The following is a 55900-nucleotide window of genomic DNA, read 5'->3' as shown; positions in this document are numbered from 1 at the left end:
ACCGCGCCTTGGGCATCATGGAAGAATACACCCGCGGCGACGATCGTCTGCACATGGCCTACAGCTTCGATATGCTGGGCCCGAAATTCACGCCCGCGCATTTCCGCGGCAAGATCGAGGGCTTCTACAAGGGCGCGCCCGACGGCTGGCCGAGCTGGTCCTTCTCGAACCACGACGTGCAGCGCCATGTCACCCGCTGGGCGAAATACGGCACCGAGGACAGCATCGCACGGCTGGCCATCGCGATGCTCGCGTCCTTCCAAGGCACGATCGGGATCTATCAGGGCGAGGAACTCGGCCAGACCGAGACCGAGATGGAATATCACGAGCTGACCGACCCGCCCGGTCTGCGTTTCTGGCCCGAGAACAAGGGGCGCGACGGTTGCCGCACGCCGATGGTCTGGGACGAGAGCGCGCATGCGGGCTTCTCCAAGGTCAAGCCGTGGCTACCGGTGAAGCCGCCGCAAGCGGCGCGCGCCGTTGCACTGGAAGAGGCCGATGAGGGCTCGGTTCTCGCCTATTACCGCCGCGTTCTGGCCTTCCGGAAGGAAAACCCGGTGCTGCGCGAGGGGACGTCCACCTTCCTCGATCTGCCCGATCCGGTACTCGGCTTCATCCGCGACGATGGCGCGGTGAAATTCGCCTGCTACTTCAATCTCGGCGCAGATCCGGTGACGCTCGAGGCTGATGGCGAGCTCGTCGGGCCCTGCCTTGCCGCGACGCTGGAAGACGGCACGCTGTCGCTCGGCCCGAATGGCGCGGCCTGGGTGAAGCTCTAACGACCGAAAGACGCGCCAAAACGCGGCGGACAGGGCCAGAACAGGACCTGCCGCCGCCTCACGGACCCATGACGGCGTCGGGAGCGTTTGCTCTCGGCGCCGCGTGTGTTTCTGCGTTCTCTCTCTGGCCAGTCGCGCGGTCTCGGCAGATAAGGTGCGTTCGGGACGATTTCTCACGGAATTTTAACAAGGCCATAAATTCCTTCTGCGATTGTCCCGCAAGAGATAGGAAAAACGTGGAAATACAAGATGGCTCTCGCTGATCCGGCGCAACCTGCCCCACCCCAGTCGCGTGTGAAGATTCTCTGGCCGATTGCGCTCGGACTTGTGCTGTTCCTGATGGGGCTGTGGGCGCTGCATCATCTTCTCGCGAGCATCGACGTCCATCAGGTGATTGCGCAGATCAAGGCGACGCCGTGGCCCACGCTCGGCGCGGCCGTAGGCGCGACCGCCTTGGGCTATCTGGCGCTGGTGGGCTATGATTTCTGGGCGCTGCATTACCTTGGCAAACAGCTGCCGCTGCGCACCGTCGCGCTTGGCGGGTTTCTGGGCTATGCCTTCGGCAACACGGTCGGGATCAGCGTGATCTCGGGCGGCGCCGTGCGCTACCGCATCTATTCCGCCGCCGGTCTGAACGCCTTCGAGGTCGCGGCGCTGTCGTCCTATATCGCGCTGGCGATGGGGCTCGGGCTGACGATGGTGGGCGCGCTGGCGCTCTGCGTGCATCCGGCAGCGCTCGCAGGCGTCATCTCCGCGCCGGAGGCCCTGATCCGTATGGGCGCGCTGGCGGCGACGGCTCTGCTTCTGGGCGGGGCCTTCTGGCTCTCTTATACCGGGCGCGCCCTGCGCATCCGCGACCGCGAGATCGCGATGCCCGCGCCGCGCATCCTGATCGGCCAGCTCGGTGTGGCGCTCTTCGACTCGACCATGGCGGCGGGCGCGCTTTGGGTGCTGATGCCCGCAGGCACCCCGCCATTTGCAAGTTTCGTCGCGATCTACGCCGCGGCGAGCATGGTCGGCATCCTCAGCCACGTCCCCGGCGGCGTCGGCGTGTTCGAGACGGTGGTGATCGCCGCCCTGCCCGCGGGCGTTCCCCTGGGCGAGGCGGCAGCCGGCCTTTTGGCCTTCCGCATGATCTATTTCCTGCTGCCCTTCGTGATCGCCTTCGTCGTGGTCTCGCTGAACGAGGCGCGGCTCGCAGGCGGCTGGGCTACCCGCGTCTTCGGCGAAATATCAGAGCCGATGCGCCCGGTGATCAGCGGCATCGAGGGGCTCGCCCCCCGGATCGCCGGGGTCGCGGTGCTGGGCCTCGGCTTCTGGATGGTGATCGTCGCGCTGATGCCGGTGCTGGGCCGTCAGGGCGGAGAGCCGGGGCTGATCACGGCAATGCTGGCCGAGGGCGGCACGCAGCTTTGTGCGCTGACCGGTGTCCTGCTGATCGTGCTCTCGCATGGCTTGGTGCGCCGGGTGCGGCTCGCCTATTGGCTGGCGCTTGGCGGTCTGATGCTGGGTGTGATCTCGGTGCTGGCGGCCAATCTCGACATCGACAACGCGGTCGTGCTGTCGCTCGCCGCGGTGGTGTTGCTGCCGTTCCGCCGCGCCTTCCATCGCCGCGCGGCGCTCACCGAAGGCGGCTACGGGCCGCTCTGGTTCGCGGTGATCACGGGTATGGTCGCCTCGGCAGCGGTGTTCTTCTTCCTCGCCTATGCGGCGCATCCCTATTCGAATGCGCTCTGGCTCGATTTCACCGCCCAATCTCCGACGCCGCGGGCGCTGCGGGCGGGGCTCCTGATCAGCGCGCTGCTCCTTGGCTTCCTTCTGTGGCTGACGCTGCGCCCGATGCGCCGCTTCGCGCTCTCCCCCGATCCCGAGCAGGACGCCTCGGTTGCCGAAATCCTTGCCGCCCAAGACGTGCCGCAGGGCTGGTTCGCGCTGACGGGCGACAAATGCGTGATGTTCTCGCCCGACCGCTCGGCCTTTCTGATGTATGCGCAGCGCGGCGGGATGCGGGTCGTGCTCGGCGATCCCGTCGGACCGCCCGAGGCGGCGCGGCAACTGGCGTGGGAGTTTCACGAACGCGCGGTGAGCGAGGGGCTCACCCCCGTCTTCTACGAGGTCTCGACGACAAACCTGCCGCTCTGGATCGAGATGGGCTATGCGCTGCACAAGATCGGCGAAGAGGCCGTGGTCGATCTTCAGAAATTCTCCCTCTCGGGGCCGAAGTTCAAAACGATGCGGGCCGAGCAGAACCGCGCCCTGCGCGACGGTTTCACGCTCGAGATCGCCGCGCCGCCGCACGCGCTCGAGCTGATCGCGACGCTGCAGGAGGTCTCCGACGCCTGGCTGGCAGGCCAAAAAGGCCGCGAGAAAGGGTTCTCCATCGGCCGTTTCGATCCGCGTTACCTCAACCATTGCGAGATCGCGCTGATCCGGCGCGGCGGTGAGATACTCGGTTTCGCGAACCTTCTGGGCGGGCCGGGCGCACGGCATTTCGCGATCGACCTGATGCGGTATCGCCCGGAGGCGGCCGACGGCGTCATGCAATTCCTGTTCGTCGGCCTGATCGAGGCGCTGCGCGATCGCGGCGCGACGGAGCTCAGCCTCGGCCTCGCACCGCTCGCGGGGCTGCCGGATCGCGCCTCTGCGCGGCTGACCAGCCGCCTTGGCAATCTGATCTATCGTCATGGCGGAAGTTTCTATAACTTCGAGGGGTTACGCCGTTTCAAACAGAAATTCCGGCCCGAATGGCGGCCCCATTATGTCGCGCTTCCGCCCGGCACCTCCCCCTATCTCGCGCTTACCGAAATCACGTTGTTGATCTCCGGCGGCGCGCGCAATTTGCTGTCAAAGGACTGAAATGCCCGATGCCCTGCCCGACCTGCTCCCCTCACTCGCTGCGCTGGGATCGGCGGGCTATTGGGTCTTTGCGGTGGCGGCGGCGCTCGAGGCGTTTCTGGTCACGGGGCTCTTCCTGCCGGGCACGTTGATCGTCGTCCTCGGCGGCGTGTTGGTGCAGCAAGGCATCCTCGATCTTTCCGATCTGATCTGGCTTGCGGTCATCGGTTCGATCCTCGGCGGCGAGGCGAGCTGGTGGCTCGGCCATCATGCGCGGCGCGGTCGGCTGGGGCGCTGGAATGTCGAAGGGTCGGAGAGCTGCCTGCGGGCCGCGCGCCTGATCGACCGGCGCGGCGGCGTGGCGCTTGTCCTCGGGCGCTTCGAGGGGCGCTTGGCGGGGTATGTGCCCTTCGCGGCAGCGCTTGGCAAACTGAGCCCTACGCGCTTTCGGCTCTGGAACATCGTAAGCGGCTTTCCCTATGCGATCGTCTTTGTCGGACTGGGCTATGTTTTGGGTGTCGCCCTGACCAAGGTCAGCCCGCTGATGACGCGTAACACGCTGTTCCTGTTGGGGCTTCTGCTGGCGACGGCGGTCGTGATCTGGACCCTGCGGCGGCTCGACCGGGCGGTGCTGCATCTGCTGGAAATGGCGGGCGGTTTGATGGACGAGGTTGCCCGCCACCCCCGCGTGGATAACTGGGGCGCGCGCCATCCGAAGGCGGCGGCGTGGATCGCGCGCAGGCTCGATCGGAGCAAGTTTTCCGGCCTGCCGCTGAGCCTTCTGGCACTCGGCTTCCTCTACCTCGCCTCGGTGCTGGTCGGGCTGTCACTCGACTTCCTGCAAAGCGACCCGATCGTGCAGATCGACGCGCGGCTGGCGGCGCTGATGCGGCTGTTCTGGACGCCGGGTCTCATTCAGGTTTTCACCTGGATCACCGCGCTCGGCGATACGCAGCTCGTGGCCGCACTGCTGGTTCTGGCGCTTGTCTGGCTGGCGTGGCTGCGCCGGTTCGATCTGGCGGCGGGGCTCGCGGTCTCGCTCGGGCTCGACCTGATCTCGGTGATTATCCTAAAAGCGGGCTTCGGACGACCGCGGTCGATCCTGGGCTATTTCCACGAGACCTCGGGCAGCTTTCCCTCGGGCCACGCGACGCTTTCGGTCGCGTTTTTCGGGATGCTTGTCTTTATCTTCTGGCGGCTGACGCGGCTCGGGGCTCTGAGTGCGAGCTTTCTGGCGCTGCTCTTTGCCGGGCTGATCGGGTTGAGCCGCCTCTATCTGGTCGAGCATTATCTGAGCGACGTGCTCGGCGGCTGGCTTCTCGGGGCGATGTGCATGCTGGTGGGTATCGCGGTGGCCGAGTGGCTCTATCCGCGGTGGGCCGGGGCGCCGCGCGCCCGGCCCCGCTGGCAGATGGGGGTAATCGGCGTCGTGACGCTGGCGCTGTTGGGCTTTACCGCGATGCGGGTGCGCGATTATTCCAAGGCGCTGAATCCGCCGCCCGTGGCGCAGCCGCTGATCGTGATTTCGCAAGGGGCCGAGCCGCAGGCGCTGCGCGATGCGCCGCTGATGGTGCAGACGCTCGATGCGGATCGGCAATTTCCGCTGTCGATCGCGCTGTGGGCGACGAATTCAGACCAGATCGCCACGGCGCTGGGTTCGATCGGCTGGCAACGCGCCGATGCGGCGACGCTGAAGACGCTGGCGGGCGCGGCCTTCGGAGCTGCGCGCGATACGATGCGCCCCGGCGCAGCACTTGCGCCTCTATTTTGGAGAAACGAGCCGAGCGAACTTGGCTTCACGCGTCCCAGCGATGGCGGCGCCACCCTCCAGTTACCGCGGCTGCGGATGTGGCAGACGCGCTATACCGATGCGTCGGGCGCGCGGCTCTGGATCGGCGCGCTTACCCGCGATGACGGGCTGGAGCCAAGCGATGGGTCGGGGGCGCAAGGTCTCGTCTCCGATCTCGTGGGGGCGCTGACGAAGGGCGGCGTGGCCGAGCCTGTGGGCCAGATCTCGGGCAGGTCCGCGTCGGATATTCCGGTTCTAAAGCTGCGGTAACGGCGCGTCTCAGCCCGCGCGCAGATCTTCGAGGTAGATCCGCACCGCTTCCTGTACATGGCGGAAACGGTCGCCGCCCAGATGCTTTCCGCCGAACCAGCGGGTGACGACGATGATGTGGTCGTAGAGCTCTTCACGCTCGAGCATCCGCAGGATCACCATGCCCGCGCCTGCCTCGCCATCTTCGTTTTTCACCGGGGCCTCCGCCGTCAGAAGCGCCCAGGTGTTATGCGTGGCCTTGGCGTATTTCTTCTTCCGGCAAAGTTCCTTGACGAAGGCCTTGGCCTCCTCTTCCGAGGCGCAAGGTCCGCCCGAGACCGCGTATTTCGAGCCGCGTTCGCTGATGATGTTCTCGAGGATGCGCATGGCGCAGGTTTAGGGGCCAAGCGCCGAAGCGGCAAGAGCGGGCGGCAAAGGCGTCGGCAAGGGCGGGCAGCGGGCCTCCGTGGTCCGCCGCCCAGCCCGTTCAGCCCAGTTTGCGCAGGCGCGCGATCAGCGAAGAGGTGTCCCAGCGGCTGCCGCCCATCGCCTGGACGTCCTTGTAGAACTGATCGACCAGCGCCGTGACGGGCAGCGAGGCCCCGATCTCGTCGCCGGTTTTCAGGCAAATCCCCAGATCCTTGCGCATCCAGTCCACCGCGAAGCCGAATTCGAATTCGTCCTTCGCCATGGTCTCGTAGCGGTTCGCCATCTGCCACGAGCCAGCGGCGCCCTGCGAGATCACCTCGACCACGGCGGCGATGTCGAGATCGGCCTTCTCGGCGAAGTTCAGGCTCTCGGCGAGGCCCTGCACGAGACCCGCAATCGCGATCTGGTTGCACATCTTGGTCACCTGCCCCGCGCCGCTTTCGCCGAGGCGGCGGCAGATCTTGGCATAGGCGTCGATCACCGGCTCGGCCTTGTCATAGGCCGCCGCATCACCGCCGCACATGACCGACAGCTGACCGTTCTCGGCCCCCGCTTGCCCGCCCGAGATCGGGGCGTCGATGAAGGCCACGCCGTGGCCCGCCGCTTCGCCCGCCAGTTCGCGGGTCACAGCGGCCGAAACCGTGGTGTGATCGACGAAGACCGCGCCGGTTTTCATGCCCTTAAATGCGCCATCCTTGCCGAGGCAGACCTCGCGCAGATCGTCGTCATTTCCGACACAGGACATCACGAAATCCGCGCCTTTCGCGGCTTCGCGCGGCGTCGCTTCGGCCGACCCGCCATGCTCTGAGACCCATTTCTCGGCCTTGGCGGCCGTGCGGTTATAGACCGTGACCTCATGGCCCGCCGATGCGAGATGCCCCGCCATCGGATAGCCCATCACCCCAAGCCCCAGAAATGCAACTTTCGCCATCGACCTCTCCCTTGCGTGAATACGAAACCGCGCCCCGTGAAACGCGAGCGCGTTGATTGTAGCGTCGGGCTCAACTACTAACGCGCCAACCGGGCGCGTCAACTCATGCGCCGGGAGGCGGGATTTCGGGTGAGGCGCGCAGAGGGCTCGATGTATAAGGCATTTCGATGGGGCGTTCGGCTGATCATGGCCGCGATCGTGGGTGTGGTGCTCGTCGGGGGGCTGATCTATTTCTTCGCCTCGCGCTCGCTTCCCGATTACGACGCGACCTATAAGGTCACCGGGCTGACCGCCCCGGTCGAGATCGTGCGCTCGACCGAGGACGTGCCGCATATCTTCGGCAAGGACGACCCGGACGCGTTCTTCGCGCTGGGTCTGGCCCATGCGCAGGACCGGCTGTGGCAGATGACGCTGATGCGCCGCACGGTGCAGGGGCGGCTGTCGGAAGTGTTCGGGCAGGAGACGCTGAAAACCGACGAGCTGATGCGCCGGATGGGCCTGTATCAGGCGGCGGTCGACTCGGTGTCCTCGCAGGACGATTACACCAAGGCCGCGCTCGAGGCCTATGCGCGTGGCGTCAACCAGTGGATCGAAATCGTCAACGAGGGCGCGATGGGGCGCGGCGCGCCGGAATTCTTCCTCTTCGACAGCAAGATCTCCTATTGGACGCCCGCGGATTCGCTCGCGATCATGAAGCTGATGGCGGTGCAGCTGTCGAACCAGCTGCAAGACGAGGTGCTGCGCGCCCGTGTGTCGCTCGTCGGCAAGGACCTCGTGCGCGACATCATGCCCGACGATCCGCAACAGGCGACCGCGGCCCTGCCCGATTACGCGAGCCTGTTCCCGACCATGCAAAAGGGCATTCAGACGGCGCAGAACGGGGCGCCGGGGGCGTTCTCTCCCTTCCCCGCTCGCGGCTCTGCCGGGGCGTCGAACGCATGGGCTGCGGGGCCTGACCGCTCGGCTGCGGGTGGCGCGCTTCTGGCCAATGACCCACATCTGGGTCTGACGGCGCCCTCGGTCTGGTATCTGGCGCGGCTGCAACTGCAATCGGGCGGCGTGATCGGCGGCACGATCCCGGGGATGCCGCTGGTGCTGTCGGGCCGCAACAAGGATCTGGGCTGGGGGCTGACCACGGCCTATGTCGACGATCAGGACCTGCATATCGAAGAGATCGATCCCGACGATCCGACGAAATACCGCACGCCCGACGGCTGGAAGCGTTTCAAGACGAAGCGCGTGATCGTCAACGTCAAGGATGCCAAGCCGGTCACGCTGACCCTGCGCTGGACCGATAACGGCCCGGTTCTGCCCGGGAGCCATTTCGATCTGGCGACCGTCACGCCGCCGCATTCGGTGATGTCGCTCAGCTGGACCGCCTTCGATCCGAAGGACACGACGATGACCGGCGCGATGGACCTGATGCGGGCGCATTCGATCCCGCAGGCGCTCGACGCCGCGAAAAAGATCGTGGCGCCCGCGCAGAACATCACGCTGGCCGACAAGGACGGGGTGGCGCTGGTCACCGCCGGGAAAATCCCGCTGCGCGACCGGGCGAATGACACGCAGGGCCGGATGCCGAACGCGGGCTGGAAGCCCGAGAACCGCTGGAAAGGCTTCCTGCCCTTCAAGGACAACCCGCAATTCGTCGAGCCGAAAAGCGGCATCGTCGTGAACACGAACAACAAGACGGTGGACCGGCCCTTCCCCTATAACGTCTCGTTCCACTGGGGCGACACGCAGCGCATTCAGCGCCTGTCGAAGCTGATGGGCGAGCGTGAGGTGCATTCGCGCGACAGCTTCATCTCGGCGCAGCTCGACACCGTGTCGCCTGCCGCGCGTGGTCTGCTGCCGCTGGTGGGTGCGAACCTGTGGTATACCGGCGATCCTGCGCCCGCCGGCACGCCCGAGCGGATGCGTCAGCGGGCGCTGGAGATGCTGGCGAGCTGGGACGGCGAGATGTCCGAACACCTCCCCGAGCCGCTGATCTACGCCGCCTGGATGCGCGAATTGCAAAACCGGCTGATCCGCGACGAGCTGGGGCCGCTGGCGAAGAAATTCGACCATCTGGAGCCTCTCTTCATCGAGCGCGTCTTCCGCAACACCCAAGGCGCGAGCCATTGGTGCGACATCATCCAGTCCGCTCCGAAAGAGACCTGCAGCGATATCGCGCGGCAGTCGCTCGACGCGGCGCTGTTGGATCTGTCGAAGAAATACGGGCCGAATATCGAAAGCTGGCGCTGGGGCGATGCGCATATCGCCGAGCAGGACAATCAGGTGCTGGGCAAGGTGCCGGGGCTGAAATGGTTCGTGAATATCCGGCAGTCGACCTCGGGCGGCGATTTCACCCTGATGCGCGGGCGCACCAAGGGCGGCGACGGCCCCGACCGCTTCGCCAATGTCCATGCGGCGGGCTATCGCGAAGTGCTCGATTTCGCCGATCCGGACAGTTCGGTCTTCATCATCTCGACCGGGCAATCGGGCCATCCGCTGAGCCGCCACTATGACGACCTGTCGGAGCTGTGGCGCTCGGGCGAGTATATCCCGATGTCGCTCGATCCGGCGCTGGCGCGTGCGGCGGCGACGGGGATCACTCATCTGGTGCCGAAAAGCGGGTCGAAGCCGGGCAGCTAAGCGCGCTCAGCCCGCACCCCGATTGATCCGGCGGAGCGTTGCCGCTCCGCCAGAGGTTTTTTTGCGATTACAGCGCGGTCCAGCCGCCATCGACCGAGATCGTGGTCCCGGTGATCTGTGCCGCGGCGTCCGAGCACAGGAACACGGCGGTGCCGCCGATCTGCTCGACCGTCGCGAAATCCTTCGAGGGCTGCCGCGCGAGGATAACCTTCTCGATCACCTCTTCCTCGGTCATGTTGTATTCCTTCGCCGTGTCGGGGATCTGCGCCTCGACCAGCGGGGTCTTCACATAGCCCGGGCAGATCGCGTTGACGGTGATGTCTTCCTTCGCGGTCTCGAGCGCGGTGACCTTGGTCAGGCCCACGACGCCGTGCTTGGCCGAGACATAGGCCGATTTATAGGGCGAGGCGGTCAGGCCATGCGCGGAGGCGATGTTGACCACCCGGCCCCAGCCCGCCTTGCGCATCATCGGCAGCGCCACGGCGGTGGTGTGGAAAGCCGAGGTCAGCATGATCGCGATGATCGCATCCCATTTCTCGACCGGGAATTCCTCGATCGGCGAGACGTGCTGGATGCCCGCATTGTTCACGAGGATATCGCATTTGCCCGCCTGCTCGATCAGCGCGCGCGCCTCGGCGCCTTTCGACAGATCGGCCTTGATGTAGCGTGCGGTGACGCCGAATTCCTTCGCGATATCGGCGGCGAGCTGATGGTCCTCGTCACGATCGGTGAAGGAGTTGATGACGACATCGGCACCGGCCCGCGCCAGCTCGCGCGCGACCCCGAGACCGATCCCGGAATTCGACCCGGTAATGACGGCGGTTTTTCCCTGAAGCGACATGTTCTCTCCTTCGGTGGCGATAAGTTACGGATTCGCCGGGATCATGCCGTGCCGCGCCTGCGAACGCCATGCTGCAAGCGCAATACCGCGTGATATCGCGGTGAGGACCTTGTTTTCATGGGGAATGACGTAAAAAAAGACGCCCGCGCTAGGGCGGGCGTCAAGTCATGAGGCAGGTTTCATACAGGCAAGAAACCTATCGAGCAGTGCATCCCTTATAAGCAATCCTGCGCCGCTCTCCAAGGGAAAAGTTTGCGCAGTTTCAAACGTCTCGCTAGCTTGGCGCCAATAAATGCAGGCAAGGTAGGGATTGTTAACATGACGAGATCGGTGTTTTTCCATTTACTCGGCGGGGCGCTTTTCGGGCTCGCCCCTGTATTTACAGGGATCGCTGCCGCGGAGCCACAACCTGCGATTGCAATGTATGGAGAGCCTGCACTTCCGGCCGGCTTTACCCACCTGCCCTATGCCAATCCCGACGCGCCCAAGGGCGGCGAGATCAGATTTGGCGTGGCCGGCATGTTCGATTCGCTCAACCCGTGGATTTTGAACGGGCGTCCGGCGGAAGGAATCAGCCGCTATGTCGCCGAATCGCTGATGGGCCGCTCGATGGACGAGCCTTTCACGCTGTATGGCCTTCTCGCCGAATCGGTCGAGACCGATCCTGACCGCACTTGGGTGGAATTCACCCTGCGCCCAGAGGCCAAGTTCTCCGACGGCAATCCGGTGACGGTCGCGGATGTCATCTGGTCCTACAAGACGCTCGGGACCGAAGGTCATCCGCGCTACCAGAACGCCTGGTCGAAGGTCGAGAAGATCGAGAAGACCGGCGAGCGCAAGGTCCGCATCACCTTCAAGCCCGAGGTAAAAGACCGCGAAATGGCGCTGATCATGGGGATGCGCCCGGTTCTGGAGAAAGCGCAATGGGAGGGGCACAACTTCGCCTCCACCACCAATATGGCCCCGATCGGGTCCGGGCCTTACGTCGTGGGCCGCGTCGATCCCGGCAAATTCATCGAGCTCAAGCGCAACCCCGATTACTGGGGCAAGGATCTGGGCTTCAACAAGGGTCGGAACAATTTCGACACGATCCGCTACGACTATTTCGGCGATGGCGGGGTCGTGTTCGAGGCCTTCAAGGGCGGCGAGACTGACAGCTATACCGAATGGAACGCCGCCGACTGGGGCCGCAATTACGACTTCCCCGCCGTGCAATCGGGCGACGTGGTGAAATCCGAGATCCCGAACGGGCGTCCTTCGGGCATCAAGGGGCTGGTGATGAACACCCGCAACCCGGTTTTTGCCGACTGGCGGGTGCGTCAGGCGATGATCGACGCGTTCAATTTCGAGTTCATCAACAAGACCATCAATGGCGGCGCGGAGCCGCGGATTTCCTCCTATTTCTCGAATTCCGAGCTGGGGATGAAGCACGGCCCCGCCGAGGGTAAGGTCAAAGCGCTGCTGGAGCCTTTCGCCGATCAGCTCCCGCCCGGCACGATCGACGGCTATACGCTGCCGAGCTCGGATGGTGGCGTGCGCAACCGCAAGAACATGCGCGCCGCGGCGAAGCTGCTGGACGACGCGGGCTGGCAGGTCGATAGCGATGGCGTGCTCAAGAAGGACGGCAAGCCCTTCACTTTCGAGATCGTGTTGCAGCAGGGCGCGGCCGAGACGCAAAGCATCGTCGATATCTACACCGAAGCCCTCAAGAAGCTGGGCATCTTCCCGAAAGTGACCGTGATCGATGACGCGCAATATACGCAGCGCACCAACGCCTATGATTTCGACATGGCGTGGTACTGGCGCGCGCTGTCGCTGTCGCCCGGCAACGAGCAGAACCTCTATTGGGGCTCGAAAGGCGTGAAACAGCCCGGCTCGCGCAACTGGATGGGCATGAATTCCCCCGCCGCCGAGGCGATGGTCCGCGCGATGCTGGACGCAAAAAGCCACGAGGATTTCGTCGCCGCGACCCATGCGCTCGACCGAGTGTTGACTGCAGGTCGCTATGTCATTCCGATCTGGTATGCCCCGGTTGACCGCATCGCCCATATCAAGCAGCTTCACTACCCTGAGAAGACCCCGCTATACGGGGCATGGCCGGGTTTCCAACCCGATGTCTGGTGGTATCAAGAGGCAGGACAATGAAAAAACTCATCCTTCTGGCAGCAGTCGCTGCGGCATTGGCAGGCTGCAACACGGTGGCCGGTGTGGGCGACGACATCTCTGGCGGTGCGCGCTCGGTGCAGGGCTGGTTCAGGTAACCTCCCGGAACTGATCACGATATGGAACCGCGCGAGGTATCTTTGCCTTGTGCCTTGCAAAGCCCCCCGGGCGTCCCTTTCTCAGAAATAGGGCCGCCCGTGAGACGAGCCGCGAAGAAAAGGATCAAAAGCGATGAAATGGCACCATATCGAGGAAAACTGGGCGGCATTTTACGAGGCGATCGTGGACAAGTGGCCCGAAGCCGACGAGGCCGAACTTGACGAGATCGACGGCGATCAGAAGGCCTTCATCCGCTATGTAGCCGATTTGACCGAACAGGAACCCGCCGACGCGCGCGACGAAATCCGCGACTGGATGCAGGGCGAATTGCCCTCTGACGTGGTCATGGACCCGACCCATGACGGTCATTCGATTGCGCTGTCGGCGAAGTATGTCGGCGAGGGCGAAGACGAATATGACGACGACGCCCGCTTCGGCGACGACGACGAAGAGTGAGCGTCGCGCACCGTTGATCGGTCGCATGGGGCTCTGCCCCCGCGCGCGGAAGCGCGCATGACCTAGGTTGCAGGGGGCTCTGCCCCCGCGGCTCCGCGCCCTTCGCTTGCGCTCCGGGCGTTCGGCGGGGCGTCCTTCCACTGGAAGGCCGCTCGTCCCGCCTCACCCCCCGGGATATTTTCGCCAAGGCGAAGCCAGAGTGATGGAGGCGTGTTCGGGCTTGCTCGGGCGCGCGCTGCGTCCTAGCTAGGCTGCATGGATTCCGTTTACCGCACAGACCCGATCCCCGACCCGCCAAGCGCCTTCAACATGGCCGCGCATGTTTTGGCGGCTAGCGCGGCGACCCCCGACAAGCTGGCGATGCAGATCGTGAAGCCCTCGGGCGCGCAGCGCTGGTCCTATGGGCGGTTGATCGCGGCGGTGCGCGGTGCGGGGACGCTTTTGCGCGACGCGGGGCTGACGCCCGGCGACCGCGTGATGCTGCGGCTGGGCAACGTGCCGGAATTTCCCATCGCGTTCCTTGGCGCCATCGCCGCCGGTCTGGTGCCGGTGCCGACCTCGGCGCAGCTGACGGAGGCCGAGATCACCAAGCTCGCGGCCGATCTCGATCCGGCGGCTGTCGTGGCGGGCGACGGGATCGCCCTGCCCGATCATCCGGCGCGCGTGATCCCTGCCGACATTCTGCGCAAGGCCGAGGAGGCCGCGCCCTGCGACTACGCGATGGGCGATCCGAACCGCCTCGCCTACATGATCTTCACCTCCGGCACCGGCGGTTCCGCGCGGGCGGTGATGCATGCGCATCGTGCGATCTGGGCGCGGCAGATGATGTATCGCGGCTGGTATGGCATGGGGTCTGACGACCGGCTGATGCATGCGGGCGCCTTCAACTGGACCTATACGCTCGGGACCGGGCTGATGGATCCGTGGACGCTGGGGGCCACTGCGCTGATCCCGGCGGACGGGGTGGAGCCGCGCAGCCTGCCCCTGCTGCTCAAGCGCTTCGACGCGACGATCTTCGCTGCTGCCCCCGGGGTCTATCGGCAAATCCTGAAGCATCACGAGACGCTGTCGCTGCCGAAGCTGCGCCACGGGCTGAGCGCGGGCGAGGCGCTGCCAGACCCCACGCGCGCGGCCTGGAATGCGGCGACGGGCACCAAGGTCTATGAGGCGCTCGGCATGTCGGAATGCTCGACCTTCATCTCGGGCAGTCCCGATCATCCCGCGCCGCCCGGAACTTGCGGCTATCCGCAGGCGGGCCGCCATGTCGCGGTGCTGGGCGAGGATGGGCAACCGGTGCCGCGCGGCGAGCCGGGTCAGCTTGCGATCCATGAGAGCGATCCGGGGCTCTATCTGGGCTATTGGAACGCGCCCGAAGAGACGGCGGCGCGCCGGGTCGGCCCGTGGTTCGTGACCGGCGACACGGTCGCGATGGGCGAAGACGGTGCGATCACCTATCTCGGGCGCGGCTATGATATGATGAATGCGGGCGGCTTCCGGGTCTCGCCGATCGAGGTCGAAGAGGTCATGCACGACTGCCCCGGCGCGGGCGATGTGGCCGCGGTCGAGATCGCGGTGAAAGCCGATGCGAGCGTCATCGCGCTGGCCTATACCGGCGAGGCCGGAGAAGACACGCTGCGCACCCATGCCGAGGCGCGGCTTGCACGCTACAAGCAGCCCCGCCTTTACGCCCATATTGCCGCCCTGCCCCGCAACCGTAACGGCAAGGTGCTGCGCTCGGAGATCCGCGCCATGCTGCAACAGGAGGTCACCTCATGATCACGCTCGATATTTTCGCCGATCCCGTTTGCCCGTGGTGCTTCATCGGCAAGGCGCGGCTGGACCGGGCCTTTGCGCAACGCCCCGGCCACCCGTTCCAGCGCGCCTGGCAACCGTTCGAGCTGAACCCGACGATGCCGCCCGAGGGGATGGCGCGCGCCGATTACCTGCAGGCGAAATTCGGTCAGGACGGGGCCGCGAAAATACATGTGCAGCTCCTCGAGATCGCGGAGGCCGAGGGCTACGATTTCCACCCCGAACGCGTCACCCATCAGCCCAATACCCGCAACGCGCATCGCCTGCTCCATTGGGCGGGGCTCGAAGAGCGTCAGGAGGACGTGATGGAGGGGCTGCTGGCCGCGCATTGGCGCGACGGGCGCAATATCGGCGACGCGACTGTGCTGTGCGAGGTTGCCGAGGCCGCGCAGATGGACCCGCGGCTGGTGGAGCGCCTTCTGGCTTCGGATGCCGATATCGACACGATCGTCGCGAAGGAAGCGCATGCGCGCGAGCGTGGGATCAACGCGGTGCCCTCGGTCGTTGTCGCCAATGCGCATCTGGTGAGCGGCGCGCAACCGACCGAGCTGTGGCTGCAGGTGATCGACGAGCTGTCTGGCGCACCCTCCGACGCGACACAGCACTGACCGCTTTGTCCGGCTTCGCAGCCGCCGTCACTATCGCGTGAGCGCACAGGGGGCTGCGCGCCCGGCCCTCTGGCCAAATCGGCGCAGCTCCCTATGCTCGCGCTTCGAATAAATCCGACTTTCGGAAAGTCCCCCAGAATGTCCCAGATCTCTGACGCGCCCCGGGCGCGCACGCCTCTTTCGCTGCCCGAACTGACGGTCATGCTCGCCTCGCTGATCGCGACGATCGCCTTTTCGATCGACGGGATGCTGCCGGCGCTGCCGCAGATCGCGGCCGAGCTGAGCCCGGATGCGGTCAACCGCGCGCAGCTCGTGCTGACCTCCTTCGTTCTGGGCATGGGCGTGGGCACGCTGTTTGCCGGGCCGATCTCGGATGCGCTGGGACGGCGCAAGACCATCGCGGGCGGCATCGCGATCTACATGGTCGGGGCGTTCATCGCCGCCCATGCGCAGAGCCTCGAGGCGCTGCTGGCCGCGCGGGTGCTGCAAGGGATCGGCGCCTCGGGCCCGCGGATCACCGTGATGGCGCTGGTGCGCGACCTGTTTGCCGGGCGCGAAATGGCGAAGATCACCTCCTTCATCATGATGATCTTCATCCTCGTGCCCGCAGTCGCCCCGTCGATCGGCCAACTGGTGATCGCGTTTGCGGGCTGGCGCGGCGTGTTCTGGGCCTTCATGGTTTTCGGCTGCGTCGGCGTGAGCTGGCTGCTGATCCGGCAACCCGAAACGCTCGCGCCGGAAGATCGCCGGCCGCTGAGCGTCTCAAAACTGCGCGCTGCGGCGACGGAGGTGATCACGCATGCCGATGTGCGCCTCTATATCGTGACGATGACGCTGGGCTTCGGGCAGATGTTCGGCCTGCTGTCGACCGCGCAGCAGCTTTACGCAGCCCATGGCGTGACCGACACTTTCCCGATGTGGTTCGCGATCGGCGCGCTGATGGCGGGCACGGCCACGATCTTCAACGCGCGCTACGTGATGCGGCTGGGGATGCGCAAGATCGTCAAAGGGACTTATCTGGTCCAGATCGTCGTTTCGGCCGTGATGCTGGTTCTGGTGCTTTCGGGGCTGACGGATGGCGCAAGCGGCTTCCCGTTCATCTTCCTCTATTCGGTCTCGGTCTTCGCGATGGCGGGCCTGACCTTCGGGAACCTGAACGCGCTGGCGCTGGAGCATATGGGCCATATCGCGGGCATGGCGGCCTCGATCGTGGCCGCGATCTCGACGGTCGGCGCGGTGGTGATCGCAGCCCCCGTGGGTCTGTCCTTCAACGGCACGGCGCTGCCGATGGTGATCGCGACGCTGACCTGTTCGAGCCTCGCCTGGTGGCTGATCCGCAAGACGCAGGAGACCGACTGACGGGGCTTTACGCGCGAGGGCAAAGGGCGCATACCCGCGCATCTTTCCCCGATCCCGAGTCGCTCCCGATGTCCTCGCCCTATGCCCGCCCCGGGTTCTACGATGAGGCGCTCGCCAAGGGCCGCCACCGCGACATCGTGGGCGGTCGCTGGGACGAGACAGGCCGCGCGCAGATGGCGGCGCTTCTGGATCACGGATTGCGGCCCGATCACGTGCTTCTCGATATCGGCGCGGGCGCGTTGCGGCTTGGCTGCAAGGCGGTGCCCTATCTGGAGCCCGGTCATTACTGGGGCACGGATGCCTCGCGTGCGCTGATGCTGGCGGGCTATGCGGCGGAGCTTGACGCCCGCGAGCGGCTCGACCCAGAGCAGCTGGTGGAGGACGCGGATTTCACCTTCGCCGGTGTCACCGACACGATCACCCATGCCATCGCCTTCGGCGTCTTTCCGCATCTGGAGAGCGACGCTGTTGCGCGTTGTCTCAATGGGTTGCGACGCTTTCCTCAACTGGAATGCGTGCTGCTGACGGTGTTCCTCGCCCCGGAGGATGCAATCAGCCACCGCCAGAAGGACGGCGTCGTCACCCATGCCGCCCGCGCGCCCTATCACCTCTCGGAGACCGCGCTCTACGCGATGGCGGATGCGTCAGGCTGGAGCCTCAGTCGCGACGACCGGATGCTGCCGCGCGGACAGGTGATGTTCCGCGCGGAGCCCCTCAGGCCTTCGCCTTCTTCGCCTCGATAACCTTCTCGGCGAGATCGCGGGCAATCGCGAAGGCGCCCTTGATCTTGTCCTTGTCGTTCTTCCAGTCGCGGCGAATGACCAGCTTGTTGTCCTTCACCTTGGCCAGATCGCGCTGCGCGGTGAGGAATTCCACGAGGCCCTGCGGGTTCGGGAATTTGTCATTGTGGAACTGGACCGTGGCCCCTTTCGGACCCGCATCGAGCTTGGCGATCATCGCGCGTTTGCACATCGCCTTGATCCGCACGACCAGCAGCAGCGTGTTGACCTCTTTCGGCAGCTCCCCGAAGCGGTCGATCAGCTCGGCGGCAAAGCCTTCCAGCTCGACCTTGGTGGTCAGGCTCGACAGGCGACGGTAAAGGCCGAGGCGGACGTCGAGATCGGGGATGTAGCTGTCGGGGATCATCACCGGCACGCCGAGATTGATCTGCGGCGACCAGTCGCCATCCGCCGTCTCGGTCAGCTCGCCCGATTTCAGCTTCGAGATCGTCTCTTCCAGCATTGACTGGTAAAGCTCGTAGCCGACCTCACGGATATGGCCCGACTGCTCCTCGCCCAGAAGGTTGCCCGCGCCGCGCAGGTCCAGATCCTGACTGGCGAGGTTGAACCCGGCCCCGAGACTGTCGAGCGAGCCCAGCAGCCTCAACCGTTTCTGCGCCTGCGGCGTCAGCGGCATCCGTGGCTTCGTCGTCAGGTAGCAATAGGCCCGCGTCTTGGCGCGGCCCACCCGGCCCCGGATCTGGTAAAGCTGGCTCAGGCCGAACATATCGGCGCGGTGGATCACCATCGTATTCGCGGTCGGAATATCGAGGCCGCTTTCGACGATCGTGGTCGCCAGCAACACGTCGTATTTGCCGTCGTAGAACGCGTTCATCCGGTCATCGAGTTCGCCCGCCGCCATCTGGCCGTGCGCCACGAGATATTTCACCTCCGGCACGTGGGTTTGCAGAAATTCCTCGATTTCGGGAAGATCGGAAATTCGCGGCACGACATAGAAGCTCTGCCCGCCGCGGTAATGCTCGCGCAGCAGCGCCTCGCGCACGGTGACGGTGTCGAATTCGCTGACATAAGTGCGGATCGCGAGACGGTCGACGGGCGGCGTTCCGATGATCGACAGATCGCGCACCCCGGTCAGCGAGAGTTGCAGCGTGCGCGGGATCGGCGTCGCGGTCAGCGTGAGCACGTGAATTTCCGAGCGCATCTGTTTCAGGCGCTCTTTGTGCTGCACGCCGAAATGCTGCTCCTCGTCGATGACCAGCAGGCCAAGATTGGCGAATTTCACCGATTTCGCCAGAACCGCATGGGTGCCGATCACGATATCGACCGTGCCATCGCGCAGCCCCTCACGGGTCTTGGTGGCCTCCTTGGCGGAGACGAAACGGCTGAGCGGTTTCACGTTCAGCGCGGTGCCCCGGAAGCGTTCGGCGAAGGTCTTGTAATGCTGGCGCGCGAGCAGCGTCGTCGGCGCGATCACCGCGACCTGCATGCCCGATTGCGCAGCGACGAAGGCCGCGCGCATCGCGACCTCGGTTTTGCCGAAACCCACATCGCCCACGACGAGACGGTCCATCGGCGTGCCCGATTTCAGATCGTCAACGACATCCTCGATCGCGCTCATCTGATCGTCGGTCTCGGTATAGGGGAAGCGCGCGGCGAAGCTTTCCCACTCGTGATGCGGCGCTTCCAGAATTGGCGCGTTGCGCAGGTGACGCTCGGCCGCGATCCGCATCAGCTTGTCGGCGATCTGACGGATGCGCTCTTTCAGCTTCGCCTTCTTGGCCTGCCACGCGCCCCCGCCAAGCTTGTCGAGCAAGCCTTCCTCATGGCCGTATCGGCTGAGCAGTTCGATATTCTCGACCGGCAGATAGAGGCGGTCCCCGCCCGCGTATTCCAAGAGCACGCATTCATGCGGTGCACCAAGGGCGGTGACCGTCTCCAGCCCCTTGTAGCGGCCCACCCCGTGATCGACATGGACCACCAGATCGCCGGGCGACAGGGTCGTGTGCTCGGTCAGGAAGTTCTCGGCCTTGCGCTTGCGCCGCGGCTTCGAGACGAGCCGCTCGCCGAGCACGTCCTGCTCGGAAATCACGGTCATTTCGCCACCGTCACGCGGCGCTTCGAACCCCTCGTCGAGCGGCCAGACCGTGAGGTTCACCCCCGGCCCGATCTCACGCGCAGAGCCGATCAGCTTGGCACCGATCAGCCCTTCGTCTTCCATCAAACCACGCAGACGTTCGCGCGCGCCTTCGGACCACGAGGCGATCACCACGGGTCCATCGGCCAGACGCGCTTGAACATGATCCTTCAATGCGCTGAACAGGCTGACGTTTTCGACCTTGCGTTCGGGCGCGAAATTGCGCCCCACGCGCCCGCCCGCGTTCAGAATTCCGGGTCCGGGCGGTGCCGGGATCACTTGCAGGCGCAGCACACGAAGCGGTTTCAACACCGCCTCCCAACCCTCTGGGTTCAAATACAAAAGCTGCGGCGGCGCGGGTTTGTAGACCGAGTCCAGCCGGTCACGCCGGGTCATCGCCTCGCGCCGCGTGTCGTACTGATCCGCGATCCCTTCCCAGCGGCTTTCCTGCTGCGCGGCGATCTGGTCGTCGAGCATCACCGACGCATCGGGCAGATAGTCGAAGATGGTCTCGAGCTTTTCATGGAAGAAGCCCAACCAATGCTCCATCCCCGCCTGTTTGCGCCCTGCCGAGACGGCCTCGTAAAGCGGGTCTTCCGCGCCGCCCGAACCGAACTCGATCCGGTAATTCTGCCGGAAGCGTGTGATCGCGGCCTCGTCGAGAATGACCTCGGAGACCGGCGCAAGCTCCACGCCTTTCAGCTTCTCTGTCGTGCGCTGGCTCACCGGATCGAAGCGGCGCGCGTCGTCGAGCACATCGCCGAATAGATCGAGCCGCACCGGGCCGCCCTCGCCGGGCGGGAAGATGTCGATGATGCCGCCGCGGATCGCGTAATCGCCGGGCTCGGAGACGGTCGAGGCCTGCGAGAAGCCCATCCGCACGAGGAATTCGCGCAAAGCGCTTTCGTTGATCCGTTTGCCGACCTGCGCGGTGAAGCTCGCCCCCGCCAGCACCTCGCGCGCGGGCACGCGCTGCATGGCAGCCGAGAGCGTCGTCAGCAGAACGAACGGCCCCGGCATGCCCGAGGCCAGCGCCGCCAGCGTCGCCATCCGCGTGGCCGAGATATCGGCATTGGGCGAGACCCGGTCATAGGGCAGACAATCCCAGGCCGGGAAGTCGAGCACCGTCGCCTCGGGCGCAAAGAACGCGAGTGCCCCGCGCATGGCCGCAAGACGGCGATCGTCGCGCGCGACATGGATGACCGATTTGCCCTTTGCGAGCTCTTTGGCCAGCAAGGCGGCGTCGAACCCTTCCGGGGCGCCCGAGAGAAGAAAATGCTCCATAGCCAAGCGAGGTATCCGGCCTGTCTCCGGTGTCAAGTTGCTTCGCGCGTTAAACCAGCATCGAAGCGAGAAGGTTCTGATACATTCCCCAAAGCGCGCTCACGATGATCGCGACCACGCCGATCGCCTGCACGTTCACCCGGTGGCGCGAGAGCGCCTTGATCGCAAGCGTGGGATCATGCGCCAGCGATGGCTGCGCGTCGAGCTTGTGCGCGAGCCGCAGGCTCAGCCCGAACACCCCCATCATCGGCACCAGCAGCAGCGCGAATGCCTGCGCGGTTTCCGATCCATAGATGAAACCGGTGATCAGCAGGAAGCTCAGCATGAACGGGATGGTGATCGACATCGAGACCCCCGCATCGCGCCGGATCCGGTTCAGCCTGCGCGCGCTCAGCGCCGTCATCGCGGCGAGATCCTCGGCCGCCTCGCCGCCCTTGCGGCGCGCGCGGATCACCATGTCCCACGGCACGCCCAGCACCCAATGCGAGGCCGAGGACCAGACCGCAGCCAGCGCGATCCAATACCACAAGTTGGAAAAGCTGCGCAGGTCGATCAGCCGCGCGATCGTGTCGAAAACTTCCAAGCCCCTCGCCCTCGTTCTTCCGGGTCGTCGTGTCGCGGCCCCTCTCGTCGAGACATAGACCAGCCTCGGCCCGAGCGGAACCCCGCGCGGATCGGCCGCGCTTGCCTGTGGCAGCGATCCGTGGCACCCCTTTGGCCGAGCCAGAGGAGCCTGCCGATGAACCCGATCCTTCCGCCCTTCCCGCATACCCGTCTGCGCCGGATGCGCCGCACTGCCGCGCTTCGCGATCTTGCGCAGGAACACCGGTTGAGCGTGAAGGACATGATCTGGCCGATCTTCATCACCGACGTGCCGGGCGCGGATGTCGAGGTGCCCTCGATGCCGGGCGTCGTCCGCCGCACGCTCGAGGGCGCGGTGCGCGCCGCCGAAGAGGCCGCGAAGCTCGGCATCCCGGCGATCTGCCTCTTTCCCTATACCGATCCGGCGGTGAAGACCGAGGCCTGCGAAGAGGCCTGGAACCCCGAGAACATCACCAACCGGGTGATCCGCGCGATCAAGGCAGAGGTGCCCGAGATCGCGATCATGACCGATATCGCGCTCGACCCCTACAACGCCAACGGCCATGACGGGCTGGTGCGCGACGGGGTTATCCTCAACGACGAAACCGTTGAATGTCTTGTCAAAATGGGGATTGCGCAGGCCGAGGCCGGGGCGGATATCCTCGGGCCCTCGGACATGATGGACGGGCGGATCACGGCGCTTCGCTCGGCGCTCGAAGCGGCGGGCCATTCGGACGTGACGATCCTCAGCTATGCCGCGAAATATGCCTCCGGTTTCTACGGGCCGTTCCGCGATGCGGTGGGTGCGACCGGCGCGCTCAAGGGCGACAAGAAGTCCTACCAGATGAATCCCGGCAATTCCGACGAGGCGATCCGGCTGGTTGCGCGCGATCTGTCGGAGGGCGCGGATATGGTCATGGTGAAGCCGGGGATGCCCTATCTCGACATCTGCCACCGCGTGAAAGAGCAGTTCGGCGTGCCGACCTACGCCTATCAGGTGTCCGGCGAATACGCGATGATCATGGCGGCGGTGCAGAACGGCTGGCTCGACCACGAGAAGGTCATGCTCGAAAGCCTGATGAGCTTCCGCCGCGCGGGCTGCGATGGCGTGCTCACCTATTTCGCGCCGGAGGCTGCGAAGCTGCTCGGTAACGGCTGAGCAGGGTCTTGCCACTTCGCTGTGAATGGGCTCAAGAAGAAGTGACAAAACGGGTTCCCTCCTCTATTAATTGTGCCATGCGGTCGTAATAAGACCAGTCAGCCCGGCGCGAGATCGGGCATATCGAGCGGAGCGACAGACATGACGAAACTTTCCAGACGGACCCTTCTGGCGATGGGCGGTGCGGGGCTTGGCCTTGCAGCCTGCGGCAACGGCGTGGGCAGTGCAGGCAGCGCCAAGCTGGATGCGCGGGTCGATGCGACCCGGAATTACCTTCTGACGAAATATCCCGGCACCCGCGATCTCGAGAGTAAATCGGTGGGCGTACTTTGGATGCCTTTGATGACCGAAGCGGGCTTCGGTATCGGCGGCGCGTTCGGGCGCGGCGCGCTGCGGATCAACAACGTGACCGTGGATTACTACTCGGCAGCGGCGGCAAGCTTCGGTCTGCAGATCGGGGCGCAGCAATATGCCCATGCCCTGTTCTTCATGACGCCCGAGGCGCTTGCCGGCTTCCGCCGCGGCGATGGCTGGCAGCTCGGCGCGGATGCGCGCTATGCGGTGCCGGATCAGGGCGGCGCGATTTCGGCCTCCACCCTGACCTCGACCGCGCCGATCATCGCGCTGGTCTTCGGCCAGGCCGGTCTGATGGCGGGCGCGACGCTCGCGGGCACGAAATACACCCGGATCATTCCGTAAGATCAGCCGCTTTGGCGGCTCTCTTTACCCAAGACATAAAGAAAGCCCCGCAGATCTCTGATCTTGCGGGGCTTTTCTTGATTTTTCCTGGTGAGGATCACCCGCCGAGGATGATCCGCACATAATTCCGGGTCTCGCGATAGGGCGGAATGCCGTTATGCTTCGCGACAGCCTCCGGCCCGGCATTGTAAGCCGCGAGCGCCAGCCGCCAGCTTCCGAACCGGTCATACATCATCTTCAGGTAGCGCGCGCCGCCTTCGAGGTTCTGCGCCGGATCGCGCGGGTTCACGCCCAGTTTGCGCGCGGTGGCGGGCATCAGCTGCGCCAGCCCCATCGCGCCCTTATGCGAGCGCGCCTGCGGGTTCCAGCCGCTCTCCTGTTGCACGAGGCGCAGGAACAGATCGGCCGGGATGCCATGGCGCGAGGCCACCGATTTCGCGGTGTTCATATATTGGCCGCGATACTTGCCGTTGTAGCGCGGCACGCTCTCGGCACTGGCGGTCTGGGTCAGCTTGCCTTTCGGCGTCAATCGCGAGGAATGCTCGTATTGCTGGGCCGCGCGGGTATCGAGAATGTTGATCTGGTTTCGGAACAGCATCGCGCGGGATTTCGAAGAACTTCCCTGAAGCCGCAGCCCCTCTGCCTGGGCGCTCATCGGGCCCGCCATCACCGTCGCCGCAGCAATCGCCACGAATCCGAGACTTCCGATCGTTCTACGCATCGGCCCCCACCACTCACTGTCCACGTATTCTGGGGCAAACTATAGAGAAATCAGCCAAAAGTTAAAGCAAAACGCCAATCGCCTCGGCAACCTCCCGCCGATAAGCTGCCGTAGCGTCAGATTGCGCGCGCCTGTTGCTTTTTCGCATCGGCCCTGATGGGGCCGTGAAACAGCTCCTCCACGAAGATCGAAACGAGCTGCGAGCGGCCCGACACGCCCGCCTTGCGATAGACGGAATTGAGATGGGATTTCACCGTGGCCTCGCTCGACCCGCGGAAAGAGGCGGTCTCCGAGACCGAGAAGCCCTTGATGGTGAACCCCGCGACATCGGCCTCTGCGGGGGTCAGCCCCCATTGGTCGAACTGCGCGCCCATCATCTCGGCCATCGCACCTTGCGCGGCGCCGATCGTGCGATCCGCGCGGGCCTGTCGCCTAAGCAGCGCCCAAAGCACCGCCGCCTCGACGACGATCCCCGCGATCAGGCCGAGATTGGCGAAAAGCTCCATGTTGAGATGCAGGGAGAAACGCCCGGCCTCGCGGAAGTCGTCGAACACGTCGGCCACGAAGAGCGATGTGCAGGCGGCTTGGAATATGATGAGGGCGACCAATGCGCCCTCTTTCGTCCAGATTGAGACTCGCTCTCGCGAAACCGCCATCGGCGCTTACCCTCTGTTGCCGCGGAACACCTTCTTACCGGTGATCATCGCGCGCGCAAGGTTCACGCGCAACCGGCGGCTCTCGAAGACGACGGCAGCGATATGGGCGGCGATCGAGACTTCGGCCCAGTTGACGGCGAGTTCATGCAGTGACTCGGGCCATTTCACGCCCCAATAGGCGTCAGTGGTCATCAACCAGCCCGTTCCCGCGATGACGAGAAGCGTGATCAAAAGGTTGTAAATCATCAGCGCGCCGAGCGGCGAATGGCCCAGATGCGCGTGCCGCCGCCCCGTCGCCATATCGCGCAGCTGAGTCAGTGCGCCGGTGGGCGATGGCGGGAAGTCCTTGAAGCGCGCGTGGCGGGTGCCGAACAGACCCCAGAGGATGCGCGCCGTCACGAGCCCTGCGACCGTGTAGCCGATCCAGTGGTGCAGATCGTGCTTCGGGGAGGTGAAGAACGCATTGGCGGTGAAGAGGCCCGCGATGGACCAGTGGAACACCCGGACGAACGGGTCCCATACGCTATGCGCACCGACGGGCGGCGGTTCGGCGTGAGACGTTTCGTGTGACGGAAGATCGGTAAAGCTCGCGTCTTCGATGGCCATGATCGGGCCCTCCTGCTGCTTCGGGAAAGACTGGCGTGAGGAAGACGGGCCGGTTCGTGCCGGCCCGCCCCTTGAGGATCGGATCAGTTGCTGTCCGAGCGCTTCACCTGCTGAAGCTTGGAGTTGAAGAAGAGCTGAGCGCGCTTGCCGTCCTTCATCGCGTAGACTTCGATATAGCCGTCTTCCATTTCCATCCGGCGCACGTCGTAGCCCTGATTTTTCAGCTCGGCTGCGAGCTTCTGCTCTTTCGCCGGGGCCACGGCGCCTTCGCCACCTTCTGCGAGTGCGGGGAGAGTGGAGGCAGCGGCAATCGTGGCGCTCGCGGCGATCAGCATCAGGTATTTCATGGGGTATCTCCTCATGGGATGTGGGGTTGCTCGACCGGATCGGGTGGGGTTCGTCCCCGTGTGCCGTCCGGCTCGTCCAGACCTGTGGCAAACCCACGGCGCCATCTATCGGCACAAGGTTGGAAATCCGGGGCCGAAATCGCTCTCAAACCAAAGATGCACGCGGGATTTCGCCGCTTTCCGTCACGGTTGAGCGAACCTTCGCCCCTAGGCTCTCGCGGGGCTCTGCTCTATACCCTTTGGGACCAATTCTAGAATCGCAGGCGGAGGCAATATGGCAGGCAGCGTCAACAAGGTCATTCTGATCGGCAATCTGGGCCGCGACCCGGAGGTGCGGACCTTCTCGAACGGCGGCAAGGTGTGCAACCTGCGCATCGCCACCTCCGAGACGTGGCGCGACCGCAATACCGGCGAGCGCAAGGAGCGCACCGAATGGCATTCGGTCGCGATCTTCTCGGAGCCGCTGGCGAAGGTGGCAGAGCAATATCTGCGCAAGGGCTCGAAGGTCTATATCGAGGGCCAGCTCGAAACCCGCAAATGGCAGGACCAGAACGGTCAGGACCGCTACTCGACCGAGGTCGTGCTGCGCCCCTATCGCAGCGAGCTGACCATGCTCGACGGGCCTGGCGGCTCGGGTGGCGGTCAAGGCGGCGGTGGCGGTGGCTACGGCGGCCCGTCCTCGGGTGGCGGCGGCTACGATGATGGCGGCGGCTATGGCGGCCCGTCCTCGGGCGGCTCCGGTGGCGGCGGCGGCGGTGGCCGCTCGGATTTCGACGACGAGATTCCGTTCTGAGTTAGAGACGAGAAAGGCCCCCGGTTCGGGGGCCTTTGCTTTTGAAGCTATCTGGATCGGGGGAAGTGACGCGCTTGCGCCCTGCCCTTTATTGCGCGGCCGTCTCGCCGTTCAGAAGCGGTCGCAGATCCGAGGCAATCACGCGTTCGGTCAGCGGGCCGGCAAAGCGGTAGAGCACCTTGCCCGTGCCATCGATCACGAAGGTCTCTGGCACGCCGTAGACGCCCCAGTTCAGCGCCATTTTGCCGTTCGGATCGGCGCCGAGCTCGGCGAACGGGTTGCCCATCTCGCTCAGGAAACCCTGCGCCTTGGCGGGCTTGTCCTTGTAGTTGACCCCGTAGATCGGAATCCCCTCATCAGCGAGCGCTTCGAGATTGGGATGCTCGACCCGGCACGGCGCGCACCACGAGGCCCAGAAGTTCACCAGCTTGACCTTGCCGTCCTTCAGATCGGCATCGGTGAAGGGTTTGAAATCGCCCAGCGGTTCAAGCTGCACCGGCGGCGCGGGCTTGCCCGCAAAGGCGGTCGGCAGCTGCGTGGGGTCCTCGCGCGTCATCCCCCAGATGAACACGCCCGCAAGCCCCGCGAAGATCAGCGGCGGCAGCAGCATCAGCGGCTTAACCATGTGCGCCCCCTTTCCGGCGAGCCTCGGCCTCGGCCAATTGACGTTTCACCTTCGCACCGCGCATCAGCGAGACGACGACGATCAGCACCAGAAGCACGACCGTCGAGGCCCAGGCGATATTGACGGTTTCGGTGTAGGATTTGGTGGACGGGTCCACGAGGACGACGCCGCCCTCGGTGACGGTGCCGCTTTGCTCGGTCGTATCACTCATGCCATGCGCTCACGTTGCTGGATGGCGCCCAGACGGCGCGCGCGGACCTCGGTGCGGGTGCGGATCAGCACCAGCGCGAGGAAGAAGAAGACGAACCCGGCCAAGCACAGAAGCAGCGGGAACCAGTAGACATCGGCGATGTGCTGCTCGGAATCCATCGAGAGCGTCGCCCCCTGATGCAGCCCCTGGTTCCAGAAATTCGCCGCATAGCGCGAGAGCACCGCGAACACCCCGCCGACGAGGCTGAGCACGCCGGTCAGATCGGCGGCCGTATCGGGGTTCTCGACCGCCGCCCAAAGCGCGATATAGCCGAGGTAGAACAGGAACAGGATCAGGAACGACGTCAGTCGCGGATCCCATTCCCACCAGGTGCCCCACATCGGCTGGCCCCAGACCGCGCCGGTGATCAGCGCGATAAGCGTCATCACCGCGCCGATGGGCGCGGCAGCCTTGGCGGCCAGCGCCGAGACATGGTGGCGACGAACCAGCCAAATCAGCGAGGTCACGACCATCATCACCCAGATGTTGATCGCCATCATCGCGGCGGGGACATGGACATAGATCACCTTCACCGAGCCGCCGAAATTCTCGGCGGCAGGGACGAAGAAATAGCCCCAGACCAGCCCGACGATCAGCGTGATCGCGGCAATTCCCACCGTCCAGGGCAGGATCTTGTCCGTGGTCTTCATGAATTTGACGGGGTTGGCGTATTCCCAGATCGACATCTTGTTGTTCTGCTCACCTTCTGGCCAGGTTGGCTCTGTGTATCACGGCTCTTCCTATCACGGCGCGCGCGCGGGGTGCGCTAGCGCAGATTGACGCGGATCGCGGCGGCCGAGGCGAAGGGCACCAGCGCGACCGTCGCGGCCGTGATCCCGGCCAGCATCAGAAGCGGTGTCTCAGTGTTCATCCCCTCGGCGCCACGGCGCACGAGCTCCGCACCGAAGATGAGGGTCGGCACATAGAATGGCAAGACCAGCAGCGACAACAAAAGTCCGCCGCGCTTCAGCCCGACCGTCAGCGCGGCCCCGAACGTGCCCAGAACCGACAGCGCCGGCGTGCCCAGAAGAAGCGAGATCACCATCCAGAAATGCGCGCCCTGCGGCAGATGAAGCAAGATCCCGAACACGGGTGCCGCGACAACCAGCGGTAGCCCCGTGGTGATCCAATGCGCGAGCGCCTTGATCGAGACGACCCCTTCGAGCGGCACCGGCGCGGTGACCAGCAGATCGAGCGAGCCATCCTCGTAATCGAGCGCGAAGATCCGGTCGAGCGAGAGCAGGCAGGCCAGAAGCGCGCCGACCCACAGGATGCCCGGAGCGATCCGTGCGAGGATTTTCCCCTCGGGGCCGACCCCGAACGGGACCAGCGTCACCACGATCAGGAAGAAGGCCAGCCCGAGTCCGAAGCCGCCGCCCGCCCGCACCGCGAGGCGCAGGTCTCTGAGCAGAAGCGCGATCATGCCCGGCCTCCTGCGCCAGCCAAGGGGGCGCTGCCCCCTTCGCGGCTGCGCCGCTCATCCCCCGGGATATTTCGGCCAAGCCGAAACAGCGCGCAGCTGCCTTCGCCTTGGTCCAAATATCCCCGCCGGAGGCTCCCGGCCGCTCCGATAGCGCGCCGCGCGATCATAGGAAGGCCTCGTCGAAAGCGCCCTGCATCCCGCCCTCTTCCGGCGTCTTGGCCTTGAAGGGAGTCAGGTCGAGCACGGAGGCCTCGTTAAGCCCGAGATCGATATGGGTCGCGATCAGCGCGGCCCCGCCGCTCGCCAGATGGCCGCGCACGGCCTCGGCGAAAAGCGCGACAGAGGCGGTGTCGAGCGACACGGTCGGCTCGTCCAGCACCCAGATCGGGCGGCCGGTCACGAGAAGCCGCGCAAGGCCAAGGCGGCGCTTCTGCCCGGCAGACAGGCTATGAGCGGGCCGCGTCGCGAGGCTTTGAAGGTTCATCCGTTCAAGCGCCGGTTCGATATCGCTGGTCGCATAGATCGACGCCCAGAAGCCGAGATTCTCGCGCACCGTCAGCGTCGATTTCAGCCCGTCGGAATGGGCGGCATAGGCCATGCTTTCGGGCGGCATCGAGACCGTCCCGGCCAGCGCCGGTTGCAGCCCGGCCAAGGTGCGCAGAAGCGTCGTCTTGCCGACGCCGTTGGGGCCGCGCAGCACCAGCGCATGGCCTGCATCGAGCGAAAAGCTCAGGTCTTCCAGAACCGGGAGACCACCGCGCGACACCGCGAGCCCTTCGACCGACAACATGCTCATTCAGGCGTCTCGGGCGTGGCAGGGTTTTCCGGCATCGCGATCAGCGCGCAGCCGACCCGGCGGCCTTCGGACAGCAGCACGTTATAGGTGCGAGCCGCGGACGGCGTGGCCATGCCTTCGCACATCAGCCCCTCGGCCTCCAGCTCGGCCACGAGGTCCTTCGGCAGATGGGCGATCTCTTCGCCGGTGCCGATGAACAACACGTCGAGCTTGCCTGCGAGTGCGAGCAGCGGCGCGCGGTCGTCCAGACCGCCCCAGCTGCCCATCTCCTCGCCCGCGACCCAGACCGAGCCGCGCGTGACCTCTCCGGCGACGCGGAAAAATCCCGGCCCGTAGCCGTCGATCGGCAGCGAGGCCCCGAAATTGGCTTCAGTCAGTAGCGACATCCGTTTTGTCGAAGAACTTCTCCGAGGGGTCCTTCTTCTCCTTGTTGCGGTCGAGCCCGATGAACAGGACGATGTTCTTGGCGACATAGACCGAGGAATAGGTGCCCACGATCACGCCCCAGGTCATCGCGAAGACGAAGTTGCGGATCACGTCGCCGCCGAGAACCAGCAGCGAGATCAGCGCCAGCAGCGTGGTGCCCGAGGTCATCACGGTACGCGACAGCGTCTCGTTGACCGAGAGGTTCATCACCTCGCGCAGCGGCATCTTCTTGTATTTCACGAGGTTCTCGCGAAGACGGTCGAAGACGACGACGGTATCGTTGATCGAATAGCCGAGGATCGTCAGCAGCGCCGCGATGATCGACAGGTCGAACTTGATCTGGAACAGCGCGAAGATGCCGACCGTGACGGTCACGTCATGGATCAGCGCGGCGACCGCGCCCACCGAGAACTGCCACTCAAAACGCAGCCAGATATAGACCAGGATCGCGGCCACGGCGGCCAGAACGGACCAGATCGCCGTCCAGATCAGCTCGCCCGAGACCTTGGGCCCGATCGACTCGGTCGCGACGATCTTGATGTCCTTGTTCACCGATTTGAGCGATTCCAGCACCTTGGCCTGGGTGTCGGGGCTGATCGCCTCCTGACCGTCCTGCGCCTGGATGCGGATCGTGACGACTTTCTGATCGGCGCGGAAGTTCGGGTCATAGACCTGCGTGATCAGCACGTCGCCCAGATCGAGCGGCGCGATGGCGGAACGGTAAGCGCCGATATCGACCGGCTCGGTCTGGTCGGCCTCGGTGCGGATCGTGGTGCCGCCGCGGAAGTCGATTCCGAGGTTCAGCCCCATCGTCAGCACCAGCACCAGCGAGGCCAGCACCATGACGACCGAGAAGCCGAAGGTCAGCTTCTGATGACGGAAAAAGTCGAAGGTGGTCTTCTCGGGGACCAGTTTCAGACGGAATGCCATGTCTTGATCTCCCTTACAGTACGAGTTCGCGGGGACGACGGCGCGCGAACCAGATGCTCACGAACAGCCGCGTCACCCAGATCGCGGTGAAGACCGAGGTGATGATCCCGATCAGGAAGGTGACGGCGAACCCGCGCACCGGGCCTGCGCCCAGCACGAAGAGGATCACCGCCGTGAGGAAGGTGGTCACGTTGGCGTCGACGATGGCGGACATCGCGCGCTCATAGCCAAGCTCGATCGCGCGGGCGGCTTTCGCCTTCTGCTGATTGCGCAGCTCCTCGCGGATACGCTCGAACACGAGCACGTTGGCGTCGACCGCCGTACCCATCGTCAGCACGATTCCGGCGATACCGGGCAGCGTCAGCGTGCCGCCGATCACCGAGAGGATCGCGAAGATCAGCGCGATGTTGATCCCCAGCGCCAGCGAGGCGAACACGCCGAAGGTGCCGTAGGACGCGATCATGAAGATCACGACGAGCACCGCGCCGACGGCCGCGGCCATCTTGCCGGCCGCGATCGAATCCGCGCCGAGCTCCGGGCCGATGGTCCGCTCTTCGAGGAAGGTCATCGAGGCGGGCAACGCACCGGCGCGCAGCAGCAGCGCCAGATCGGTCGCCTCTTTCACCGTGAACCGGCCGGTGATGATGCCCGAGCCGCCCGCGATATGCGATTGGATCGTCGGCGCCGAGATCACCTTGTTGTCGAGCACGATGGCAAAGGGTTTGCCGATATTGTTCTGCGTGTAATCGCCGAAAGTGCGGGCCGCGCTCGCGTTGAAGCGGAAGGCCACCGCCGGATAGCCGTTCTGATCGGTATCGGGGCGCGCATCCGTCAGGTCTTCGCCGGTCACGACCGGAAGGCTGTCGAGGATGTAGTAGAGCCCTTTCTGATCGGCCGAGGGCAGGATTTCCTGATCCGAGCCCACCGCCTCGTTCGGGTTCGAACTGGTGCCGATCACCGAGTTGAAGGTCAGTTTTGCCGTGGTGCCGATCAGCTGCTTGATCTCCTGTGCGGAGCTTGCGCCCGGCACCTGGATCAGGATGCGGTCAGCGCCTTCGCGCACGATCGTGGGTTCACGGGTGCCCGCGGCGTCGATCCGGCGGCGCACGATCTCCAGCGATTGCTGCATCGTGCGGTCGTCTGTCGCGGCCTTCTCGGCATCCGAGAGCTGGATGATCAGCTGGTTGCCCTCAGTGGTGATCGCGAGCGTCTTCTGCCCAACGCCGGTCAGCGACGAGACCGGGTTGTTCAGCGTCTCGGCGATCTTCTGGGCTTCCGCGATCTGGTCGGCATTGCCGATCTGGATCCGCAGGACGCCCGGATCGGCGTTCAGGCGACGGATCGAGCCGAGCGTGCCGCGCTCGGCGGCGAGCGCCTTGCGGAACTCGGGCCAGAGCGCATCAACACGCGCCTTGTAGACCTCATCGACATTGACCTCGGCCAGAAGCTGCGCGCCACCGCGCAGATCGAGGCCGAGATTGACGATGTCGGAGGGCAGCCAATCGGGCCAGCCAGCCTGCGCGGCCTGCTGCTCGGGCGTCAGAGACTCGCCCTTCGCGGCGGCGGCAACGGCATCGTTATGCCCCTCCACCCGGTTGTAAAAGATGTTCGGCGCGGCAAAGACGACCCCGATCAAAACGATGATCAGGATCAGCACGCGCTTCCACAGCGAGATGTGCAACATGGGGGACGGGCCTTTTATGGCTTATTCAGAGGTCTTGGCGGGTTCGGTGCGCGAAACAACCTGCACGATGGTCGATTTCACCACGCGGACTTTGACGCCCTGCGCGATCTCGACCTCGACCTCGCCGTCTTCCTTGATATGGGTGACTTTGCCGAGAATACCGCCCTGGGTCACGACCTGATCACCGCGGCGCAGAGCCTCGAGCATCGCCTTGTGCTCCTTGGCTTTTTTCTGCTGCGGACGGATCAGCAGGAAATACATGATCACGAAGATCAGGATCAGGGGAAGGAACTGGCCGAACGCGGCGGCGGGGTTACTGGCGCCACCGGCGGCCTGCGCGAAAGCGGGGGTCACGAACATGATCTATGGTCCTTTGTCATGGGCCTTGGGGGCAGCAAGCCCCGGTTGTCGGCGCGCACCCTAGCCGTGGCCCTGAGGCTTGGCAAGGCGAAGCCGCCCCTGTGAAGGCGACCTCACGTCGCGGTGACGCGGCGAAGGGAAACGGAGCGCGCGCGCCCTATCGCCGAAGGGCTGTGATCGACAAGGAAAAAGGGGCTCTGCCCCCGCTCCTGCGGAGCGTCCCCGGGATATTTCGATCGAGAAGAAGGGAGGCGTCTCAGCCCAAGGGCAAGGCGCGCTCGGCCAGACGGGCGAGGTAGGAGGCCCCCACAGGCGCGGCCTCGTCGTTGAAATCGAAGCGCGGATGGTGGAGCCCCGCGCCCTCGCCGGTGCCCATGAAGAGATAGGCGCCGGGCCGGGCCGCCAGCATATAGGCGAAATCCTCGGCACCCATTTCGCGCGGAGCGTCGGTCACGACGCGCTCGGGCCCTGCGATTTCGCTTGCGACTTCGGCGGCGAACCCGGTCTCGTCGGGGTCGTTCACGGTGGGCGGGTAGCCGCGTTCGTATTCGATCTCGACGCTGACGCCATGCGCCGCCGCGATGCCTTCGCAGATCTCGCGCAGCCGTTTTTCCGCCAGATCACGGACCTCCGGCTCGAAGCAGCGAATCGTCGCGGTGAGGAATCCGCTTTCGGGGATGATGTTGAGCGCGGTGCCCGCATGGACCTGCGTGACCGAGACGACGAGCGCATCGCCCGCGCCCACGTTGCGCGAGACCACCGTCTGCAATGAGGTCACCATCGCCGAGAGTGCCGGGATCGGATCGATGCAGCCCTGCGGGGTCGCCGCATGGCCGCCGCGCCCCGTCACCGTCACGCGCGCCTCGTCGACCGAGGCGAGATAGGGGCCGGGTGTGGTGTAGAAATGCCCGAACGGCAGCCCCGGCGCGTTGTGGATCGCGAAGACGCGCGAGATGCCGAAGCGTTCCATCACACCCGCATCGACCATCACCTCGGCCCCGCCGCCGTCTTCCTCGGCGGGCTGGAAGATCAGCGCCACGGTGCCTGCGAATTTCCGGGTCTCGGCCAGATAGGCCGCCGCCCCCAGAAGCATTGCCGTATGCCCGTCATGGCCGCAGGCATGCATCTTGCCGGGCGTCTCGGAGGCGTATTCCGCATGGGTTTCTTCCGTGATCGGCAGCGCGTCCATATCGGCGCGCAGGCCGATGGTGGGGCCTTCGCCCTGCCCTTTGATCAGCGCCACGATCCCGGTCTGGGCGATCCCTTCATGGATCTCATCCACCCCGATTTCGCGCAGCTTCGCGGCGACAAAACCCGAGGTCTGGTGCAGATCGAAACGCAGCTCGGGATGGCGATGCAGCCAGTGCCGCCATTCGGTCATTTGCGGGCCGAGATCGGCGATACGGTTGAGAACGGGCATAGTGGACTTCCCCTTGCGGGCTGGTTAGGCCAGAGGCATTCGCATGGCAGGAGGCAAGCTGCAATGGCCAAACCCGACGACGCACTCATCTTCGACGATACGGGCGATGCGGCCCATCAGTTCACTCGGCTGACCGCGATCATGGAATGCCTGCGTGATCCGGAGAGCGGTTGCCCGTGGGATCTGGAGCAGGATTTCGCCTCCATCGCGCCCTACACGATCGAGGAAGCCCATGAGGTCGCCGATGCGATCGCGCGGCAGGCCTGGTCGGAATTGCCGGGCGAGCTGGGCGATCTGGCGCTGCAGGTGGTCTATCACGCGCAAATGGCGTCCGAGGACGGGCGCTTCGATATCTCCGACGTGCTGCGTGCGATCAACGCGAAGATGGTGGCACGTCATCCGCATGTCTTCGGCGACGAGAGCCGCGAGAAATCCGCCGAACAGCAGACCGCCGATTGGGAAGCGATCAAGGCGGCCGAGCGCAAGGCTGCGGGTAAATCCGAGCGGGTCGGTGTGTTGGACGGGGTGGCTCTGGGCCTGCCCGCGCTGACCCGTGCGATCAAGCTGCAGAACCGCGCGGCGCGGGTGGGGTTCGACTGGCCTTCGACCGATGAGGTCTTGGATAAGATCGTCGAGGAAGCGCGTGAGTTGGAAGAGGCGCGCGACGAATTGGGCCCGGAAGAACTGGCCGAGGAATATGGCGACCTGCTGTTTGTGATGGTCAATCTCGGGCGGCATCTGGGGCTGGACCCGGAGGCGTCCCTGCGCGCGGCCAATCTGAAATTCACCAACCGGTTCAATCATATCGAGCGCGAACTTGAAGCGCGCGGCAAGGCGCCGAAGGACAGCGATCTGGCCGAGATGGATGCGCTTTGGAACGAGGCGAAGGCGCGCAAGATCAAGTGACGGTGGGGGGCTCTGCCCCCGCGCTACCGCGCCCCCCGGGATATTTTCGCCAAGAGGAAGTTCAGAGAAACGCTTTGCGCAGCATGTTCAGCGCGACGAGCATCAGGAAGCCCGCGAAGACGCGCTTGAGCTTCTTGGGGTCGAGCTTGTGGGCCAGTGCCGCGCCCAAGGGGGCGGTGATCGTGGTCATCGCGATGACGATCAGGAAGGCTGGGATGTTCACCGCGCCGATCGAGTAAGGCGGCGCGTCGGCGACCGGCGTCAGCAGAAAGCCGATCGCCGAAGGCAGCGCGATAGTCACGCCGAAGCCTGCCGAGGTCGCGACCGCGCGGTGGATCGGGATACCGTGGAGCGTCTGCATCGGCGTGCCGATCGAGCCACCACCGATGCCTAGCAGCACCGAGAGGAACCCCATCAGCGGGCCGAACCAGGCGCGGAAGATCCCGCCTGGCAGCCCGTCCGAGATCCGCCAGCTCGATTTGCCGAACATCATGTAGCAGGCGATCAGGAGTACCATCACCGCGAAGATGATCTGCATGGTCGAGGAGCGCAGCTGATGCACCACCAGCACCCCGATGATCGCGCCGATGGCGATGGGGGCGATCCATTGCTTGAGGATATCCCAATCCACCGCGCCCTTGCGGTTATGGGCCATGACCGAGCGGATCGAGGTCACGATGATCGTGGCCAGCGAGGTCGCGACGCAGACCTGCATCAGATCGCTTGATCCGTACCCCAAGCCGCTGAAAAGATAGAAGAAGGCGGGCACGAGCACGATCCCGCCGCCGACCCCCAGAAGCCCCGCCAGAACGCCTGCGAACGCCCCCACTGCCATCAGGATCAAGACGAGCGGCGCGAGCGTGGCGAAATCGGGCATGTCGGGAAATCTCCTTGGGTTCCGCTCAGTTAACCCGTTCACGTACGGCTGACAACGCACTCTCGAAAAGTTCAACCCCGGCGCCGTCGCGGGTCGCGCCTTCCGACAGGATCTGCCGGAAGCGGCGCGCGCCGGGCTTGCCGTGGAACAGGCCGAGCATGTGGCGGGTGATCTGGTGCAGCCTGCCGCCGCGCTCGAGATGGCGCGCGATATAGGGGATCATCGCTTCAGCCACGTCGAAGGGATCGCGCGCCGCGCCCTGCCCCCAGATGCGCTGATCGGCGGCGCCAAGCACCTCCATCGGCTGGTGATAGGCCGCGCGGCCCACCATGACGCCGTCGAGCCCTTGGGCGAGTTCGGCCTCGGCTGCGGCGAGATCGGCAATGCCGCCATTGATCGACAGATGCAGCTGCGGATAGGCCGCCTTCATCGCGTGGACGAGCGGGTAATCGAGCGGCGGGATTTCGCGGTTGTCCTTGGGCGAGAGGCCCTGGAGCCAAGCCTTGCGGGCGTGGATCGTGATGCGGGTCACGCCGGCGGCGGCCACTTTCTCGATGAACTCGGGCAGCACCTCTTGCGGGTCCTGATCGTCCACCCCGATGCGGCATTTCACCGTGACTTCAATCGGTTGCGCGGCGATCATCGCGGCACAGCACTCGGCCACCAGATCGGGCGACTTCATCAAAACCGCACCGAAAGCCCCGGATTGCACGCGATCGGACGGGCAGCCGCAATTGAGGTTGATCTCGTCATAACCGAAATCCGCGCCGACCTGCGCTGCCTCGGCCAGTTCCTTCGCGTCCGAACCGCCGAGCTGCAGCGCCACCGGATGCTCGGCCTCATCGAACCCCAGCAGCCGCTCGCGATCGCCGTGAATCACTGCAGGCGCGGTCACCATCTCGGTATACAGCAACGCGTTGCGGCTGATCTGACGGTGGAAGTAGCGGCAATGGCGGTCGGTCCAGTCCATCATCGGCGCGACCGAGAGCTTCGCTGCGCGGATCAGGGCGTCATCTGTCGTCATCGCATCTCTCATCGGGTCTGTCTCGGGGCCGTCTCGATAGCGTCTGTGCCGCCCCCAAGGCGCTGAAATTTCGGAAACTGGGGGAAATGGCGCACCCAGAAGGATTCGAACCTTCGGCCTCTGCCTTCGGAGGGCAGCGCTCTATCCAGCTGAGCTATGGGTGCCTGAAGCGGCGTATAAAGAAGGAGCGCGCGGCTCGCAACTGGGAAATCGGCTTACCGCGCGGCGAGCGCGTCGTCGAGCACGCCTGCCAGCACATCGCGCGGTACATCCGAGGTCACGAAAGCCTCGCCGATGCCGCGCGCGAGGATGAAGCGCAGCTTGCCGTCGAGCACTTTCTTGTCCTGCGCCATCAGGTCGATCAGCGCGTCGCGGCCCGGCAGATCGCCCTCGATATCGGCCAGATCGGTCTTCATTCCCATGTCGCGCAGATGGGCGCGCACGCGGCTCGGAGCTTCTTGCGAGCACAGGCCGAGGCGCTGGCTCAGCTCGAACGCCATGGCGCAGCCGATCGCCACGCCCTCGCCATGCAGGAGCCGGTCCGAATAGCCCGTTGCGGCCTCCAGCGCGTGGCAGAAGGTGTGACCGAGGTTGAGGAGCGCGCGGTCGCCCTCTTCGGTCTCGTCGCGGGCCACGATCTCGGCTTTCATCTCGACCGAGCGTTTGACCGCATGCAGGCGCTTTTCCATATCGCCCGCCGCCATCGTGGGCGCGTTGGCCTCGAGCCAGTCGAAGAAATTCGCATCGCCCAGAAGCCCGTATTTCACCACCTCGCCATAGCCCGCTAGGAAGTCGCGCGGCTCGAGCGTACCCAGCACGTCGAGATCGGCCAGCACCAGCGAGGGCTGATGGAAGGCGCCGATCAGGTTCTTGCCCTGCGGCGCGTTGATCCCGGTCTTGCCGCCCACGGAGCTGTCGACCTGCGCGAGAAGCGAAGTCGGGATCTGCACGAAACGCACGCCCCGGCGCAGCACGGCGGCCGCAAATCCCACCAGATCGCCGATCACGCCGCCGCCCAAAGCGATGACGATATCCTTGCGCTCGACTTTCTGCTCCAGCAGCCATTCCACGGTGCGGGTGAACTGCGGCCAGCTTTTCGTGCCCTCGCCCGGCGGCAGGGCCAGCGAGACCATCTCGATATCGCCAAGGCCGCGGCGCAGGGTCGCGAGATGGAGATCGGCCACCGTCTGATCGGCGACGACCGCCACGCGCGGACGGCGCAGCAAGGGCGCGATCTCGGTGCCTGCGTTTTCCAAGAGCCCGGTGCCGATGCGCACCTCGTAGGAACGCTCGCCCAGCTCGACCGGCACGATCTCACGCATCTTTCACCTCTTCGATCAATCCATCCACCTCGCGCAAATGCGAAACCACCTTGCGCGCCATGCCCTGCACCGAGAGGCCCGGCTCGGCCTCGACCACGATCTGGGCTTTCTCGTAATGCGGAAGGCGCGCGGCCAGAAGGTCGCTCAGCGTCCGTTTCGGGTCGGCCGTGCGCAGCAAGGGCCGCGTGTTCTTGTGGCGCACCCGGTTCCACAGGATCTCCAGATCCGCCTTCAGCCAGACCGAGACGCCGAGCCGGTTGATCAACTCGCGGTTCTTCTCGGACAGGAAGGCCCCGCCGCCGGTAGAGATCACGCCGGGCGGTCCTATCAACAGCCGCTCCAGCACTTCCGATTCGCGGGCGCGGAAGAACGGCTCGCCATCGCGGGCGAAAATCTCGGCGACGGTCATCTGGGCGGCGCGTTCGATTTCGTGGTCGCTGTCGAGGAACGGCGAATCGAGCATCTTGGACAGGGCGGTGCCAACGGCGGTCTTTCCCGACCCCATCATGCCGACGAGCACGACGGAGCGCGTCAGATGCCCCAGTTTCTCGGTTTCGCCTTCCACTGCGCGCCCCCTGCCTCGCGTCGCCTGCGGTATTCCTGCCCTGTCAATCCCGGCGGGACGGACAAGGCTTGCCATCGGCGGAGCCTTGCACAATCGTGACGCAGGACCCCTTGAATGGCGTGAACTTCCCTGAAATGCCATATATGATCAACGCGAAACCGCAACCAAGAACGGCCCGCCCACCGAGAGACACGATATGGGACGGGCCGCGACAGACGGCAGAAAAGAGAGATTATGGGGCGCATCTTCAAGCTTATCGTCATCCTTCTGGTGCTTGGCGCGATCGGCGTGATCGGCTTTGCTTACTTGGGCGACATGAGCCCCGACAGTCAGGAACAGCGTATCGAAGTCACGCTGCCCGACGGCTCGGGCATGGCAGGCACGAGTAATTCCGATGCAGATACCGAGACGGGCACCGACAGCGAGACTGCGAGTGGCAACTGATCGCCGCGCGGCGACCCTTGGCCTGATCTGGCTGAGCGGTTTCGCGCTTGGCGGTCTGGTGGCGGGACCCGCCGCCGCGCAATCGAATGCCGCGGTGGAGGCCACCCCTACGGCCGGGAGCCCGATGTCGGCGATCGACTGGCTGTCGCATTCCCTGAAGTCGGCACCGCGCGATGGCCCGGCGGGCTCGACCGCGCCGGTCAGCGGGGCGGGCGGGATCGAAGATATCGCGGTGCTCTCGCTCGACGCGCCTTCCGCCGATACGTTGGGCCTTCTGACGCCGGATCGCACCGGGCTGCCGCGCGATCTCTGGGGGAATACGCCTGAGCCGGAACTGGCACAGGCCTTGCGGGCGATGCCGCTCGATCAGTTGCCCGCGCTGCGGGGGCTGAGCCTGACATTGCTGCTCGCCGAGCTGAACCCGCCGCAGATCGAGACGCCGTCGCAGCGCAACCAGCTGTTCCTTGCCCGGATCGACCGGCTTCTGGACATGGGTGCGCTGGAACAGGCCAATGCGCTTCTGGGTCAGGCAGGCACCGCGAGCCCCGAGATTTTCCGCCGCAGCTTCGACGTGGCGCTGCTGCTGGGGCAGGAAAACCGTGCCTGCAAGATCATCGAGCGCACCCCCGGCATCGCGCCGTCTTATGCCGCGCGGGTGTTCTGCCTTGCGCGCAATGGGCAATGGGACACCGCAGAGTTGACCTATGGCACGGGCGCCGCGCTGGGGCAGATCCCGCAGGAGGATCGCTCCCTGCTGGAGCAATTCCTCGACCCGGCCCTGGCCGAGGAGGCCGGTGATACGCCGCCGCCCGATCCGGTGACGCCGCTCGCGTTCAAGATGATGGAGGCGATCGGTCAGCCGCTGCCCACGGCGACGCTGCCTCTGGCTTTCGCACAGGCCGACCTGACCGAGAATAACGGTTGGAAATCGCAATTGGAGGCCGCCGAGCGTCTGGCCCGCGCGGGCGTGCTCGACCCGAACCGGCTGCTTGGACTTTATACCGAGCGTAAAGCGGCAGCGTCGGGGTCCCTCTGGGATCGCGTGTCAGCCGTGAGCGCACTCGATCAGGCGCTTGAGGCGGGCGATACCGACAAGGTCGCGACCGCCCTGCCCGCCGCCTATGACGTGATGGCCTCGGAAGATCTTGCACCGGTGCTGGGCGCGCTGTTTGGCGACCAGCTCGCGGGGATGGACCTGCCGGGCCGCGCGGGCCGCCTCGCCTACGAGCTGAGCCTGCTAACCCCGAATTACGAAGAAAACGCCCGCAAAGGCACGCAGAGTTCGGCGCGGGCCGCGCTGCTCAAAGGGCTGGCCGCGGGCGATACCAGCGCACCCCCCGCAAGCGGTGCGCGCGATCAGGCGCTGAAGGCGGTCTTCGATGCGCCGCCGGGAGCCGCGCCCGACCGCTACAAGGGATTGCTGCCCGACCAGCTTGGCCTCGCGCTGATCGAAGCGATCGGGGATGTGGGCGACGGCGCGAAAGGCGATTATCCGCGGCTGCAGGACGGGCTGAGCCTGCTGCGTCTGGCCGGATTGGAAACCGTCGCGCGGCGCGCCGCGATCGAGCTGATCGTGCTGGGAGATCGCGGATGACCGGACCCGGATCAGACGCGCCGCCCGATCCGCAATGGTTGCCGAGTTTTCTCGACGCGCAATCCGCCGAAGCCGGTGCCGCACGCAACACGATCCTGAGTTACGGGCGTGATCTCAATGACTTCGCGGGGTTTCTTCAGGCGAAGGGGCTGAGCTACGCGACGCTCACGCGCGCCGATATCGAAACCTATCTGATCCGCTGCGAGGCGGAGGGGCTGGCGAAATCGACCCGCGCGCGCAGGCTCTCGGCGATCCGGCAACTCTACCGCTTCGCCTATGAGGAGGGCTGGCGCGCCGACAATCCGGCGATCCGCATCGCAGGTCCCGGCCGCGCGCAACGCCTGCCGAAGACGCTGAGCCTCGAGGAGGTCGAGGCGCTGCTGGAGGCCGCCCGCGATCAGGGCCGGTCACAGAAGGATCAGATCCGCAATCGCTGCCTGATGGAGCTGCTTTACGCCACGGGGATGCGGGTCTCCGAACTGGTCTCGCTGCCGGTGTCCTCCGCGCGCGGCGATCCGCGGATGCTGCTGGTGCGCGGCAAGGGCGACAAGGAGCGGATGGTGCCGCTCTCGCCACCGGCGCGCGAGGCGCTGGCCGACTGGCTGAGCGCGCGCGACGAAGCTGAGGAACAGGCCCGCATCGAGCATCGCGCGCCGCCCTCGCGTTTCCTCTTCCCCTCGGGCGGCAAGGAAGGTCACCTGACGCGTCAGGGCTTTCACAAGCTGCTGAAGGACATCGCGGTGAAGGCCGGAGTGAGCCCCGCCAAGGTCACGCCCCACGTGTTGCGACACGCCTTCGCCACGCATCTTCTGCAAGGTGGCGCGGATCTGCGTGCGATCCAGATGCTGCTGGGGCACGCGGACCTGTCGACCACGGAAATCTACACCCATGTCCTCGACGAACGGCTCAAGGAGCTGGTGCTGACGCATCACCCGCTGGCGAAACCGCGCGGCAAAAGTGACGGCACCGCTTGAATGCGCCCTGCCCGCGCCCCATAACCTGACACCATGGAAAACACTCTCGATTTTGCCTTCTGGATCACCGCCGGTTCGATCATTCTGCTGCTGGCGCTCTCGGCCTTCTTCTCGGGCTCGGAAACCGCGCTGACGGCGGCCAGCCGTGCGAAGCTGCGCGCGCAGGCCGATAAGGGCGAAAGCGGCGCGAAGACCGCGCTGGAGGTCACCGAGGATAGCGAGCGCCTGATCGGCGCGATCCTTCTGGGCAATAACGTCGTCAACATCCTGTCCGCCTCGCTCGCGACCGCGCTTCTGACGCGGGTCTTCGGGCAATCAGGCGTGGCGCTGGCGACGCTGGTGATGACGCTTCTGGTGCTGATCTTCGCCGAGGTGCTGCCCAAGACCTACGCGATCACCCTGCCCGAGAAAGTGGCCTCGAAGGTCGCGGGGCCGATCCGCGTCGTGACGCTCATTCTCGCGCCGATCGTCGCTATCGTGCGGATGATCGTGCGCGGCATTCTCTATGCCTTCGGGATGCGGACCGACAAGGACACCCATATGTTCTCGATCCACGAGGAAATCGCGGGTGCGCTGGCGCTGGGGCAATCCGAGGGCACGGTCGACAAGGAAGACCGTGACCGGCTGCTCGGCGCGCTCGATCTGGGCAATCGCACGGTCGAAGAGATCATGCTCCACCGAAGCCAGATCGAGATGATCGATATCGAGGAAGACCCCGACACGATCCTGACGGCGGTGCTGTCCTCGCCGCACACTCGCCTGCCGCTCTATCGCGGCGAGCGCGAAAACGTGGTGGGCGTGATCCATTCGAAAGACCTTCTGCGCGCGGTGGAAAAGGTCGTGCGTGGCGGTGACGGAACGTTGGAAAGCGTGGCCGATCTCGACATCGCCAAGGTGATGATGAAGCCCTATTTCGTCCCCGAGACGACGCCGCTCGACGAGCAGATGCAGGAGTTCCTGAAGCGTCGCACCCATTTCGCGCTGGTGGTGGACGAATATGGCGATCTGCGCGGTCTGCTGACGCTGGAGGACATCCTCGAAGAGATCGTGGGCGAGATCACCGACGAGTTCGACCCCAAGGCCGAGAAGCGTCTGAAGCCTACCGAGAGCGGCGATTACATCGTCGACGGCGCGATGACGATCCGCGACCTGAACCGCGAGACCGATTGGACGCTGCCCGATGAAGAGGCCAACACCGTCGCCGGTCTGGTGATCCACGAGGCGCAGACCATCCCGACCGAGGGTCAGGTCTTCTCCTTCCACGGCTTCCGTTTCGAGGTCGCAGGCCGCAAGGACAACCGGATCACGCGGCTGAAGATCCGGCCGTTGATCCCGGGCGGGTATCCGGAGAGCTGAGAGGCGATGTCGGAGGGGGCGCTGCCCCCGCGGCTGCGCCGCTCCCCCGGGATATTTCTGCCAAGAGGAAGGGATCAGTCGCGCGATAAATAAGGGTCATGCAAGCTGCCCTCTTGCCAAGCGCGAAAACGCGCCCTAATGCCAACGGCATGACAGACCATCAGCGCCTCCTCATCATCGACTTCGGCTCTCAAGTCACGCAGCTGATTGCGCGGCGGCTTCGCGAGCTGAACGTTTACTGCGAAATCCATCCCTATCAGAACGTCACCGACGCCTTCCTGAAAGAGTTCGCCCCGAAAGCGATCATCTTCTCCGGCGGGCCAGATTCGGTCACGCGCGAGGGCTCTCCCCGGCCGCCAAAATCGGCCTATGAGTTGGGCGTGCCGATCCTCGGCATCTGCTACGGCCAGCAGGTGATGATGCAGGATCTGGGCGGTCTGGTGGAGGCCAAGCACGGCTCCGCCGAATTCGGGCGCGCCTATGTGACGCCGACCGAGACGCGGATCGATCTGCTCAATGGCTGGTTCATGGATGGCGCGGGCCGCGAGCAGGTCTGGATGAGCCATGGTGACCATGTCAGCCGCATCGCGCCGGGCTTCGAGGTCTATGGCACCTCGCCGGGCGCACCTTACGCGATCACCGCCGATCTGAGCCGTCGCTTCTACGCGGTGCAGTTCCACCCGGAGGTGCATCACACGCCCAACGGAAAGACGCTCTACGAGAACTTCGTGCGCGACGCGGGCTTCACCGGCGACTGGACCATGGATGCCTATCGCGACGAGGCGATCCGCCAGATCCGCGAACAAGTGGGCGACAGCCATGTCATCTGTGGTCTGTCCGGCGGCGTCGACAGCTCGGTCACCGCGATCCTGCTGCACGAAGCGATCGGCGATCAGCTGACCTGTGTCTTCGTCGATCATGGCCTGCTGCGGATGAACGAGGCCGAAGAAGTGGTCACGATGTTCCGCGATCACTACAACATCAAACTAATCCATGCCGACGAGAGCGAACTGTTCCTCGGCGAGTTGGAAGGCGTCACCGACCCTGAGGTCAAGCGCAAGACGATCGGGCGCCTCTTCATCGACGTATTCCAGAAATACGCGGGCGAGATCGAGGATGCGAGCTTCCTCGCGCAGGGCACGCTCTATCCCGATGTCATTGAATCGGTGAGCTTCTCGGGCGGTCCTTCGGTCACGATCAAGTCGCACCACAATGTGGGCGGTCTGCCCGAGAAGATGGGCCTCAAACTGGTCGAGCCGCTGCGCGAGCTGTTCAAAGACGAGGTCCGCGCGCTCGGTCACGAGCTGGGTCTGCCGGCGTCGTTCATCGGCCGTCACCCCTTCCCCGGCCCCGGCCTCGCGATCCGCTGCCCCGGCGAGATCACCCGCGACAAGCTGGAGATCCTGCGCAAGGCCGACGCGGTCTATATCGACCAGATCCGCAAGCACGGGCTTTATGACGAGATCTGGCAGGCCTTCGTTGCGATCCTGCCGGTGCGCACCGTCGGCGTGATGGGCGACGGGCGGACTTATGACTACGCCTGCGCCCTGCGCGCGGTGACGAGCGTCGATGGCATGACCGCGGATTACTACCCGTTCAGCCACGAGTTCCTCGGCGAGACCGCGACGCGGATCATCAACGAGGTGAAGGGCATTAACCGGGTGACCTACGACATCACCTCGAAGCCCCCCGGCACGATCGAGTGGGAGTGAGCAATGGCGGCCCCGGTCGGGGCCGCAGCTTCTTTCCATTGGAAGGAAGCAATCTGCGTACGCCTCGTGATAGTCTGTCGATAAATAGGGCGTCGAATTATGAAAAAGCTATTTAAGAAATACAAAATTGTAAAACGTTCGAAGTATGACGCTCTGAAACAGCTCTCGAGCGAAGCGCAAGATTTCGAATTTCTCAAAGCGATGCCCCGAGATAAGGCCTCCCAGATCCTGACCCACTTGGAGGCATCCAAGGCCCAGCTAAGGCAGGACCTGCTGGCGCTCACCTATTCAGATTTCAGAGAGAACGGATTTTTCGTTGAGTTCGGCGCCACCGATGGAGTGGGCCTTTCGAATACCCACCTCCTCGAAAAGCAATTCGGATGGACGGGTATCTTGGCGGAACCTGCAAGAACTTGGCACAATGCGCTCAAGGGTAATCGATCCGCAGTCATCGACACACGATGCGTCTGGAAATCGAGCGGCCAACACCTTGAGTTCGACGAGATCGCCAATTCGGAATTATCTACTATCTCCGAATTTGCAGCCTCGGACTTCCACAAGAAACGAAGAACAGACAAGAAAACCTATACAGTTGAGACAGTTTCGCTTTTCGATCTGCTTCAACAGCATCAAGCTCCGCGCCAAATCGATTACTTGTCGATAGATACCGAGGGAAGCGAATATTCCATATTGGAAGCCTTCGACTTCGCCTCCTACGATATCCGCTTGATCACCTGCGAACATAACTTTTCGGATCAGCGCTCGAAAATCTTCGAGCTGCTAACGCGAAACGGGTATGATCGGATTCACACGGATATCTCGAGATTCGACGATTGGTATTTGAAGCGCGGGAGTTGACTGACATGCCTCTCACCCTGACCGGGCGCCTGATCTGCGCCGATGCCGCCGAGGTCGGAATTGTCCGCGTTCACCTGCCCGAGCATATCGCGCTGACGCATGCGGAACCGGGATGTGAGATGTTCGAAGTCAGGCAAGGCGCCGATCCGCTGGTCTTCACCGTCACGGAACGCTTCACCGACCGCGCCGCGTTCGAGGCGCATCAGGCGCGGACGAAGGCCTCGGAATGGGGCCGCGCGACCCAGGGGATCGCGCGGGAGTATCAGATCGAGGAAGACTGAGCCGTTACAGGAAGGCGTCGGGCACTTCGGCCTTCTTGCGCGCGACATAAGCCGCCAGCGCCTCGGCGACGCTCGGGTCCATCGCGGGCTGCTGATACTCGCTGAGCATCTTCTCGACCCGCTGCGTCGCCAGCGCCATCGTGTCGGGCGCGCCCTGCTCTTCCCAGGTCTCGAAAGGCCGGTAATCGAGCAGTTTCGTGCGCCAGAACGCATCCTTGAAATTGGCCTGGGTATGGGCGCAGCCGAGATAGTGACCGCCGGGGCCGACCTCGCGGATCGCGCCCATCGCCTGCGCGTCCTCCGAGATGTCGACGCCTTGCGCCAGACGATGCAGAACGCCCAGCTGGTCGGCATCCATCACGAATTTCTCGTAGGACGAGACCAGCCCGCCCTCCAGCCAGCCGCAGGAGTGAAGCATGAAGTTCACGCCCGCATAGAGGCCGTTATTGAGCGTATTGGCGCTCTCGTAAGCCGCCTGGGCGTCGGGCAGTTTGGAGCCGGTGAAGCCGCCCGCCGAACGATACGGAAGCCCGAGACGCCGCGCGAGTTGCCCCGCGCCGAGCGTGATCAGCGAGGCTTCGGGCGTGCCGAAGGTGGGCGCGCCCGAGTTCATGTCGATCGAGGTCACGAACGCCCCGAAGATCACCGGCGCGCCGGGACGGATCAGCTGGGAATAGGCCACGCCCGCCAGCACTTCGGCCAGCACCTGCGTCAGCGTGCCCGCGACCGAAACCGGCGCCATCGCGCCGCCCACGATGAAGGGCGAGATGATGCAGGCCTGATTGTTGCGCGCATAGATCTCCAGCGCGCCCATCATGGTGTTGTCGAAGGTCAGCGGCGAGTTGATGTTGATGAGCGAGGTCATCACCGGGTTGTTGTCGACGAACTCGTCCCCGAAGAGGATCTTCGACATCTCGACGCTGTCCTCGGCGCGCGAGGGTTCGGTGACCGAGCCCATATAGGGCTTGTCCGACAGCGTCATATGCGCGTGGAGCATGTCGAGGTGGCGCTTGTTCACCGCCACGTCGGTCGGCTCGCAGACGGTGCCGCCCGAATGGTGGAGCCATTTCGACATGTAGCCGAGCTTCACGAAATTCCGGAAATCCTCGATCGTCGCGTAGCGGCGGCCGCCTTGAGCGTCGCGCACGAAGGGCGGGCCGTAGACCGGGGCGAGCACGAGGTTGCGCCCGCCGATCTCGACATTGCGCTCGGGGTTGCGGGCGTGCTGGGTGAATTGCGACGGCGCGGTCGCACACAGCTTGCGGGCAAGGCCGCGCGGAATGCGCACGCGCTCGCCTTCGATCGAGGCCCCGGCCTCGCGCCAGCGTTCCAGCGCTTCGGGGTTCTCGACGAAGTTGACGCCGATCTCTTCGAGCACGGTTTCCGCGTTATGCTCGATGATCTCGAGGGCTTCCTCGTTCAGGATTTCCATGTCGGGAATGTTGCGCGTGATGAAGCGCGAGAACTCCACCTTCACGGCCGTGCGTTCGGCCCGACGGGCTGCCCCGCCACCACCGCGCGCGCGACGCCCCACACGTTCACCCAATTCCGATTCGGCCATGATTGCCTCCGCCCGTTATGCTCCCCTCACCCTAGCGGGCGGTCAGAGACACGATGGCCTGTTTGCGTCCGTCAGCGGTAAAGAAGCGACTGACCATCGGCGAAGATATGCACCTTGGACGGGTCCGCCCCCAGAGAAATCTCGCTATAGCGGCGGTCGTGATGGATGCCGGGAAGCTTCGCGATGATCGGGTCGTGATCGCCCTCAGCCTCGAAATACAGAAGCGTCACCTCGCCCAGAGCCTCGACGATATCGACCCGGCCGGTGTAGATCGCCGCATCCTCGGTGGGCACGAAATCCTCGGGGCGCACCCCGATTTTCACGCGGCGCGACAGGTCCTCGGGACGCGTCGGGATGGTGGAGCGTGCGATACCGCCGCCATCGAGTTTCACCGTGGTCATCTCGCCCGTCTCGGTGATCTCGCCCGTCAGCAGGTTCATCGCGGGAGAGCCGATGAACTGCGCGACGAATTCGTTGCGCGGCTGCTCATAGAGCTCCAGCGGCGTGCCGACCTGCGCGATCCCCTTATTCGCCAGCACGACGATCCGGGTCGCGAGCGTCATCGCCTCGACCTGATCGTGGGTGACGTAGATCATCGTGCGATCGGGCATCGCCTCTTTGAGCTGGGCGATCTCGATCCGGGTCGCGACGCGCAGCGCCGCATCGAGGTTCGAGAGCGGTTCGTCGAAGAGATAGACCTTCGGGTCGCGCACGATGGCGCGCCCGATGGCGACCCGCTGCCGCTGACCACCCGAGAGCGCCTTGGGCAGACGGTCGAGGTAGTCGGTCAGTTGCAGCATATCGGCCGCCTTATCGACGGCGGCATCGATCTCGTCCTTGCTCATCTTCGCGATCTTCAGGGCGAAGGCCATGTTGTCGCGCACCGTCATGTGCGGATAGAGCGCGTAGGACTGGAAGACCATCGCGATGCCGCGGTTCGACGGCGGCACATCGTTCATCCGCACCCCGTCGATCTCGAGCGTGCCGCCCGTGATCCTCTCGAGACCCGCGATCATCCGCAGAAGCGTCGATTTCCCGCAGCCCGAGGGGCCCACGAAGACGATCAGCTCGCCCGCTTTGATGTCGAGGTTGATGTTCTCGAGAACCGACACCTCGCCATAGCTTTTCGCGACGTTTTCCAGTTTGAGTTCGGCCATAGTCTCCCCCTCAGGCCTCGTGTTCGTCGAGGCGCAGAATGCTCGGCTGCCATGGGCCGAGATGCAAAGTGTGATCGGGCATCGGTCGGATCGAGCCCAGCTCGCCCCCGACCGTCACCCAGTTGCCCGGCGGAACGGTGGCGTTCACCGGATGATCGGACAGGTTGAAATAGCACAGGATCGTCTCCTCCTCGTTCCTGCGCGTGAAGACCAGCAGGTCGCCGGAGCAATACATATCCTCCATCGCGCCGGTCCGGAGCACGTCGTGATTGCGACGGAAGCCGATCGCGCGGCGGTAATGGTGCAGCAGCGAGGCCGGATCGTGCTCGGCCACATCGGTCGCGATGTTCTGGTGCGTGGTGGGCACCGGCAGCCACGGGCGCGCCTGCGAGAAGCCCGCATAGGCGGCGTCGCGTTCCCAGACCATCGGCGTACGGCAGCCATCGCGGCCCTTGAATTCCGGCCAGAATTCCTTGCCGTAAGGGTCTTGCAGGTCTTCGTAGGACAGCTCCGCCTCGTGCAGGCCCAGCTCCTCGCCCTGATACAGGCAAAGCGAGCCGCGCAGGCACATCATCAGCGAAGTATAGAGCCGCGCCGAGGCCGGCGTCAGTTGCCAGCGCGAGATATGGCGCTCCACATCGTGGTTCGAATAAGCCCAGCAGACCCAACCGTCCTTGGCGACCGTATCGACCTTGTCGAAGACGGATTTGAAATAGCTCGCCTTGAGCGGTTCATGCCCGGAGAGCAGCTCGAAGGCGTAGGACATCTGCATCTTGTCCGCGCCGGAGGTGTATTCGCCCAGAATCTCCAGCCCGCGCTGGCTGTCGCCCACTTCGCCCACAGCCGCTGCGTTGTAATTGTTCATCAGCGTCCGGAGCTTGCGCAGGAAGCGCAGGTTCTCGGGGTTGTTCTTGTCGTAGATGTGGCGCTGGTGATTGTAGGGGTTCACCTTCGGCGCGGTCTGGTCGTTACGCTCTTCCGGCGGCAGCGGCGGGTTATCGCGCAGCTCGTCGTCATGCATGTAGAAGTTGATCGTATCGAGGCGGAATCCATCGACGCCGCGCTCCAGCCAGAACTGCGCGACATTGAGCAGTTCCTGCGTCACTTCCGGGTTGTGGAAGTTCAGATCGGGCTGCTCCACGAGGAAGTTGTGCATGTAATACTGCTCGCGCCGGCTGTCCCAGTGCCAGCCCGGGCCGCCGAAGATCGACAGCCAGTTATTGGGCGGCGTGCCGTCGGGCTTGGGATCGGCCCAGACGTACCAATCGGCTTTCGGGTTGTCCCGGCTCGACCGGCTTTCCTGGAACCAGGGGTGCTGATCGGAGGTATGGCTCAGCACCAGATCGATCATCACCTTCAGACCCAGCGCATGGGCCGTTGCGATCACCTGGTCGAAATCGGCGAGGTTGCCGAACATCGGGTCGACGTCGCAGTAGTCGCTGACATCGTAGCCGAAATCCTTCATCGGCGAGGTGAAGAAGGGCGAAATCCAGACCGCATCCGCCCCGAGGCTCGCGACATGCGGCAGGCGGCGGACGATCCCGAGAAGATCGCCGATGCCATCGCCATTGCTGTCTTGAAAGCTGCGCGGATAAATCTGGTAGATCACGGCCCCGCGCCACCAGTCTTCTTTCTTAGTAAGGGTTTTCATCAACCACCTTTAACCGAACCCGCCAGCAGACCGCGGACGAGATATTTCTGCATAGCGAAGAACACCAGAAGCGGCACGGCGATGGAGATGAAGGCGGCGGACGCCAGAATGCCCCAGTCGCCGCCGCGCGACCCCAGAAGGTCGTCGGCGATCTTCACAGTCATCACCTTCGAGGCGTCGTTCGCCGGAAGGAAGACTTTCGCGACAAGTAGGTCATTCCAGACCCAGAGGAATTGGAAGATTGCAAAAGAAGCAAGCGCCGGGAATGACAAAGGCAGCACGATTTTCATGAAGATCTGGAAATCGGTCGCCCCGTCGACCTTCGCGCTCTCGATGATATCGCGCGGAAGACCGACCATGTAGTTGCGCAACAGGTAGATCGCGAGCGGCAGGCCGAACCCGGTATGGGCCAGCCATATCCCGAGGAAGCTCTGCCCGATGCCGATCTCCTGATGGAGCCGCAAAAGCGGCACCAGCGCGAGCTGCAACGGCACGACCAGCAAGCCAACAACCGCCGCGATCAACAGACCCCGGCCCGGAAACTCCATCCAGGCCAGCGCATAGGCCGCGAAGGCCGCCACGAGGATCGGGATGATCGTCGCCGGGATCGTCACCGTCAGCGTGTTCATGAAGGCCTGCCCCATGCCGTCCGAGAACAGCACGTTGCGGTAATTGGCCAGCGTGAAAGCGGGCGGCATGTCGGCCACGAAATAGACCCGCGGGCCCGAGCCCTCGAAGCTCGTCTTCGACGTGGCCTTATAGGTGCCGTCCTTGGCCACGCTCAGCGTGCCGCCATCGCCGGTATCGACCGTCTCCCCCGCCTTGTAGGCGCCCGGCTTGATGCCCGAGGTGCCGAAGGCGGTGATCGTCGTGCCCGCTTTCAGGTCATTCGCGTTCTGCCCGTTATTGAGCAGATCGCCCTCGAGCACATAGAGCCCGTCGACCTGTTTCTCGCCGTCGGCCGGGATGCGGTCGCGGAAGGCTTTCTCCACGGAGAAGGCCGCGTCCCACCAGCCCGACTGGCTGATCTGGTCGGTCGTGCGGAAGGAGCTGACCAAGAGCCCCACCGTCGGCACCAGCCAAAGCACCACCATGAAGACGACCGAGAGTTGCACCGCCCATGTCAGGCGCGATTTCTGTCCTGCGATAGCGGCCATCAGCGCGTCTCCCTACGGGCTTGAATGATGTTCCAGATCATCACCGGCAGCACGATGATCATGATGACGAAGGCCACGGCCGTCGCGCGCCCGTCATCGCGGAACATGTATTGCATCATGTAGCTGGGCAGAATCTGCGTGCCGAAATTCCCGCCCGTCGTTGCGTAGACGATATCGAAGACCTTCAGCACGAGGATCGTGATCGTGGTCCAGACCACGACGATCGTCGGCATGATCTGCGGCACCTTGATCTTGAAGAACAGCTGGAACGGGTTGGCCCCGTCGAGCACCGCGGCCTCGATCGTCTCCTCGGGGATGCCGCGCAGCGCGGCCGAGAGGATCACCATCGCGAAGCCGGTCTGGATCCAGATCAGGATCACCATCAGGAAGAAGTTGTTCCAGAACGGCACCTGCAGCGGGTCGAGCGGCTGCATGTGGAAGGCCACGCGGATCGCGTTGATCATCCCGATATCGGGGTTCACGGCGTAGACGAATTTCCAGATCAGCGAGGCACCCACGAAGGAGATCGCCATCGGCATGAAGATCAGCGATTTCGCGATGTTACCCCATTTGATGCGGTCGGTGAGCTGCGCTGCCAGCAGACCGAGGAAGGTCGCGAGCGCGGGCACCACCAGCACCCAGAGGAAGTTGTTGAACACGGCCTGACGGAAGCTCGGATCCATCGCGAGCCGTTCGTAATTGCCAAGGCCCACGAAAGTGCCGCCGTCGCGGTTGAACAGCGAGCGCCAGAACGAACCGACCACCGGATAGGCCAGATACAGACCGAGCGCGAAGATCGCCGGGAACAGGAACAGCCAAGGGCGGACCATGTTCGCGCGGTTGATATTGCGCCCCGGGTCTTTGCCGCTCGGCGGGAAGATGACTTTGTCGAGGACGATATTCGCGGCGTAGAAATAGGCGACACAGCCGCCCACCCCAAGCGCGATCGTAATCAGACCCTGCAAGATCGGTGACATCTGGCCCCTCCCCGAACCGGCGTGAAAAGATGCGAACGCCCCCGGAGAACGGCTCCGGGGGCGCTGGCGTTACTTACTTCTGGATGCTGTCCCAGCGCTTCTGAACCGCGTCGGCGGCCTCTTGCGCGGTCTCGTCACCGGTGGTGTAGGCGACCATCGCCTTCCAGAACGCGTCGGTGCCGATCTCGCCCGGCATCTGGTCCGACCCGTCGAAGCGGAAGGTCGTGGCGTCCAGCAGGATCGAGTTCATGTGACGCTGCACGTCATTGGCGAAGGCCGCCGGATTGACGTTCTTGTTCGGCGTCAGGAAGCCCGATTGCGCCATCCAGATTTCCGAGGCGATCGGCGTCTCGAGGAACTTCACGAAGGCTTCGGCCGCCTTGGAATCCTTGGTGATGCCGAACATCGTGCCCGCGCCGAGGACCGGCTTGCCGAGATCCTTGCTGGCATAGGACGGGAAGTAGAAGAAGTTCACGTCCTGGCCCACCTTGGTCCCGTCGGGGAAGAAGGTCGGGATGAAGCTCGCCTGCTTGTGCATGTAGCATTTCGGCGGGAAGTCGAAGAGACCTTTCGGGCTGTCGCGGAAGTCGGTGGTGGCCACCGCCTGCTCGCCGCCTTCGGCGAAGCCGGGGGTCTTGGCGAACCAGCCGTAATCCTTGATCGCCTCGACGACCTTAGGATCGTTGAACTTCAGCTTGTTGGTGACCCAGTCGTCATAGGTCTCGGGCGACTGCGTGCGCAGCATGAAATCCTCGACCCAGTCGGTCGCGGGCCAGCCGGTCGCAGCCCCGGAGCCCAGACCGATGCACCACGGGGTGCCGCCATCGGCCTTGATCTGCTCGGTCAGCGCCTTGAGGTCCTCCATCGTCTCGGGAACCTTGTAGCCCGCTTCCTTGAAGTTCTCCGGCACATACCAGACGAGCGATTTCAGGTCCGCCTTGAACGGGAAGGTGAAGGTGTGGTTCTCGCCATCCTTGCCCTTGTAGGTCGACAGATCCTCCCAGGACTGACCCGCGGCGTAGTTGTTCTTGATCCAGTCACCCGTGCCATCGGGCATCGCCGTCAGGTAGCCCTGCTTGGCCATGTCGGAGGCAAGGCCCGGCTGCGGGAAGACCGCGATGTTCGGCGGCGTGCCAGCCTTGGCGGCGATCACGATATCCTGCTCGAAGCTTTCCGAACCGGAGTAGTTCACCTTGGCGCCGGTCGCGGCCTCGAAATAGGCCAGAACGCTCTCAAAAAGCGCCTTGTCGTTGCCCGTCCACGGGCCGGTGATCGTGAGCGTTTCGCCGCTCAGATCGGTGTCGTTCTTAAATTGGTCATAGCTCGCCCAGTCAAACTTGTCGGCATCGCTGCCCGGCGCGAACTTGAGATCCTGCGCGTGAGCGAGCCCCGCCGACAGCGCGAGCGCCGCGATCCCAAGCATCAGATGTTTGGTCATGAAATCCTCCCGGTGTGTCGCGCTTTTTGGCCCATGGCGACTCGCCAGCCCAAAGCGCTTTGGACAGCTCCGACCGTTTCAGAGCCTCGCAAAGAAGTCAATTGTGCCTGCTCACGCCAAAATCAATTCCGCTTTATATCCTCATGACTTACGCAGAAAGCTACGCCGCAGCGCAGCATCGGCCCCGCCGCACCCGCATCATTGACGCCGATAGACGCGCACCCTAGTCTCTCGATAATCCAAAGCGGTTTGGCTCATGAATCTCAAGACATTGGCACTCGAATTGGGGCTGTCGCCCACCACTGTGAGTCGCGCGCTCAACGGCTACCCGGAAGTCTCCGAGGCCACGCGGCGTCGGGTGTGCGAAGCGGCCGAGGCTGCCAATTATCGTCCCAACACGCAGGCCAAACGATTGGCGACGGGCCGCGCGATGGCAATCGGCCACATCATCCCGATCTCGGACCGCCACGAGATCGTGAATCCGGTTTTCGCGGATTTCATCGCGGGCGCCGGTGAAGTCTATGCGCGTGCGGGCTACGATATGGTCATGACCATCGTGCCCGACGATTCCGAGGCCCGCGCCTATGCCGAGCTGCGCTCGAAAGGGAATGTGGATGGCGTGTTGATTCACGCGCCCAAGGTCGAGGATCACCGCATCGCCATGCTCGACGCACTTGGGCTGCCCTATGTGCTGCACGGGCGGGTCAGCGGAACGAACTCCCCCTTCAGCTGGGTCGATGTGAACAACAAGCGCGCCTTCGAGCGGGCCACGAATTTCTTGCTCGATCTGGGGCATCGCCGGATCGCGCTGATCAACGGCATCGGAGAAATGGATTTCGCCCGCAGGCGCCGGCGTGGCTATGAGGCTGCGCTCAAGGCGCGTGATATAGCCATCGACCCAACCCTGATCGTCGAGGGCGAGATGACCGAGGCGCAAGGCCACGATGCGGCGCGCGAGATGCTGCAATGGCCCAACCCACCGACGGCCTTCCTGACCGCCTCGCTGCTCTCCGCGATGGGCGCGCGGCGCGGCATCGAAGAGGCAGGTCTGGTGATGGGACGCGACGTCTCGATCGTGACCCATGACGACGAGCTGGGTTACTTGAAAAACGGCACGGCGGAAGAGCCGATCTTCACCGCGACGCGCTCCTCGGTGCGCGAGGCGGGACGGCGCTGCGCGGCGCTTCTGATCGAGCAGATCGAGAGCGGCGACCGCAGCCCGCGCCACGAATTGATGGAGGCGGTTCTGGTTCTCGGCCAGTCCACCGGTCCGGTCCCCACCCAATGAGGCGCGCTGCGCCCGAGTTGAAACCAATTTTATATACAGGATGAAGATGCTCCCGAAACGCGCTGATTTTCCTGCCGATTTCCAGTTCGGCGTTGCCACCTCCTCCTATCAGATCGAGGGCCATTCCTTCGGCGGTGCG

At 64.5% G+C, this 55900-nt stretch carries 53 protein-coding genes and 1 tRNA gene (2 of these 54 running past the window's edge); 24 read left to right on the top strand and 30 right to left on the bottom strand.

What is annotated here, in order from left to right; translation table 11 throughout:
- The 3 genes from AC2TZ7_RS12430 to AC2TZ7_RS12420 form a co-directional block, all read left to right on the top strand.
- Window positions 1–779, top strand: partial view of an alpha-amylase family glycosyl hydrolase gene (locus AC2TZ7_RS12430; protein ID WP_489864470.1) — the 3' end only. 808 nt of this gene lie to the left of the window's left edge; the window shows 779 of its 1587 coding nt (coding positions 809–1587); its start codon lies off the left edge, out of view; it ends in the stop codon at window positions 777–779.
- 249 nt (window positions 780–1028) lie between these two features.
- A complete protein-coding gene (mprF, locus tag AC2TZ7_RS12425; RefSeq protein ID WP_489864469.1) occupies window positions 1029–3635 on the top strand; it encodes a bifunctional lysylphosphatidylglycerol flippase/synthetase MprF in 2607 nt (868 codons plus the stop codon).
- A 1-nt stretch (window position 3636) separates the two neighbouring features.
- Complete coding sequence (locus AC2TZ7_RS12420; RefSeq protein WP_489864468.1) at window positions 3637–5673, top strand: bifunctional DedA family/phosphatase PAP2 family protein; 2037 nt, start codon at window positions 3637–3639, stop codon at window positions 5671–5673.
- Between the two features lie 9 nt (window positions 5674–5682).
- On the opposite strand, the gene AC2TZ7_RS12415 is transcribed toward AC2TZ7_RS12420, so the two are convergent.
- Together AC2TZ7_RS12415 and AC2TZ7_RS12410 are read right to left on the bottom strand one after the other, a co-directional pair.
- Window positions 5683–6039 (bottom strand): YigZ family protein, encoded by a 357-nt coding sequence (locus tag AC2TZ7_RS12415; RefSeq protein ID WP_489864467.1) that lies wholly within the window; start codon window positions 6037–6039, stop codon window positions 5683–5685.
- Window positions 6040–6139: 100 nt separating this feature from the next.
- Window positions 6140–7114: an NAD(P)-dependent oxidoreductase gene (locus tag AC2TZ7_RS12410; RefSeq protein WP_489864466.1), complete on the bottom strand. Its 975-nt coding sequence runs from the start codon at window positions 7112–7114 to the stop codon at window positions 6140–6142.
- Window positions 7115–7162: 48 nt separating this feature from the next.
- On the opposite strand from AC2TZ7_RS12410, the gene AC2TZ7_RS12405 reads away from it, so the two are divergent.
- The gene (locus AC2TZ7_RS12405; protein WP_489864465.1) at window positions 7163–9646 is read left to right on the top strand and encodes a penicillin acylase family protein; all 2484 of its coding nucleotides are present in this window, start codon (window positions 7163–7165) and stop codon (window positions 9644–9646) included.
- Between the two features lie 67 nt (window positions 9647–9713).
- On the opposite strand, the gene AC2TZ7_RS12400 is transcribed toward AC2TZ7_RS12405, so the two are convergent.
- Window positions 9714–10487: a 3-hydroxybutyrate dehydrogenase gene (locus AC2TZ7_RS12400; RefSeq protein WP_098410959.1), complete on the bottom strand. Its 774-nt coding sequence runs from the start codon at window positions 10485–10487 to the stop codon at window positions 9714–9716.
- Window positions 10488–10805: 318 nt separating this feature from the next.
- On the opposite strand from AC2TZ7_RS12400, the gene AC2TZ7_RS12395 reads away from it, so the two are divergent.
- The 7 genes from AC2TZ7_RS12395 (at window position 10806) to AC2TZ7_RS12365 (ending at window position 17727) form a co-directional block, all read left to right on the top strand.
- Entirely contained in the window at window positions 10806–12632 is a 1827-nt protein-coding gene (locus tag AC2TZ7_RS12395) for an extracellular solute-binding protein (protein WP_489864464.1), read from the top strand.
- Window positions 12629–12748, top strand: coding sequence for a lipoprotein (locus AC2TZ7_RS12390; protein WP_338113616.1), 120 nt, complete (start codon window positions 12629–12631; stop codon window positions 12746–12748). The genes AC2TZ7_RS12395 and AC2TZ7_RS12390 overlap by 4 nt, the downstream gene beginning before the upstream one ends.
- 133 nt (window positions 12749–12881) lie before the next feature.
- Complete coding sequence (locus AC2TZ7_RS12385; protein ID WP_489864463.1) at window positions 12882–13205, top strand: hypothetical protein; 324 nt, start codon at window positions 12882–12884, stop codon at window positions 13203–13205.
- Between the two features lie 255 nt (window positions 13206–13460).
- Window positions 13461–14981, top strand: coding sequence for a class I adenylate-forming enzyme family protein (locus tag AC2TZ7_RS12380; protein ID WP_489864462.1), 1521 nt, complete (start codon window positions 13461–13463; stop codon window positions 14979–14981).
- Entirely contained in the window at window positions 14978–15625 is a 648-nt protein-coding gene (locus tag AC2TZ7_RS12375; protein ID WP_489864461.1) for a DsbA family oxidoreductase, read from the top strand. The genes AC2TZ7_RS12380 and AC2TZ7_RS12375 overlap by 4 nt, the downstream gene beginning before the upstream one ends.
- Window positions 15626–15763: 138 nt before the next feature.
- A complete protein-coding gene (locus tag AC2TZ7_RS12370; RefSeq protein ID WP_489864460.1) occupies window positions 15764–16984 on the top strand; it encodes a multidrug effflux MFS transporter in 1221 nt (406 codons plus the stop codon).
- Window positions 16985–17052: 68 nt separating this feature from the next.
- Complete coding sequence (locus AC2TZ7_RS12365; protein WP_489864459.1) at window positions 17053–17727, top strand: class I SAM-dependent methyltransferase; 675 nt, start codon at window positions 17053–17055, stop codon at window positions 17725–17727.
- Here the strand turns inward: AC2TZ7_RS12365 and mfd are convergent.
- Together mfd and AC2TZ7_RS12355 are read right to left on the bottom strand one after the other, a co-directional pair.
- Window positions 17699–21142 (bottom strand): transcription-repair coupling factor, encoded by a 3444-nt coding sequence (gene mfd / locus AC2TZ7_RS12360; protein ID WP_489864458.1) that lies wholly within the window; start codon window positions 21140–21142, stop codon window positions 17699–17701. The two genes, AC2TZ7_RS12365 and mfd, sit on opposite strands and share 29 nt — an antisense overlap.
- 49 nt (window positions 21143–21191) lie before the next feature.
- Window positions 21192–21725: a component of SufBCD complex gene (locus AC2TZ7_RS12355; RefSeq protein ID WP_489864457.1), complete on the bottom strand. Its 534-nt coding sequence runs from the start codon at window positions 21723–21725 to the stop codon at window positions 21192–21194.
- A gap of 156 nt (window positions 21726–21881) precedes the next feature.
- On the opposite strand from AC2TZ7_RS12355, the gene hemB reads away from it, so the two are divergent.
- Together hemB and AC2TZ7_RS12345 are read left to right on the top strand one after the other, a co-directional pair.
- Window positions 21882–22883 (top strand): porphobilinogen synthase, encoded by a 1002-nt coding sequence (gene hemB, locus AC2TZ7_RS12350; protein WP_489864456.1) that lies wholly within the window; start codon window positions 21882–21884, stop codon window positions 22881–22883.
- A 141-nt stretch (window positions 22884–23024) separates the two neighbouring features.
- Window positions 23025–23582 (top strand): lipid-binding SYLF domain-containing protein, encoded by a 558-nt coding sequence (locus tag AC2TZ7_RS12345; RefSeq protein WP_098410949.1) that lies wholly within the window; start codon window positions 23025–23027, stop codon window positions 23580–23582.
- A 97-nt stretch (window positions 23583–23679) separates the two neighbouring features.
- Here the strand turns inward: AC2TZ7_RS12345 and AC2TZ7_RS12340 are convergent, their stop codons facing one another.
- The 4 genes from AC2TZ7_RS12340 to AC2TZ7_RS12325 all read right to left on the bottom strand — a co-directional run bounded on the left by AC2TZ7_RS12340 (window position 23680) and on the right by AC2TZ7_RS12325 (window position 25912).
- Entirely contained in the window at window positions 23680–24303 is a 624-nt protein-coding gene (locus AC2TZ7_RS12340; protein WP_098410948.1) for a lytic transglycosylase domain-containing protein, read from the bottom strand.
- Window positions 24304–24419: 116 nt separating this feature from the next.
- Complete coding sequence (locus AC2TZ7_RS12335; protein ID WP_489864455.1) at window positions 24420–24911, bottom strand: helix-turn-helix transcriptional regulator; 492 nt, start codon at window positions 24909–24911, stop codon at window positions 24420–24422.
- A gap of 54 nt (window positions 24912–24965) precedes the next feature.
- The gene (locus AC2TZ7_RS12330) at window positions 24966–25565 is read right to left on the bottom strand and encodes a cytochrome b/b6 domain-containing protein (protein WP_489864454.1); all 600 of its coding nucleotides are present in this window, start codon (window positions 25563–25565) and stop codon (window positions 24966–24968) included.
- Between the two features lie 83 nt (window positions 25566–25648).
- The gene (locus tag AC2TZ7_RS12325; protein WP_168173824.1) at window positions 25649–25912 is read right to left on the bottom strand and encodes a PepSY domain-containing protein; all 264 of its coding nucleotides are present in this window, start codon (window positions 25910–25912) and stop codon (window positions 25649–25651) included.
- Window positions 25913–26186: 274 nt separating this feature from the next.
- On the opposite strand from AC2TZ7_RS12325, the gene ssb reads away from it, so the two are divergent.
- Entirely contained in the window at window positions 26187–26705 is a 519-nt protein-coding gene (gene ssb, locus AC2TZ7_RS12320; RefSeq protein WP_078572308.1) for a single-stranded DNA-binding protein, read from the top strand.
- Between the two features lie 88 nt (window positions 26706–26793).
- Here the strand turns inward: ssb and AC2TZ7_RS12315 are convergent, their stop codons facing one another.
- The 10 genes from AC2TZ7_RS12315 to AC2TZ7_RS12270 all read right to left on the bottom strand — a co-directional run bounded on the left by AC2TZ7_RS12315 (window position 26794) and on the right by AC2TZ7_RS12270 (window position 34619).
- Complete coding sequence (locus AC2TZ7_RS12315) at window positions 26794–27330, bottom strand: DsbE family thiol:disulfide interchange protein (protein ID WP_489864453.1); 537 nt, start codon at window positions 27328–27330, stop codon at window positions 26794–26796.
- Window positions 27323–27541, bottom strand: coding sequence for a heme exporter protein CcmD (ccmD, locus tag AC2TZ7_RS12310; protein ID WP_083079292.1), 219 nt, complete (start codon window positions 27539–27541; stop codon window positions 27323–27325). Before ccmD ends, AC2TZ7_RS12315 begins: the two co-directional genes overlap by 8 nt.
- Window positions 27538–28266 carry a heme ABC transporter permease gene (locus AC2TZ7_RS12305; protein WP_489864452.1) on the bottom strand — a complete coding sequence of 243 codons (729 nt, stop codon included), beginning with the start codon at window positions 28264–28266 and terminating at the stop codon, window positions 27538–27540. Before AC2TZ7_RS12305 ends, ccmD begins: the two co-directional genes overlap by 4 nt.
- A gap of 80 nt (window positions 28267–28346) precedes the next feature.
- The gene (gene ccmB, locus AC2TZ7_RS12300) at window positions 28347–29003 is read right to left on the bottom strand and encodes a heme exporter protein CcmB (RefSeq protein ID WP_098410942.1); all 657 of its coding nucleotides are present in this window, start codon (window positions 29001–29003) and stop codon (window positions 28347–28349) included.
- Between the two features lie 163 nt (window positions 29004–29166).
- Entirely contained in the window at window positions 29167–29799 is a 633-nt protein-coding gene (ccmA, locus tag AC2TZ7_RS12295; RefSeq protein ID WP_489864451.1) for a heme ABC exporter ATP-binding protein CcmA, read from the bottom strand.
- Window positions 29796–30185, bottom strand: coding sequence for an Mth938-like domain-containing protein (locus tag AC2TZ7_RS12290; RefSeq protein ID WP_489864450.1), 390 nt, complete (start codon window positions 30183–30185; stop codon window positions 29796–29798). The genes ccmA and AC2TZ7_RS12290 overlap by 4 nt, the downstream gene beginning before the upstream one ends.
- Window positions 30169–31155 carry a protein translocase subunit SecF gene (secF, locus tag AC2TZ7_RS12285; protein ID WP_489864449.1) on the bottom strand — a complete coding sequence of 329 codons (987 nt, stop codon included), beginning with the start codon at window positions 31153–31155 and terminating at the stop codon, window positions 30169–30171. Before secF ends, AC2TZ7_RS12290 begins: the two co-directional genes overlap by 17 nt.
- Before the next feature lie 13 nt (window positions 31156–31168).
- Window positions 31169–32839: a protein translocase subunit SecD gene (gene secD, locus AC2TZ7_RS12280; protein WP_489864448.1), complete on the bottom strand. Its 1671-nt coding sequence runs from the start codon at window positions 32837–32839 to the stop codon at window positions 31169–31171.
- A 21-nt stretch (window positions 32840–32860) separates the two neighbouring features.
- Entirely contained in the window at window positions 32861–33199 is a 339-nt protein-coding gene (gene yajC / locus AC2TZ7_RS12275; RefSeq protein ID WP_078520633.1) for a preprotein translocase subunit YajC, read from the bottom strand.
- A 256-nt stretch (window positions 33200–33455) separates the two neighbouring features.
- Window positions 33456–34619: a M20 aminoacylase family protein gene (locus tag AC2TZ7_RS12270; RefSeq protein ID WP_489864447.1), complete on the bottom strand. Its 1164-nt coding sequence runs from the start codon at window positions 34617–34619 to the stop codon at window positions 33456–33458.
- A gap of 63 nt (window positions 34620–34682) precedes the next feature.
- Here AC2TZ7_RS12270 and mazG point away from each other — a divergent pair, with 63 nt between their 5' ends.
- Window positions 34683–35525, top strand: a complete 843-nt coding sequence (gene mazG / locus AC2TZ7_RS12265) for a nucleoside triphosphate pyrophosphohydrolase (RefSeq protein WP_489864446.1) — start codon at window positions 34683–34685, stop codon at window positions 35523–35525.
- Window positions 35526–35586: 61 nt separating this feature from the next.
- Here the strand turns inward: mazG and AC2TZ7_RS12260 are convergent, their stop codons facing one another.
- The 5 genes from AC2TZ7_RS12260 to AC2TZ7_RS12240 all read right to left on the bottom strand — a co-directional run bounded on the left by AC2TZ7_RS12260 (window position 35587) and on the right by AC2TZ7_RS12240 (window position 39313).
- Entirely contained in the window at window positions 35587–36402 is an 816-nt protein-coding gene (locus AC2TZ7_RS12260) for a sulfite exporter TauE/SafE family protein (protein ID WP_489864445.1), read from the bottom strand.
- Window positions 36403–36427: 25 nt separating this feature from the next.
- Window positions 36428–37426 (bottom strand): tRNA dihydrouridine(20/20a) synthase DusA, encoded by a 999-nt coding sequence (dusA, locus tag AC2TZ7_RS12255; protein WP_489864444.1) that lies wholly within the window; start codon window positions 37424–37426, stop codon window positions 36428–36430.
- Window positions 37427–37513: 87 nt separating this feature from the next.
- Window positions 37514–37590, bottom strand: a tRNA-Arg gene (locus AC2TZ7_RS12250).
- 51 nt (window positions 37591–37641) lie between these two features.
- Window positions 37642–38748: a 3-dehydroquinate synthase gene (aroB, locus tag AC2TZ7_RS12245; RefSeq protein ID WP_489864443.1), complete on the bottom strand. Its 1107-nt coding sequence runs from the start codon at window positions 38746–38748 to the stop codon at window positions 37642–37644.
- Window positions 38741–39313, bottom strand: a complete 573-nt coding sequence (locus AC2TZ7_RS12240) for a shikimate kinase (RefSeq protein WP_489864442.1) — start codon at window positions 39311–39313, stop codon at window positions 38741–38743. Before AC2TZ7_RS12240 ends, aroB begins: the two co-directional genes overlap by 8 nt.
- Window positions 39314–39547: 234 nt before the next feature.
- Here AC2TZ7_RS12240 and AC2TZ7_RS12235 point away from each other — a divergent pair, with 234 nt between their 5' ends.
- The 7 genes from AC2TZ7_RS12235 (at window position 39548) to AC2TZ7_RS12205 (ending at window position 46532) form a co-directional block, all read left to right on the top strand.
- Window positions 39548–39757, top strand: coding sequence for a hypothetical protein (locus tag AC2TZ7_RS12235; RefSeq protein ID WP_078541024.1), 210 nt, complete (start codon window positions 39548–39550; stop codon window positions 39755–39757).
- Window positions 39747–41351, top strand: coding sequence for a hypothetical protein (locus tag AC2TZ7_RS12230; protein ID WP_489864441.1), 1605 nt, complete (start codon window positions 39747–39749; stop codon window positions 41349–41351). The genes AC2TZ7_RS12235 and AC2TZ7_RS12230 overlap by 11 nt, the downstream gene beginning before the upstream one ends.
- Window positions 41348–42325: a site-specific tyrosine recombinase XerD gene (locus AC2TZ7_RS12225; RefSeq protein ID WP_489864440.1), complete on the top strand. Its 978-nt coding sequence runs from the start codon at window positions 41348–41350 to the stop codon at window positions 42323–42325. Before AC2TZ7_RS12230 ends, AC2TZ7_RS12225 begins: the two co-directional genes overlap by 4 nt.
- Window positions 42326–42358: 33 nt before the next feature.
- Window positions 42359–43681 carry an HlyC/CorC family transporter gene (locus AC2TZ7_RS12220; protein ID WP_098410930.1) on the top strand — a complete coding sequence of 441 codons (1323 nt, stop codon included), beginning with the start codon at window positions 42359–42361 and terminating at the stop codon, window positions 43679–43681.
- A gap of 149 nt (window positions 43682–43830) precedes the next feature.
- Entirely contained in the window at window positions 43831–45393 is a 1563-nt protein-coding gene (gene guaA, locus AC2TZ7_RS12215) for a glutamine-hydrolyzing GMP synthase (protein WP_078601468.1), read from the top strand.
- Window positions 45394–45492: 99 nt separating this feature from the next.
- The gene (locus AC2TZ7_RS12210; RefSeq protein WP_489864439.1) at window positions 45493–46251 is read left to right on the top strand and encodes an FkbM family methyltransferase; all 759 of its coding nucleotides are present in this window, start codon (window positions 45493–45495) and stop codon (window positions 46249–46251) included.
- A gap of 5 nt (window positions 46252–46256) precedes the next feature.
- Window positions 46257–46532 carry a putative quinol monooxygenase gene (locus tag AC2TZ7_RS12205; protein ID WP_098410926.1) on the top strand — a complete coding sequence of 92 codons (276 nt, stop codon included), beginning with the start codon at window positions 46257–46259 and terminating at the stop codon, window positions 46530–46532.
- 4 nt (window positions 46533–46536) lie between these two features.
- On the opposite strand, the gene AC2TZ7_RS12200 is transcribed toward AC2TZ7_RS12205, so the two are convergent.
- The 6 genes from AC2TZ7_RS12200 to AC2TZ7_RS12175 form a co-directional block, all read right to left on the bottom strand.
- Entirely contained in the window at window positions 46537–48093 is a 1557-nt protein-coding gene (locus AC2TZ7_RS12200; protein WP_489864438.1) for a trimethylamine methyltransferase family protein, read from the bottom strand.
- Between the two features lie 71 nt (window positions 48094–48164).
- Window positions 48165–49250: an ABC transporter ATP-binding protein gene (locus AC2TZ7_RS12195; protein WP_489864437.1), complete on the bottom strand. Its 1086-nt coding sequence runs from the start codon at window positions 49248–49250 to the stop codon at window positions 48165–48167.
- Between the two features lie 10 nt (window positions 49251–49260).
- Window positions 49261–50901, bottom strand: a complete 1641-nt coding sequence (locus AC2TZ7_RS12190; protein WP_083079255.1) for an alpha-glucosidase — start codon at window positions 50899–50901, stop codon at window positions 49261–49263.
- Window positions 50901–52058 carry a carbohydrate ABC transporter permease gene (locus tag AC2TZ7_RS12185; RefSeq protein ID WP_489864436.1) on the bottom strand — a complete coding sequence of 386 codons (1158 nt, stop codon included), beginning with the start codon at window positions 52056–52058 and terminating at the stop codon, window positions 50901–50903. Before AC2TZ7_RS12185 ends, AC2TZ7_RS12190 begins: the two co-directional genes overlap by 1 nt.
- The gene (locus AC2TZ7_RS12180) at window positions 52058–53035 is read right to left on the bottom strand and encodes a carbohydrate ABC transporter permease (RefSeq protein WP_078520616.1); all 978 of its coding nucleotides are present in this window, start codon (window positions 53033–53035) and stop codon (window positions 52058–52060) included. The genes AC2TZ7_RS12185 and AC2TZ7_RS12180 overlap by 1 nt, the downstream gene beginning before the upstream one ends.
- 73 nt (window positions 53036–53108) lie before the next feature.
- Window positions 53109–54473 carry an ABC transporter substrate-binding protein gene (locus AC2TZ7_RS12175; RefSeq protein ID WP_489864435.1) on the bottom strand — a complete coding sequence of 455 codons (1365 nt, stop codon included), beginning with the start codon at window positions 54471–54473 and terminating at the stop codon, window positions 53109–53111.
- Window positions 54474–54729: 256 nt separating this feature from the next.
- Between AC2TZ7_RS12175 and AC2TZ7_RS12170 the strand changes: the two genes are divergently transcribed.
- Both AC2TZ7_RS12170 and AC2TZ7_RS12165 read left to right on the top strand, forming a co-directional pair.
- The gene (locus tag AC2TZ7_RS12170) at window positions 54730–55761 is read left to right on the top strand and encodes a LacI family DNA-binding transcriptional regulator (protein WP_489864434.1); all 1032 of its coding nucleotides are present in this window, start codon (window positions 54730–54732) and stop codon (window positions 55759–55761) included.
- A 46-nt stretch (window positions 55762–55807) separates the two neighbouring features.
- Window positions 55808–55900 carry the 5' end (the start) of a GH1 family beta-glucosidase gene (locus AC2TZ7_RS12165; protein WP_489864433.1) on the top strand. Its footprint extends 1236 nt past the window's final position, so 93 of the gene's 1329 nt are visible here — the first part of the coding sequence; its start codon is at window positions 55808–55810; its stop codon lies off the right edge, out of view.

The organism is Thioclava sp. ISO4, assembly GCF_058105145.1.
This window is presented reverse-complemented; position numbering and strand designations above follow the sequence as displayed.

Bases quoted from the DNA above. Each gene is read 5' to 3' on its own strand.
- secD (WP_489864448.1), bottom strand. From the start codon at position 32,839: ATGTTGCACATCTCGCTGTGGAAGCGCGTGCTGATCCTGATCATCGTT.
- AC2TZ7_RS12185 (WP_489864436.1), bottom strand. From the start codon at position 52,058: ATGGCCGCTATCGCAGGACAGAAATCGCGCCTGACATGGGCGGTGCAA.
- mprF (WP_489864469.1), top strand. From the start codon at position 1,029: ATGGCTCTCGCTGATCCGGCGCAACCTGCCCCACCCCAGTCGCGTGTG.
- ccmD (WP_083079292.1), bottom strand. From the start codon at position 27,541: ATGAGTGATACGACCGAGCAAAGCGGCACCGTCACCGAGGGCGGCGTC.
- AC2TZ7_RS12390 (WP_338113616.1), top strand. From the start codon at position 12,629: ATGAAAAAACTCATCCTTCTGGCAGCAGTCGCTGCGGCATTGGCAGGC.
- AC2TZ7_RS12420 (WP_489864468.1), top strand. From the start codon at position 3,637: ATGCCCGATGCCCTGCCCGACCTGCTCCCCTCACTCGCTGCGCTGGGA.
- AC2TZ7_RS12365 (WP_489864459.1), top strand. From the start codon at position 17,053: ATGTCCTCGCCCTATGCCCGCCCCGGGTTCTACGATGAGGCGCTCGCC.
- AC2TZ7_RS12195 (WP_489864437.1), bottom strand. From the start codon at position 49,250: ATGGCCGAACTCAAACTGGAAAACGTCGCGAAAAGCTATGGCGAGGTG.
- AC2TZ7_RS12235 (WP_078541024.1), top strand. From the start codon at position 39,548: ATGGGGCGCATCTTCAAGCTTATCGTCATCCTTCTGGTGCTTGGCGCG.
- AC2TZ7_RS12380 (WP_489864462.1), top strand. From the start codon at position 13,461: ATGGATTCCGTTTACCGCACAGACCCGATCCCCGACCCGCCAAGCGCC.
- AC2TZ7_RS12170 (WP_489864434.1), top strand. From the start codon at position 54,730: ATGAATCTCAAGACATTGGCACTCGAATTGGGGCTGTCGCCCACCACT.
- AC2TZ7_RS12205 (WP_098410926.1), top strand. From the start codon at position 46,257: ATGCCTCTCACCCTGACCGGGCGCCTGATCTGCGCCGATGCCGCCGAG.
- AC2TZ7_RS12395 (WP_489864464.1), top strand. From the start codon at position 10,806: ATGACGAGATCGGTGTTTTTCCATTTACTCGGCGGGGCGCTTTTCGGG.
- guaA (WP_078601468.1), top strand. From the start codon at position 43,831: ATGACAGACCATCAGCGCCTCCTCATCATCGACTTCGGCTCTCAAGTC.
- AC2TZ7_RS12400 (WP_098410959.1), bottom strand. From the start codon at position 10,487: ATGTCGCTTCAGGGAAAAACCGCCGTCATTACCGGGTCGAATTCCGGG.
- mazG (WP_489864446.1), top strand. From the start codon at position 34,683: ATGGCCAAACCCGACGACGCACTCATCTTCGACGATACGGGCGATGCG.
- AC2TZ7_RS12405 (WP_489864465.1), top strand. From the start codon at position 7,163: ATGTATAAGGCATTTCGATGGGGCGTTCGGCTGATCATGGCCGCGATC.
- AC2TZ7_RS12330 (WP_489864454.1), bottom strand. From the start codon at position 25,565: ATGGCCATCGAAGACGCGAGCTTTACCGATCTTCCGTCACACGAAACG.
- AC2TZ7_RS12220 (WP_098410930.1), top strand. From the start codon at position 42,359: ATGGAAAACACTCTCGATTTTGCCTTCTGGATCACCGCCGGTTCGATC.
- aroB (WP_489864443.1), bottom strand. From the start codon at position 38,748: ATGCGTGAGATCGTGCCGGTCGAGCTGGGCGAGCGTTCCTACGAGGTG.
- AC2TZ7_RS12290 (WP_489864450.1), bottom strand. From the start codon at position 30,185: ATGTCGCTACTGACTGAAGCCAATTTCGGGGCCTCGCTGCCGATCGAC.
- AC2TZ7_RS12305 (WP_489864452.1), bottom strand. From the start codon at position 28,266: ATGTCGATCTGGGAATACGCCAACCCCGTCAAATTCATGAAGACCACG.
- ccmB (WP_098410942.1), bottom strand. From the start codon at position 29,003: ATGATCGCGCTTCTGCTCAGAGACCTGCGCCTCGCGGTGCGGGCGGGC.
- AC2TZ7_RS12370 (WP_489864460.1), top strand. From the start codon at position 15,764: ATGTCCCAGATCTCTGACGCGCCCCGGGCGCGCACGCCTCTTTCGCTG.
- ssb (WP_078572308.1), top strand. From the start codon at position 26,187: ATGGCAGGCAGCGTCAACAAGGTCATTCTGATCGGCAATCTGGGCCGC.
- hemB (WP_489864456.1), top strand. From the start codon at position 21,882: ATGAACCCGATCCTTCCGCCCTTCCCGCATACCCGTCTGCGCCGGATG.
- AC2TZ7_RS12175 (WP_489864435.1), bottom strand. From the start codon at position 54,473: ATGACCAAACATCTGATGCTTGGGATCGCGGCGCTCGCGCTGTCGGCG.
- AC2TZ7_RS12375 (WP_489864461.1), top strand. From the start codon at position 14,978: ATGATCACGCTCGATATTTTCGCCGATCCCGTTTGCCCGTGGTGCTTC.
- yajC (WP_078520633.1), bottom strand. From the start codon at position 33,199: ATGTTCGTGACCCCCGCTTTCGCGCAGGCCGCCGGTGGCGCCAGTAAC.
- AC2TZ7_RS12190 (WP_083079255.1), bottom strand. From the start codon at position 50,901: ATGAAAACCCTTACTAAGAAAGAAGACTGGTGGCGCGGGGCCGTGATC.
- AC2TZ7_RS12270 (WP_489864447.1), bottom strand. From the start codon at position 34,619: ATGCCCGTTCTCAACCGTATCGCCGATCTCGGCCCGCAAATGACCGAA.
- mfd (WP_489864458.1), bottom strand. From the start codon at position 21,142: ATGGAGCATTTTCTTCTCTCGGGCGCCCCGGAAGGGTTCGACGCCGCC.
- AC2TZ7_RS12180 (WP_078520616.1), bottom strand. From the start codon at position 53,035: ATGTCACCGATCTTGCAGGGTCTGATTACGATCGCGCTTGGGGTGGGC.
- AC2TZ7_RS12225 (WP_489864440.1), top strand. From the start codon at position 41,348: ATGACCGGACCCGGATCAGACGCGCCGCCCGATCCGCAATGGTTGCCG.
- ccmA (WP_489864451.1), bottom strand. From the start codon at position 29,799: ATGAGCATGTTGTCGGTCGAAGGGCTCGCGGTGTCGCGCGGTGGTCTC.
- AC2TZ7_RS12340 (WP_098410948.1), bottom strand. From the start codon at position 24,303: ATGCGTAGAACGATCGGAAGTCTCGGATTCGTGGCGATTGCTGCGGCG.
- AC2TZ7_RS12345 (WP_098410949.1), top strand. From the start codon at position 23,025: ATGACGAAACTTTCCAGACGGACCCTTCTGGCGATGGGCGGTGCGGGG.
- AC2TZ7_RS12325 (WP_168173824.1), bottom strand. From the start codon at position 25,912: ATGAAATACCTGATGCTGATCGCCGCGAGCGCCACGATTGCCGCTGCC.
- secF (WP_489864449.1), bottom strand. From the start codon at position 31,155: ATGGCATTCCGTCTGAAACTGGTCCCCGAGAAGACCACCTTCGACTTT.
- AC2TZ7_RS12200 (WP_489864438.1), bottom strand. From the start codon at position 48,093: ATGGCCGAATCGGAATTGGGTGAACGTGTGGGGCGTCGCGCGCGCGGT.
- AC2TZ7_RS12415 (WP_489864467.1), bottom strand. From the start codon at position 6,039: ATGCGCATCCTCGAGAACATCATCAGCGAACGCGGCTCGAAATACGCG.
- AC2TZ7_RS12315 (WP_489864453.1), bottom strand. From the start codon at position 27,330: ATGGTTAAGCCGCTGATGCTGCTGCCGCCGCTGATCTTCGCGGGGCTT.
- dusA (WP_489864444.1), bottom strand. From the start codon at position 37,426: ATGACGACAGATGACGCCCTGATCCGCGCAGCGAAGCTCTCGGTCGCG.
- AC2TZ7_RS12260 (WP_489864445.1), bottom strand. From the start codon at position 36,402: ATGCCCGATTTCGCCACGCTCGCGCCGCTCGTCTTGATCCTGATGGCA.
- AC2TZ7_RS12385 (WP_489864463.1), top strand. From the start codon at position 12,882: ATGAAATGGCACCATATCGAGGAAAACTGGGCGGCATTTTACGAGGCG.
- AC2TZ7_RS12210 (WP_489864439.1), top strand. From the start codon at position 45,493: ATGAAAAAGCTATTTAAGAAATACAAAATTGTAAAACGTTCGAAGTAT.